Source organism: Achromobacter xylosoxidans (assembly GCF_002192695.1).
Lineage (GTDB): Bacteria > Pseudomonadota > Gammaproteobacteria > Burkholderiales > Burkholderiaceae_B > Achromobacter > Achromobacter xylosoxidans_C.
The window spans coordinates 112168-167155 of the sequence record NZ_MTLG01000054.1 but is presented as its reverse complement, the minus strand read 5'-3'; the positions used below and the strand labels follow the sequence as shown (position 1 = coordinate 167155).

58 protein-coding genes and 1 tRNA gene (2 of these 59 running past the window's edge) are annotated in these 54988 nt (G+C 66.1%); 21 read left to right on the top strand and 38 right to left on the bottom strand.

What is annotated here, in order from left to right; all coding sequences use genetic code 11:
* Nucleotides 1-907, bottom strand: the 5' portion of a protein-coding gene (gene alaC / locus BRO63_RS08765) for an alanine transaminase (RefSeq protein WP_008164319.1). Its footprint begins 281 nt before the window's first position; the window shows 907 of its 1188 coding nt (coding positions 1-907); it begins with the start codon at nt 905-907; its stop codon lies off the left edge, out of view.
* A 363-nt stretch (nt 908-1270) separates the two neighbouring features.
* On the opposite strand from alaC, the gene BRO63_RS08760 reads away from it, so the two are divergent.
* The 3 genes from BRO63_RS08760 to BRO63_RS08750 are packed head-to-tail and all read left to right on the top strand — an operon-like array spanning nt 1271 to nt 3960.
* Nucleotides 1271-1732 carry an Mth938-like domain-containing protein gene (locus BRO63_RS08760; RefSeq protein ID WP_088139339.1) on the top strand — a complete coding sequence of 154 codons (462 nt, stop codon included), beginning with the start codon at nt 1271-1273 and terminating at the stop codon, nt 1730-1732.
* Nucleotides 1729-2193 (top strand): peroxiredoxin, encoded by a 465-nt coding sequence (locus BRO63_RS08755; protein WP_088139338.1) that lies wholly within the window; start codon nt 1729-1731, stop codon nt 2191-2193. Before BRO63_RS08760 ends, BRO63_RS08755 begins: the two co-directional genes overlap by 4 nt.
* A gap of 60 nt (nt 2194-2253) precedes the next feature.
* A complete protein-coding gene (locus BRO63_RS08750; protein ID WP_088139337.1) occupies nt 2254-3960 on the top strand; it encodes a PhoH family protein in 1707 nt (568 codons plus the stop codon).
* A 66-nt stretch (nt 3961-4026) separates the two neighbouring features.
* On the opposite strand, the gene BRO63_RS08745 is transcribed toward BRO63_RS08750, so the two are convergent.
* The 7 genes from BRO63_RS08745 to BRO63_RS08715 form a co-directional block, all read right to left on the bottom strand.
* Complete coding sequence (locus BRO63_RS08745) at nt 4027-4158, bottom strand: entericidin A/B family lipoprotein (protein WP_088139336.1); 132 nt, start codon at nt 4156-4158, stop codon at nt 4027-4029.
* A gap of 42 nt (nt 4159-4200) precedes the next feature.
* Complete coding sequence (locus tag BRO63_RS08740) at nt 4201-4896, bottom strand: fumarylacetoacetate hydrolase family protein (protein ID WP_088139335.1); 696 nt, start codon at nt 4894-4896, stop codon at nt 4201-4203.
* Between the two features lie 166 nt (nt 4897-5062).
* Nucleotides 5063-5365 carry a Dabb family protein gene (locus BRO63_RS08735; protein WP_088139334.1) on the bottom strand — a complete coding sequence of 101 codons (303 nt, stop codon included), beginning with the start codon at nt 5363-5365 and terminating at the stop codon, nt 5063-5065.
* Nucleotides 5365-7242 (bottom strand): ABC transporter permease, encoded by a 1878-nt coding sequence (locus BRO63_RS08730; RefSeq protein WP_088139333.1) that lies wholly within the window; start codon nt 7240-7242, stop codon nt 5365-5367. Before BRO63_RS08730 ends, BRO63_RS08735 begins: the two co-directional genes overlap by 1 nt.
* 13 nt (nt 7243-7255) lie before the next feature.
* On the bottom strand, nt 7256-7948 hold the full coding sequence (locus BRO63_RS08725) for an ABC transporter ATP-binding protein (RefSeq protein WP_088139332.1): 693 nt from the start codon (nt 7946-7948) through the stop codon (nt 7256-7258).
* 1 nt (nt 7949) lies between these two features.
* Entirely contained in the window at nt 7950-8711 is a 762-nt protein-coding gene (locus BRO63_RS08720; RefSeq protein WP_088139331.1) for an ABC transporter ATP-binding protein, read from the bottom strand.
* A gap of 10 nt (nt 8712-8721) precedes the next feature.
* Nucleotides 8722-9501 (bottom strand): SDR family NAD(P)-dependent oxidoreductase, encoded by a 780-nt coding sequence (locus BRO63_RS08715; protein ID WP_088139330.1) that lies wholly within the window; start codon nt 9499-9501, stop codon nt 8722-8724.
* Between the two features lie 173 nt (nt 9502-9674).
* Here BRO63_RS08715 and BRO63_RS08710 point away from each other — a divergent pair, with 173 nt between their 5' ends.
* The 4 genes from BRO63_RS08710 (at nt 9675) to BRO63_RS08695 (ending at nt 12970) form a co-directional block, all read left to right on the top strand.
* The gene (locus BRO63_RS08710) at nt 9675-10073 is read left to right on the top strand and encodes a cupin domain-containing protein (RefSeq protein WP_088139329.1); all 399 of its coding nucleotides are present in this window, start codon (nt 9675-9677) and stop codon (nt 10071-10073) included.
* Nucleotides 10074-10142: 69 nt separating this feature from the next.
* Nucleotides 10143-11354 carry an ABC transporter substrate-binding protein gene (locus BRO63_RS08705; RefSeq protein ID WP_088139328.1) on the top strand — a complete coding sequence of 404 codons (1212 nt, stop codon included), beginning with the start codon at nt 10143-10145 and terminating at the stop codon, nt 11352-11354.
* Complete coding sequence (locus BRO63_RS08700) at nt 11354-12115, top strand: SDR family NAD(P)-dependent oxidoreductase (RefSeq protein ID WP_013392554.1); 762 nt, start codon at nt 11354-11356, stop codon at nt 12113-12115. Before BRO63_RS08705 ends, BRO63_RS08700 begins: the two co-directional genes overlap by 1 nt.
* Before the next feature lie 15 nt (nt 12116-12130).
* Nucleotides 12131-12970 (top strand): IclR family transcriptional regulator, encoded by an 840-nt coding sequence (locus BRO63_RS08695; protein WP_088139327.1) that lies wholly within the window; start codon nt 12131-12133, stop codon nt 12968-12970.
* Here BRO63_RS08695 and ppa read toward each other — a convergent pair whose 3' ends face one another.
* The 14 genes from ppa to metE all read right to left on the bottom strand — a co-directional run bounded on the left by ppa (nt 12971) and on the right by metE (nt 29991).
* Nucleotides 12971-13501 (bottom strand): inorganic diphosphatase, encoded by a 531-nt coding sequence (ppa, locus tag BRO63_RS08690; protein ID WP_088139326.1) that lies wholly within the window; start codon nt 13499-13501, stop codon nt 12971-12973.
* A 32-nt stretch (nt 13502-13533) separates the two neighbouring features.
* Nucleotides 13534-15156, bottom strand: coding sequence for a heme biosynthesis HemY N-terminal domain-containing protein (locus tag BRO63_RS08685; protein ID WP_088139325.1), 1623 nt, complete (start codon nt 15154-15156; stop codon nt 13534-13536).
* Between the two features lie 5 nt (nt 15157-15161).
* Nucleotides 15162-16355 (bottom strand): uroporphyrinogen-III C-methyltransferase, encoded by a 1194-nt coding sequence (locus BRO63_RS08680; RefSeq protein ID WP_088139324.1) that lies wholly within the window; start codon nt 16353-16355, stop codon nt 15162-15164.
* Between the two features lie 36 nt (nt 16356-16391).
* Nucleotides 16392-17210, bottom strand: coding sequence for a uroporphyrinogen-III synthase (locus tag BRO63_RS08675; protein ID WP_088139323.1), 819 nt, complete (start codon nt 17208-17210; stop codon nt 16392-16394).
* Nucleotides 17210-18157 carry a hydroxymethylbilane synthase gene (gene hemC, locus BRO63_RS08670; protein WP_088139322.1) on the bottom strand — a complete coding sequence of 316 codons (948 nt, stop codon included), beginning with the start codon at nt 18155-18157 and terminating at the stop codon, nt 17210-17212. The genes BRO63_RS08675 and hemC overlap by 1 nt, the downstream gene beginning before the upstream one ends.
* Before the next feature lie 9 nt (nt 18158-18166).
* Nucleotides 18167-18289 (bottom strand): hypothetical protein, encoded by a 123-nt coding sequence (locus tag BRO63_RS34430; protein WP_042792647.1) that lies wholly within the window; start codon nt 18287-18289, stop codon nt 18167-18169.
* Nucleotides 18276-18995, bottom strand: a complete 720-nt coding sequence (locus tag BRO63_RS08665; RefSeq protein WP_088139321.1) for a TerC family protein — start codon at nt 18993-18995, stop codon at nt 18276-18278. Before BRO63_RS08665 ends, BRO63_RS34430 begins: the two co-directional genes overlap by 14 nt.
* A 112-nt stretch (nt 18996-19107) precedes the next feature.
* Nucleotides 19108-19806 carry a TerC family protein gene (locus tag BRO63_RS08660; protein ID WP_088139320.1) on the bottom strand — a complete coding sequence of 233 codons (699 nt, stop codon included), beginning with the start codon at nt 19804-19806 and terminating at the stop codon, nt 19108-19110.
* Nucleotides 19807-20161: 355 nt separating this feature from the next.
* Nucleotides 20162-21043: a succinate--CoA ligase subunit alpha gene (gene sucD, locus BRO63_RS08655; protein WP_013392545.1), complete on the bottom strand. Its 882-nt coding sequence runs from the start codon at nt 21041-21043 to the stop codon at nt 20162-20164.
* A 22-nt stretch (nt 21044-21065) separates the two neighbouring features.
* Nucleotides 21066-22226: an ADP-forming succinate--CoA ligase subunit beta gene (sucC, locus tag BRO63_RS08650; RefSeq protein ID WP_013392544.1), complete on the bottom strand. Its 1161-nt coding sequence runs from the start codon at nt 22224-22226 to the stop codon at nt 21066-21068.
* A 10-nt stretch (nt 22227-22236) separates the two neighbouring features.
* On the bottom strand, nt 22237-22839 hold the full coding sequence (locus BRO63_RS08645; RefSeq protein WP_088139347.1) for a DUF2889 domain-containing protein: 603 nt from the start codon (nt 22837-22839) through the stop codon (nt 22237-22239).
* A gap of 80 nt (nt 22840-22919) precedes the next feature.
* Complete coding sequence (locus tag BRO63_RS08640) at nt 22920-23498, bottom strand: 4'-phosphopantetheinyl transferase superfamily protein (protein ID WP_256943261.1); 579 nt, start codon at nt 23496-23498, stop codon at nt 22920-22922.
* Nucleotides 23486-27466, bottom strand: a complete 3981-nt coding sequence (locus tag BRO63_RS08635; RefSeq protein WP_088139318.1) for a Pls/PosA family non-ribosomal peptide synthetase — start codon at nt 27464-27466, stop codon at nt 23486-23488. The genes BRO63_RS08640 and BRO63_RS08635 overlap by 13 nt, the downstream gene beginning before the upstream one ends.
* A 227-nt stretch (nt 27467-27693) precedes the next feature.
* On the bottom strand, nt 27694-29991 hold the full coding sequence (gene metE, locus BRO63_RS08630) for a 5-methyltetrahydropteroyltriglutamate--homocysteine S-methyltransferase (protein WP_088139317.1): 2298 nt from the start codon (nt 29989-29991) through the stop codon (nt 27694-27696).
* 142 nt (nt 29992-30133) lie between these two features.
* On the opposite strand from metE, the gene BRO63_RS08625 reads away from it, so the two are divergent.
* Nucleotides 30134-31051, top strand: coding sequence for a LysR family transcriptional regulator (locus BRO63_RS08625; protein WP_088139316.1), 918 nt, complete (start codon nt 30134-30136; stop codon nt 31049-31051).
* A 27-nt stretch (nt 31052-31078) separates the two neighbouring features.
* Here the strand turns inward: BRO63_RS08625 and recX are convergent, their stop codons facing one another.
* Entirely contained in the window at nt 31079-31765 is a 687-nt protein-coding gene (recX, locus tag BRO63_RS08620; protein ID WP_088139315.1) for a recombination regulator RecX, read from the bottom strand.
* A gap of 135 nt (nt 31766-31900) precedes the next feature.
* Nucleotides 31901-32965 carry a recombinase RecA gene (gene recA / locus BRO63_RS08615; RefSeq protein ID WP_088139314.1) on the bottom strand — a complete coding sequence of 355 codons (1065 nt, stop codon included), beginning with the start codon at nt 32963-32965 and terminating at the stop codon, nt 31901-31903.
* Nucleotides 32966-33196: 231 nt separating this feature from the next.
* Here recA and BRO63_RS08610 point away from each other — a divergent pair, with 231 nt between their 5' ends.
* From BRO63_RS08610 to BRO63_RS08600, 3 genes are all read left to right on the top strand, one after another.
* The gene (locus BRO63_RS08610) at nt 33197-33886 is read left to right on the top strand and encodes a response regulator transcription factor (protein WP_013392535.1); all 690 of its coding nucleotides are present in this window, start codon (nt 33197-33199) and stop codon (nt 33884-33886) included.
* Nucleotides 33887-34001: 115 nt separating this feature from the next.
* Nucleotides 34002-35381: a sensor histidine kinase gene (locus tag BRO63_RS08605; RefSeq protein ID WP_088139346.1), complete on the top strand. Its 1380-nt coding sequence runs from the start codon at nt 34002-34004 to the stop codon at nt 35379-35381.
* 194 nt (nt 35382-35575) lie between these two features.
* Entirely contained in the window at nt 35576-37237 is a 1662-nt protein-coding gene (locus BRO63_RS08600; RefSeq protein ID WP_373557770.1) for an MFS transporter, read from the top strand.
* Nucleotides 37238-37653: 416 nt separating this feature from the next.
* On the opposite strand, the gene BRO63_RS08595 is transcribed toward BRO63_RS08600, so the two are convergent.
* Nucleotides 37654-37863 carry a hypothetical protein gene (locus BRO63_RS08595; protein WP_059379226.1) on the bottom strand — a complete coding sequence of 70 codons (210 nt, stop codon included), beginning with the start codon at nt 37861-37863 and terminating at the stop codon, nt 37654-37656.
* Between the two features lie 148 nt (nt 37864-38011).
* Between BRO63_RS08595 and BRO63_RS08590 the strand changes: the two genes are divergently transcribed.
* The gene (locus BRO63_RS08590; protein ID WP_054451049.1) at nt 38012-38911 is read left to right on the top strand and encodes a recombination-associated protein RdgC; all 900 of its coding nucleotides are present in this window, start codon (nt 38012-38014) and stop codon (nt 38909-38911) included.
* Nucleotides 38912-38993: 82 nt separating this feature from the next.
* Here the strand turns inward: BRO63_RS08590 and BRO63_RS08585 are convergent, their stop codons facing one another.
* From BRO63_RS08585 to BRO63_RS08565, 5 genes are all read right to left on the bottom strand, one after another.
* Entirely contained in the window at nt 38994-40430 is a 1437-nt protein-coding gene (locus BRO63_RS08585) for a diguanylate cyclase (protein WP_088139312.1), read from the bottom strand.
* Nucleotides 40431-40571: 141 nt separating this feature from the next.
* Nucleotides 40572-41864, bottom strand: coding sequence for an aspartate carbamoyltransferase (locus tag BRO63_RS08580; RefSeq protein WP_088139311.1), 1293 nt, complete (start codon nt 41862-41864; stop codon nt 40572-40574).
* A gap of 98 nt (nt 41865-41962) precedes the next feature.
* A complete protein-coding gene (locus tag BRO63_RS08575) occupies nt 41963-42376 on the bottom strand; it encodes a hypothetical protein (RefSeq protein ID WP_088139310.1) in 414 nt (137 codons plus the stop codon).
* Nucleotides 42377-42379: 3 nt separating this feature from the next.
* A complete protein-coding gene (locus BRO63_RS08570; RefSeq protein WP_088139309.1) occupies nt 42380-42811 on the bottom strand; it encodes a BPTD_2524 family lipoprotein in 432 nt (143 codons plus the stop codon).
* A gap of 175 nt (nt 42812-42986) precedes the next feature.
* Complete coding sequence (locus BRO63_RS08565; protein ID WP_088139308.1) at nt 42987-43118, bottom strand: entericidin A/B family lipoprotein; 132 nt, start codon at nt 43116-43118, stop codon at nt 42987-42989.
* 179 nt (nt 43119-43297) lie between these two features.
* Between BRO63_RS08565 and BRO63_RS08560 the strand changes: the two genes are divergently transcribed.
* Complete coding sequence (locus BRO63_RS08560) at nt 43298-43657, top strand: hypothetical protein (protein WP_013392525.1); 360 nt, start codon at nt 43298-43300, stop codon at nt 43655-43657.
* A 66-nt stretch (nt 43658-43723) separates the two neighbouring features.
* A complete protein-coding gene (locus BRO63_RS08555; protein ID WP_088139307.1) occupies nt 43724-44131 on the top strand; it encodes a hypothetical protein in 408 nt (135 codons plus the stop codon).
* 12 nt (nt 44132-44143) lie between these two features.
* Here the strand turns inward: BRO63_RS08555 and BRO63_RS08550 are convergent, their stop codons facing one another.
* From BRO63_RS08550 to BRO63_RS08535, 4 genes are all read right to left on the bottom strand, one after another.
* Complete coding sequence (locus BRO63_RS08550) at nt 44144-45415, bottom strand: TIGR03862 family flavoprotein (RefSeq protein WP_088139306.1); 1272 nt, start codon at nt 45413-45415, stop codon at nt 44144-44146.
* Nucleotides 45416-45721: 306 nt separating this feature from the next.
* Entirely contained in the window at nt 45722-46063 is a 342-nt protein-coding gene (locus tag BRO63_RS08545; protein WP_088139305.1) for a hypothetical protein, read from the bottom strand.
* Nucleotides 46064-46313: 250 nt separating this feature from the next.
* A tRNA-Met gene (locus BRO63_RS08540) sits at nt 46314-46390 on the bottom strand.
* A gap of 20 nt (nt 46391-46410) precedes the next feature.
* Entirely contained in the window at nt 46411-46791 is a 381-nt protein-coding gene (locus BRO63_RS08535; RefSeq protein ID WP_088139304.1) for a hypothetical protein, read from the bottom strand.
* Between the two features lie 169 nt (nt 46792-46960).
* On the opposite strand from BRO63_RS08535, the gene BRO63_RS08530 reads away from it, so the two are divergent.
* Both BRO63_RS08530 and BRO63_RS08525 read left to right on the top strand, forming a co-directional pair.
* Complete coding sequence (locus BRO63_RS08530; protein WP_088139303.1) at nt 46961-48400, top strand: aminotransferase-like domain-containing protein; 1440 nt, start codon at nt 46961-46963, stop codon at nt 48398-48400.
* Complete coding sequence (locus BRO63_RS08525; RefSeq protein ID WP_088139302.1) at nt 48397-48960, top strand: DedA family protein; 564 nt, start codon at nt 48397-48399, stop codon at nt 48958-48960. The genes BRO63_RS08530 and BRO63_RS08525 overlap by 4 nt, the downstream gene beginning before the upstream one ends.
* A gap of 10 nt (nt 48961-48970) precedes the next feature.
* Here the strand turns inward: BRO63_RS08525 and BRO63_RS08520 are convergent, their stop codons facing one another.
* Entirely contained in the window at nt 48971-49198 is a 228-nt protein-coding gene (locus BRO63_RS08520) for a hypothetical protein (RefSeq protein ID WP_254241903.1), read from the bottom strand.
* A gap of 244 nt (nt 49199-49442) precedes the next feature.
* Nucleotides 49443-49688, bottom strand: a complete 246-nt coding sequence (locus tag BRO63_RS08515; protein ID WP_054451036.1) for a hypothetical protein — start codon at nt 49686-49688, stop codon at nt 49443-49445.
* 187 nt (nt 49689-49875) lie between these two features.
* Here BRO63_RS08515 and BRO63_RS08510 point away from each other — a divergent pair, with 187 nt between their 5' ends.
* The 5 genes from BRO63_RS08510 (at nt 49876) to BRO63_RS08490 (ending at nt 53535) form a co-directional block, all read left to right on the top strand.
* Nucleotides 49876-50481, top strand: a complete 606-nt coding sequence (locus tag BRO63_RS08510; protein ID WP_088139300.1) for a hypothetical protein — start codon at nt 49876-49878, stop codon at nt 50479-50481.
* A 100-nt stretch (nt 50482-50581) separates the two neighbouring features.
* A complete protein-coding gene (locus tag BRO63_RS08505) occupies nt 50582-51040 on the top strand; it encodes an Lrp/AsnC family transcriptional regulator (RefSeq protein ID WP_088139299.1) in 459 nt (152 codons plus the stop codon).
* A gap of 42 nt (nt 51041-51082) precedes the next feature.
* Entirely contained in the window at nt 51083-51391 is a 309-nt protein-coding gene (locus BRO63_RS08500) for a hypothetical protein (RefSeq protein ID WP_088139298.1), read from the top strand.
* Between the two features lie 62 nt (nt 51392-51453).
* Nucleotides 51454-52434 carry a 4-hydroxythreonine-4-phosphate dehydrogenase PdxA gene (gene pdxA / locus BRO63_RS08495; protein WP_088139297.1) on the top strand — a complete coding sequence of 327 codons (981 nt, stop codon included), beginning with the start codon at nt 51454-51456 and terminating at the stop codon, nt 52432-52434.
* A gap of 123 nt (nt 52435-52557) precedes the next feature.
* Nucleotides 52558-53535, top strand: a complete 978-nt coding sequence (locus BRO63_RS08490) for a bile acid:sodium symporter family protein (RefSeq protein ID WP_088139296.1) — start codon at nt 52558-52560, stop codon at nt 53533-53535.
* Nucleotides 53536-53599: 64 nt separating this feature from the next.
* On the opposite strand, the gene BRO63_RS08485 is transcribed toward BRO63_RS08490, so the two are convergent.
* Together BRO63_RS08485 and BRO63_RS08480 are read right to left on the bottom strand one after the other, a co-directional pair.
* Entirely contained in the window at nt 53600-54982 is a 1383-nt protein-coding gene (locus tag BRO63_RS08485; protein ID WP_088139295.1) for a replicative DNA helicase, read from the bottom strand.
* Nucleotides 54979-54988, bottom strand: the 3' portion of a protein-coding gene (locus BRO63_RS08480; RefSeq protein WP_088139294.1) for a hypothetical protein. Its footprint extends 830 nt past the window's final position; the window shows 10 of its 840 coding nt (coding positions 831-840); the start codon falls outside the window, past its right edge; the stop codon is at nt 54979-54981. Before BRO63_RS08480 ends, BRO63_RS08485 begins: the two co-directional genes overlap by 4 nt.

Below are 54988 nucleotides of genomic sequence, written 5' to 3'. Positions count from 1 at the left end.
CGTCGCGGCGGCTTTGGTACTGCGCCACGATCTCGTTCACGCAGTCCTGCGGACCGTCCAGCGCGGCGATGGACGCCACCTGGATCGGCGTGAACGTGCCGTAGTCGTGATAACTCTTGATGCGCGCCAGCGCGTTGACCAGCTCGCGGTTGCCGACCATGTAGCCGATGCGCCAGCCGGCCATGTTGTAGCTCTTGCTCATCGTGAAGAACTCGACGGCGACATCGCGCGCGCCGGGCACCTGCATGATGGACGGCGCCACGTAGCCGTCGAAGGTAATGTCGGCATAGGCCAGGTCATGCACGACCAGAATGTCGTGCTCCTTGGCCAGCGCCACCACGCGTTCGAAGAACGACAGGTCCACGCATTGCGCGGTGGGGTTGCTGGGAAAGCCCAGCACCATCATCTTGGGCTTGGGGATGGATTCGCGCACGGCGCGCTCCAGTTCCTCGAAGAAATCCACGCCCGGCGTCATGCGCACCGAACGGATGTTGGCGCCGGCGATGACCGCGCCATAGATGTGGATCGGATAGCTGGGGTTCGGCACCAGCACGGTGTCGCCGCGGTCCAGCGTGGCCAGCATCAAATGGGCCAGGCCTTCCTTGGAGCCGATGGTGACGATGGCTTCGGAATCCGGATCGAACTCGACCGCGTAGCGGCGCTGGTACCAGTCACAGATCGCCTTGCGCAGGCGCGGAATGCCCTTGGACACGGAATAGCCGTGCGTGGTCGGACGCGTCGTCGCTTCCACCATCTTGTCGACGATGTGCTTGGGAGTCGCGCCATCCGGATTGCCCATCGACATGTCGATGATGTCTTCGCCACGCCTACGCGCCGCCATCTTGAGCTCGCCGGTAATGTTGAAAACGTACGGGGGCAGACGCTCGATGCGGGAGAACTTCCTCATGATGGGAATCCTTAGGGGCGATAAAAGGGCAAAAAAACCAGGGCGCGAATGCGCGAAGGGGAAAAGGGTCCGAAACGCCGCACCGGCATGCGATTGCAGTGCAGCAAAACCCTGTAATCTAGCGCAAGGACGGCTGTGCGGCAAATGGCGAAAAAAAGGGGCCGATTTCAGGATCCACCCGAGGGAAATCGCGTCGCAAAGAAGCCCTGTTTTGCCGCCGGGCCGCCCCAAGGCAAAACGCGCCCCCTCGGGGGGCAGCAAGCGAGCGCAGCAAGTGCAGCGTGGGGGCCCCATCCCGTGGATACCCTGCAACATGGCGTCATCCCGATGCGCTATTATCGGGCCATATAGCCGGAGTTTTTATTGAAGCTGCATACCGATCCTGCGACGGCCGCTCTGAATACCGTCACCGCCTATGGTGATGGCTATATCGAGGTCAACCAGGTACGTTTTTCCTCCTCGGTCGCGTTCGGCCCCGAAGGCGAAGTGACCCACTGGCCTGTTGAGTCGCCGGCCGACATTACCCCCACCCTCTTGCGTCAGGCGGCCGGATTATCCGAGCCCGTCCGCGACCCCATGGCATTCCTGGACGAACCGGAAGCCACCCCCAGCCGTCCGTCGAATGCGCCGGAAGTGCTGCTGGTGGGCACGGGCGCGCGCCAGCAATTCCTGCGCCCCGACGTGCTGCGCCCGCTGCTGGCGATCGGCATCGGCGTCGAGATCATGGATACGCACGCCGCCTCGCGCACCTACAACATCCTGATGGCGGAGGGCCGGCGCGTGGTCGTGGCCCTCATCCCCCCCAACGGAGAATCCCGGAAATGACGCCGACCATAGGCAAACCCGCCCCGCAGTTCACCGCTGAAAGCACCATAGGTCCGATCAGCCTGGAGCAATGCCAGGGCCGCGCCGTGATCCTGTATTTCTACCCCAAGGACAATACGCCTGGCTGCACCACCGAAAGCCAGGATTTCCGCGACCTGAACGCCGAATTCCTGGCGGCCAGCGCGGTGGTCATTGGCATCTCGCGCGACTCCCTGAAGTCGCACGAGAACTTCAAGGCCAAGTACGAGCTTCCCTTTCCTCTCATCTCCGACGCCGACGAAACCGTCTGCAATCTGTTCGGCGTCATCAAGCAGAAGAATATGTACGGCAAGCAGGTGCGCGGTATTGAACGCAGCACCTTCCTGATCGACGCCTATGGCGTGCTAGTGCAGGAGTGGCGTGGGGTGAAGGTCCCGGGCCACGCCAAGGAAGTCCTGCAGGCAGCCAAAAGCATCGGTTAGCAGTAGCACAGGTTTTACCCGTCAGGCGCTATAGCCGGCCCACACTGGAGAGTGACAAATATGCCGCTTCCGAAGTTGCCCACCCGTCCCGCAGCCATCCTGACCTTCCCCTCGGGCGAATCCGCCCGGGCGCAGGCCCGCAGCACCAAGACCGCCGCTGCGCGGTCCAGTACCCAGGCAGTCCTCGCCGAGGACGACGAAGACGAACTCCTGGTCCAACCCGAACTTGAAGGCCTGGCCGCACCGGGCCGCAAGGCGCAGATCCCGGCGCCCGCCCGCCAGGTGCCGCCGCCGGCGCCAGCCGCTCCCGCCGCGCGCGCCGAAACCCGCCGCGCCAAGCCGGCCCCCGCTCCGGCCAAACGCGCCAAGGCCCGCTCCCTGAACGAACCGCGCAAGCTGTTCGTGCTGGACACCAACGTGCTGCTGCACGACCCCAGCTCGCTGTTCCGCTTTGAAGAGCACGACATCTTCCTGCCGATGATGACGCTCGAAGAACTGGACCATCAGAAGAAGGGCATGTCGGAAGTGGCGCGCAACGCGCGCCAGGTCAGCCGTTCGCTGGACGCGCTGGTGCAGGACACGACCCAGCTCGACGAAGGGCTGGAACTGGCCAAGCTGGGCAACAAGGACGCCACCGGCCGCCTGATGTTCCAGACGACTGCGATCCACAGCACCCTGCCCTCCGACCTGCCCATGGGCAAGGCCGACAACCAGATCCTGGGCGTGGTGCGGGCCCTGCAGGAAAAGTATCCGCAACGCGAAGTCGTGCTGGTGTCCAAGGACATCAACATGCGCCTGAAGGCGCGCGCGTTGGGCATGGCCGCGGAAGACTACTTCAACGACCATGTGCTGGAAGACACGGACCTGATGTACTCGGGCGTGATGCAGCTGCCCGAGGACTTCTGGAACAAGCACGGCAAGGACGTGGAGTCCTGGCAACAGGGCGGCACCACTTTCTACCGCATCCATGGCCCGCTGTGCTCGCAGTTCGTGGTCAACCAGTTCGTCTACTTCGAAGGCCAGATGCCGCTGTACGCGCAAGTGCGCGAGGTCAGCGGCAAGATGGCGGTGCTGGCGACGTTGCGCGACTATACCCACGGCAAGAACAACGTCTGGGGCATCACCGCGCGCAACCGCGAGCAGAACTTCGCCATGAACCTGCTGATGAATCCGGAATGCGACTTCGTGTCGCTGCTGGGCCAGGCGGGCACAGGCAAGACGCTGCTGGCGCTGGCCGCGGGCATCACCCAGGTGCTGGAAACCAAGCGCTACACCGAAATCATCATGACCCGCGTCACGGTGCCGGTCGGCGAAGACATTGGTTTCCTGCCGGGTACGGAAGAAGAGAAGATGCTGCCCTGGATGGGCGCCCTGGAAGACAACCTGGACGTCCTGAACATGGGTGAAGGCGAAGGCAACGGGGACTGGGGGCGCGCCGCCACCATGGACCTGATCCGTTCGCGCATCAAGGTCAAGTCCCTGAACTTCATGCGCGGCCGCACCTTCCTGAACAAGTATCTGATCATCGACGAGGCGCAAAACCTGACGCCCAAGCAGATGAAGACGCTGGTCACGCGCGCGGGTCCTGGCACCAAGGTGATCTGCCTGGGCAACGTCGCCCAGATCGATACGCCCTACCTGACCGAAGGCAGTTCCGGCCTGACCTTCGTGGTCGACCGCTTCAAGGGCTGGCCGCATTCAGGGCACGTCACGCTGCAGCGCGGCGAACGCTCGCGCCTCGCGGACTACGCCGGAGATGTGTTGTAAACCCTTGCCGCCAAAGGAAAAAGCCCCTTGATCGCTCAAGGGGCTTTTTTTTGCCGGTGGCGACAATTACTTGTCGGCGGCGTTGGTAATGGCACTGCCGGCCCTGGACATGTCCTTACCCATGCCCGCGACGGTGTTGCAACCGGCGAGGACAAAGCCGAACACGACGAAGGCGGTCAGCACGATCTTGCTGCGCATGCTGGCGCTCCTGAAGTGGTGAATACGAATCCGGGGCGTACTTTAAACGATCTGGACGCGGAGCTCGCCCAGGCCTTCGACGCCGCCGGTGATCACGTCGCCTTGCAGCACGGCGCCCACGCCTTCGGGCGTGCCGGTGAAGATGATGTCGCCGGGTTGCAGCTCGAACAGGCCGGACAGGTAGGAGATGCTCTCCGGGATGTTCCACAGCATCTGCGAGATGTCGCTGGACTGCTTGCGCTGGCCGTTCACGTCCAGCCAGATGGCGCCCTTTTCCAGCGTGCCGACGACGCTGCGCGGATGGATCGGGCCCAGCGGCGCGGACAGGTCGAAGGCCTTGCCGATTTCCCAGGGGCGGCCCTGCTTCTTCATTTCGCCTTGCAGGTCGCGGCGGGTCATGTCCAGGCCCAACGCATAGCCCCACACGCAATCATTGGCCTGTTCCACCGGAATGTCGCGGCCTCCCTTGCCCAGCACCACCACCAATTCCATCTCGTAGTGCAGGTTGGAGGTCTTGGGCGGATACAGCATCTTGCCGGTTTCGCCGTCGGCCACGCTCAGCACGGCATCGGCCGGCTTGCAGAAGAAGAACGGATCCTCGCGGCCGGTGAAGCCCATTTCCTTGGCGTGTTCGGCGTAGTTGCGGCCAACGCAGTAGACGCGGCGCACCGGGAACAGCGCGGCGCTGCCGGCAACGGGAACCGCGACGGGCGGCTGAGGGGGCAATACGTAGTCCATGTTCACTCGACCTATGAAGAATACGTGGCCGGAATCCGGCAGTAGAAAACAGCCAACCCCGCGAGACGCCCGCTACCGCGGGCCGCCCCTGCGGGGGCGGGCCAGACGATGAAAAGTCATCCGCGAGTTTATCCCTTTCCGGGAACCTGGGCGCGGTCGGCAGCGTTCAGCTGAAAGTAGGAATTTCCCCGTCGTACACCACCAGGCGTTCGATGAAACCGGCCATGTAGGCCTTCATCTCCTGGTGCGCGGGCGATACCTGGTAGCGGTCGTGCGCGGGACTGTCCACGAACGCCGCCACCACGGCGTGGGTCAAGCCGTCCGAACGGCTGGCTTCGTTGGGCCGGAAGGCGTAGCCCGCCACGCCGTCGCACTCGGCCAGGATGCGCTGGCAATAGCCCTGGACGCGGTCATGGAAGCGCGCATCAGCGGCGCCGGACAGTTGCAGCATTACGACATGCAGGTACATCAGGATTCCTTTTTCTTGCGGGTAAGCGCCAGCCAGGCCCGCGAGACCAGCCCCATGATGCCGTCGCGGAACAGCAGGACGCAGAGTACGAAGATCGCGCCCTGGACGATGAGCACCCATGAGCCCAGCGGCGCCAGGTAGTTCTGCAGCGACACGAAGGTGAAGGCGCCCGCCAGCGGGCCGAACACCGTGCCGATGCCGCCCAGGAGCGCCATCAGCACCACTTCGCCGTTGGCATGCCAATGCACGTCCGTCAGCGAAGCGACGCCGAACACCAGCACCTTCAGGCCGCCGGCCAGCCCCGCCACCGAGGCCGACAGCGTGAACGCCATCAGTTTGTAGCGCGAGGTGGAGTAGCCCAGCGAGCGGGCGCGCTGCTCGTTGTCGCGCACCGAGCGGATCACTTCGCCGAAGGGCGAGTTCAGCACGCGCAACACGAAGGCATAGCCCAGCGCGAACACGGCCAGCGTGAAGTAGTACATCGGCATCACGCCTTCCAGGTCGAAGATGCCGAACAGCTTGCCGCGCGGCACGCTCTGCAGGCCGTCCTCCCCGCCCGTGAAACCCGCCTGGACCGCAATGAAGTAGACCAGCTGCGACAGCGCCAGCGTGATCATGGCGAAGTAGATGCCCTGGCGCCGGATCGCGACGGCGCCGAAGGCCAGGCCCAGCAGTCCGCCCGTCAGCACCCCGGCCAGCAGGCCGAGTTCGGGCGTGGCGCTCAACAGCTTCATCACGGTGCCGGTGGCATAGGCGGCGGCGCCGAAGAACGCGGCGTGGCCGAAAGACAGCAGGCCCACGTAACCCACCAGCAGATTGAAGGCCGCGGCGAACAGCGCGAAGCACAGCACCTTCATCAGGAAAGTCGGATAGATGAACCAGGGCGCGGCCAGGGCGGCCACGGCCAGCGCCGCCATCGCCACGCGCATGCCGCGCCGGCTCAACTGCACCGGCTCGCGCGTCGCCTCGGCGGCCAGCACGTTCTGCACCTGCAAGGGCTTGCCGAATAGGCCGGCGGGCTTGCACAGCAGCACCAGCACCATGATGATGAAGATCGCCAGGTTGGCGGCCTCGGGATAGAACACCTTGGTCAAGCCTTCGATGATGCCCAGCCCGAAACCGCTGATGATGGCGCCCATGATGGAGCCCATGCCGCCGATCACCACCACCGCGAACACCACCACCACCAGGTTGGAGCCCATCATCGGACTGACCTGGTAGATGGGCGCGGCGATCACGCCCGCCACCGACGCCAGCGCCACGCCCAGCGCGTAGGTCAACGTGATGAGCAGCGGCACGTTGATGCCGAAGGAGCGCACCACCGTCGGGTTCTCGGTGGCCGCGCGCAACATGGCGCCCACGCGGGTCTTTTCGATCAGTACCCAGACCGCCAGGCACAGCACCAGCGACACCGCCACCGCCCAGCCGCGATACCAGGGCAGGAACATGAAGCCCAGATTGACCCCACCGGTGAGCGCCTTGGGTATGGTGTAGGGCAGCCCCGACACGCCGTAGGCCTGGCGCAAACCGCCTTCGATCAGCAGCGCGATGCCGAAGGTCAGCAGCAGGCCGTACAAGTGGTCCATGCGGTAGGTGCGCGAGATGAGCAAGCGCTCGACCACGATGGCGAACACGGCCATGATCAGCGGCACCAGCACCAGCGCGGCCCAGTAGTTCACGCCCAGGTAGTTCAGCAGCATCCAGGCCAGGAACGCGCCCGCCGTGTACTGCGCGCCATGGGCGAAGTTGATGATGTTCAACAGGCCGAAGATCACCGCCAGCCCGATCGACAGCAGCGCGTAGAAGGAGCCGTTGATCAGGCCCAGCAGCAGCTGGCCGAATAGTGCCGTGGACGGCACGCCGAAAATTTCGAACACGTGGATTCTCCCCTCAGACACCCAGGCGGCGCTTGATCCGCTCGGGATCGTTGCGCGCTTCTTCTGCCGACAGCTGGTCGACCACGCAGCCGTGCTCCATGACGTAGTGGCGGTCGGCCACCTTGGTCGCGAAACGGAAGTTCTGCTCGACCAGCACGATGGTGAAGCCCCGCTCCTTCAAGGTGCGGATGGCATGCCCGATCTGTTGCACGATGACGGGCGCCAAGCCCTCGGTGGGTTCGTCCAGCAGGATGAGCTGGGCGCCCGTGCGCAGGATGCGCGCGATCGCCAGCATCTGCTGTTCGCCGCCGGACAGGTTGCCGCCGGAGCTGGCGCTGCGTTCGCGCAGGTTGGGAAACAGCGTGTAGATTTCGTCCAGCGACATGCCGCCGTCGGCCAAGCGCGGCGGCAGCATCAGGTTTTCGGTCACGTCCAGGCTGCGGAACACGGCCCGCTCTTCGGGGCAATACACCACGCCCAGCCGCGGAATGCGGTGCGGCGCCATGCCGATGGTCTCCTGGCCGTTCAGGCGGATGGAGCCGCGGCGCTTGTCCATGATGCCCATGATGGCGCGCAGCGTCGTCGTCTTGCCGGCGCCGTTGCGGCCCAGGATGGTGACGAGTTCGCCGCGCTTCACTTCCATGTCCACGCCATGCAGCACGTGGGATTCGCCGTACCAGGCGTTGAGGTCCTTGATCGCCAGCATCTCAGTGCGCCTCCTCGTCGGAACCCATGTAGGCCGTGATGACGCGCTCGTCGCTGGACACGGTGGCGTAGTCGCCCTGGGCCAGCACCGCGCCGCGCGCCAGCACCGTGATGGTGTCGGACAGGTCCGCCACCACCGACAGGTTGTGCTCGACCATCAGGATGCTGCGGTTGGCCGACGCGCGCCGGATCAGCGCGGCGATGCGGGTCACGTCCTCCTGGCCCAGGCCCGCCATGGGCTCGTCCAGCAGCATGATTTCCGGCTCCAGCGCCAGGGTCATCGCGATCTCCAGCGCGCGCTTGCGGCCGTAGGGCAGCAGCGCCGCCGTGGTGTGCGCCAGGCCGGCGAGGCCTACCGCGTCCAGCAATTCCATGGCGCGGCCGTTCAGGCGGTCGATGCTGTTGCGGCTGCGCCAGAAGCGCCAGCCGTCGCCATGCTGGCGCATCAGCGCCACGCGCATGTTCTGCAACGCCGTCAGGCCCAGGAACACGGCGGATATCTGGAACGAGCGGACGATGCCCAGGCGCGCGATCTGCTCGGGCGCCAGCGCCGTGATGTCGCGGCCGCGGTAGTGGATGACGCCCGCGTCGGGCGTGAGGAACTTGGTCAGCAGATTGAAGCAGGTGGTTTTGCCTGCGCCGTTGGGGCCGATCAAGGCATGGATGGAGCCTTCGCGCAGGGACAGGGACACGCCGTCGACGGCATTGAAGCCGCCGAACCGCTTGATCAATCCCTGGGCGGACAGGACCGCTGGGGTGTTCATGGTCGCGCTCCTACATGCGGGCCAGCAGGCCGCCATCGATCGCCAGGACGTGCCCATTGACGAACGAGGCGCCCGGCGACGCCAGGTAGACCACGGCCGGCGCGATGTCTTCCGGCGCGGCCCAGCGGCCAGTGGGCACCGCCGTGGCCAGGAAGGACTGGAACTGCGGATTGTCCTGCAAGCCCTGCGTGAAATCGGTACGCACGAAGCCGGGCGCCAACGCATTGCAGGTGATGCCGCTGGCGCCGTATTCGACTGCCAGCGCGCGGGTGAAGGCCGCGATGGCGCCCTTGGCGGTGGCGTAGGCGGCGATGTTGGGCATGGTCGCCTGGCCCGCCACCGACGACATCAGCACGATGCGGCCGAAGCCGCGCTTGCCCATGCCGGGCAACACGGCCCGCGCGCAATGGAAGGCGCCGTTGACGTGGACGTTCTGCAAGGCCTGCCATTCGGCGGAGCTCATCTCCACCACGGGCTTGCGGTTCTGGTTGCCGGCATTGCTGACCAGCACATCAATCTCCAGCCCGGCGCTCTCCAGTTGCGCGACGGCATCGGCCACGGCCTTTTCGTCGGCGACATCGAAAGGCGCCCCATGGGCCTTGATGCCCTCGGCCGCCAGGCGCTCGCAGGCGGCGGCGCAAGCCTCGCCGGACAGATCGTTGATCACCACCTGGGCGCCCGCCTGCCCCAATGCCCGCGCGATGGCGTAGCCCAGTCCCCTTGCCGCGCCCGTCACCAGCGCGACGCGCCCCGCCAGACCGAACGTGCGGTCCAGATAGTCGTGTTTCAAGCTTGTCTCCTTGGTTTTATATGTGCCGGATTTCTTGGCCCGGCTGTGTCGCTGCATGCTTCCGTCCGGCGAAAACATAATTGACATAAATCTCAATATACGCGACTATTTTTAAACACTCAATAACAAGATTTTTACTTTATCTCTCATAAAGAGTTCTGGTAGGAGACATCATGGCCCTGGAAACTCCCGGCTGCCCCGCAGCCAACGCCTTGCCGCCCCTGGCTTCACGCTTCCTCAAAGTTGCCGATCTGCCGTGGAAACCGACGCAAGTGGAAGGCATAGACATGAAGGTGCTGATGCAGGACAAGGAGACCGGCTTGCTGACCGCCCTGTTCCGCTGGCAGCCTGGCACCGAGCTGCCCTTGCATGAGCACGTGGAGGTCGAACAGACCTACGTGCTGGAAGGCTCGATCGTCGACGCCGAAGGCGAGGTCTGCGCCGGCGACTACGTGTGGCGTCCGCGCGGCAACCAGCACGTGGCGCGCGCGCCCAACGGCGCCCTGGTGCTGAGCTTCTTCCTGAAACCCAATATGTTCATCGACGCCTACGCCGGCCAGACGCTGGAATAAGTCGACCCCGGCGCGACCGTCCGGCACAGGATGGCGCGCACAGAAACTAGCCCCCGAGGAGACATACCCATGAAGATCCGTTTGAAGAACAGCCTGGCCGCCTGCGTGCTGGGCGCCCTGTCCGTGTCCGCCCAGGCGCAGGTGTCCGATGACGTCGTGAAGATCGGCGTGCTGGGCGACCAGTCCGGCATGATGGCCGACCTGTCCGGCAAGTTCGGCGTGGAAGCCGTAAAGATGGCCGTCGAGGATTTCGGCGGCACCGTGCTGGGCAAGCCCATCGAAGTGATCTCGGCCGACCACCAGAACAAGGTCGACATCGGCGTGGCGACCGCGCGCCGCTGGTACGAGAACGACAAGGTGGACCTGATCCTGGACGTGCCCAACTCCGCCATCGCGCTGGCGGTGCAGGACCTGACCCGCCAGATGAAGCGCGTGGTGATCTTCACCAGCGCAGGCTCTGCCGACCTGACCGGCAAGGCCTGCTCGCCCAACGGCATGCACTGGACCTACGACACCTACGCCTACGCCACCGGCGTGGCCAACGGCGTCATGGAAGACGGCGGCAAGAGCTGGTATTTCATCACCTCCGACTACGCCTTCGGCCATTCGCTGGAGCGCGACGCCATGGCGGTGGTCAAGGCCAAGGGAGGCCAGGTCGTGGGCAGCGTGCGCCACCCCATCGCGAGCGCGGACTTCTCCTCGTTCCTGTTGCAGGCGCAGGCGTCCAAGGCCCAGGTGATCGGCCTGGCCAACGGCAGCGGCGACACCATCAACAGCATCAAGCAGGCTTTCGAATTCGGCATCATGGGCAGCAAGCAGCGCGTGGCCGCCCTCTTCATGAGCATCGTCGACGTGCGCAGCGTGGGGCTGGAGTACGCGCAGGGCCTGAACCTGGTGGAGCCCTTCTACTGGGACCTGGACGACAAGTCGCGGCAATGGTCCGAGCGCTACTTCAAGCGCACCGGCCGCATGCCGTCCATGGTCCAGGCCAGCAACTACAGCGCTGCCATGCACTATCTGAACGCCGTCAAGGCCGCGGGCACGGACGCTTCCGAGCCGGTGCTGAAGAAGATGCATGAGACGCCCATCAACGACTTCATGACCGAGAACGGCCGCATCCGCGAGGACGGCCGCATCATGCGCGATCTTTACCTGTTCCAGGTCAAGAAGCCTGCGGAATCCAAGCGCGACTGGGACTACTACAACCTGGTGCGCAAGATTCCCGCCGAACAGGCCTTCCGTCCGCTCAAGGACGGCGCCTGCCCGCTGGTGAAATCGTGATGGACGGCGCGCTTGGGTTGCTGGCCGGCAAGCGCGCCATCGTCACGGGGGGCGCCAACCCCCGTGGCATAGGCGCCGCCATCGTCGACCTTTTCATCGCGCAGGGTGCGGCCGTCGCCGTGCTGGACCAGGCTTATCCGGAAGGCGCCAGCGCGACGCTGGCCGCCGGCCGCATCGACCTGCACTGCGACGTGTCGCGCACGGCCTCCTGCGAGGCGGCGATCGAGCGCGCCAGGGATGCACTGGGCGGCATCGACGTACTGGTCAACAACGCCGGCATCGTCGCCGCCACGCGCATCTGGGATCTGCCCGAGGACGAATTCCGCCGCATGGTCGAGGTCAACCTGACCGGCACCTACAACGTCACGCATGCGGCGCTGCCCGAGCTGCTGCAAAGCCCGCGGCGCCCGGCCATCGTCAACCTGGGCTCCACCGCCGCGCTGCGCGGCGGCGGCCTGCTGGGCGGCTCGCATTATGCGGCGTCCAAGGGCGGCGTCATCAGTTTCACCAAGGCGCTGGCCCGCGAGCTGGGGCCGCGCGGGGTGCGCGCCAATTGCGTGGCGCCCGGCATCATCGAAACGGACATGACGCTGGGAAAATTCGGCGAAAATTGGGAACAAGAACTCAAACAGGGCATTCCGCTGCAGCGCTTCGGCTCGCCCGCCGAAGTCGCCCAGGCCATACTCTTCCTGGCCTCGGACCTGTCCTCCTACTCAACCGGCATCGTGGTCGACGTCAATGGCGGCTTCCACATTCACTAGGCGCGCCCTCCCGCAATGAGCACTCCAGACCGCATGTTGTCCATCCTCGACCTCTTTCGCGACGACACCACCGCCGCGTTCCAGGAAGACGTCATGGCGCATCTGGACTGCTCGCGCGCCACGGCGTACCGCTACCTGAAGTCGCTGACCGAAAGCGGGCTGCTCGCGCCCACCGCGGGCGGCGCCTACGTGCTGGGATCGCGCATCATCGAGCTGGACCGTCATCTGCGCCGGCACGATCCCCTGATGCGGGCGGCGCGCGAGGTCATGCGCGCCACCGGCGACGAGCTGCACGCCAACCTGATGCTGTGCAATTACTACGGCGACAAGGTCATGTGCGTGGACCGCTACTGGACCGACGACTCCATCGAATCCAGCTATGCGCGCGGCCGTCCCTACACCATGTTCCATGGCGCCACGGCCAAGCCCATCCTGGCCAACCTACCGCCGTACCAGCTGCGCAACCTGATGCTGTGGCACGCGGCCGAAATCCGCGAGGCCGGGTTGGGCGAGGACTGGGACGAATTCCGCGCCAACCTCAAGCGCCTGCGCGCCGCCGGCGTGTACGTGTCGCATGGCGAGGTCGACCCGGGGCTGATAGGCATAGGCTCGGCCATCTTCAGCGCCGAACAGAAGGTCGTGGGCAGCCTGGTGTTCATCGCCGCGGAAGCGCGCACCTCGGCCGAGCGGCTGGAGGTACTACAGGCGCGCATCCAAATCGCGGCCGCGCAGGTGTCGCGCAATCTGCAGGCCCCGCAAAGCAACGGCGCGGCGGCGATCGGCATCATGCCGTCGCGGCCGCGCCGCACCAAGTCCCCGGCCGGAGCAACGCCGGCCAGGGCCAGGAAACCGTAATCAGGCCTTGTTGTAGCGCTCGGCGCTGCGGACGATTTCCTCGTGCGCGGCGTCCAGGCCCTTCCAGCCCTTGACCTTGACCCACTTGCCCTTTTCCAGGTCCTTGTAGTGCTCGAAGAAATGCTGGATGCGGGAGATGTCTTCCGCCGGCAGATCTTCGTAGGACTTGATGTTGCGGTACGGGGGGTACAGCTTATCGATCGGCACGGCCAACAGCTTGGCGTCGCCGCCCGATTCGTCGTCCATTTCCAGCACGCCGATGGCGCGGCAGCGCACCACCGCGCCGATCTGGATCGGGAACGGGGTCAGCACCAGCACGTCGGCGGGGTCGCCGTCTTCGGACAGGGTTTGCGGGATGTAGCCGTAGTTGCACGGATAGTGCATGGCGGTCAGCATGAAGCGGTCAACGAAAATCGCGCCCGTGTCCTTGTCGACCTCGTACTTCACCGGGTCGGCGTTCATGGGGATTTCGATGATGACGTTGAAGTCTTCCGGCAGCTTCTTGCCAGGGGAGACGCGATCAAGACTCATGATTCAACCTTGTTGTGTGTCTGAAGGATTGTTCAAATCGAGCCGTCGTCCTTGAACGGCGGCTTGGTAGCCGGCACGGGCGCGGCGGCCGGCGCGGGCTTGGACCCTGCGGGCGTGGCCGGCGCGTACGTGGGCACGGGATCATCGAAAGCCGCCGCCGGAATGGGGGCGCTATCGAAGTACTCGTCGATGTCGGAGGTACTGCCGCCAGCCAGCGGGGCGTCTTCGGGAGCCAGCGCGCGTTCGCGCTGCTCTTTGTTCACGCGGGCGTCCGGATCCAACACGTAGTCGGAGGCCGAGGCCGCCACCGCCGGCGGCAGCGCGGGGTAATCGCCGCCCAGTTCGGCGTCGCCGTCGGTATCGGACAGACCCACCGCATAACCGCCTTCGGCGTCCACGCGATAGGGATCGGAACCGGTATCCGCGGCCGGCAAGGCGGCATCCGCCGCCAGCACCGGCAACGCCATGCTGGCCGCCGTTGCCAGGCGCCAGTGGCGCACCGCGTCGGCGGGACGTTCCAGGCGGTCATACAGGCTGCCCAGCAGCGCATGCGTCTGCGCGTCGCTGCGGCGGCTGAGGCTGCGCAGCAGATAGCGTTCGGCCTGGCCCCAGAGCTGGCCGTTCAGGCACAGCATGCCCAGCGCGGTCAGCAGGTCGGGATCGGTGGGACGCTGTTGCAGCCAGGTCTCGGCGCGCGCCAGCCGGCGCGAAACCTGTTCGGCTTCGCAACGGGCGTAGGCCGCCACCAAAGCCGGATTGAACTTCACGGCGACTGCGGCTTCCAGCACGCGCGCGGCCTCGCTGGCTTCGCCGGCGGCCTCGAACGCGGCCGCGCCCGCCAGCGCGATTTCCGGCAGCAGCCGTTCCTCGGCCTTCAGGTCCTTCCAGATGGCGCGCCAGGCCTCGCTGCTGCCAGCCGCTGCGGCGCGCAGGCGCGCCGCGCCCGAAGCGTCGATCAGGAGGTCGGCTTCGGCACGGGCCAGGGCATTGCGGCGCACCAGGCCGCGCGCCAGCGTGAAGACCTGTTCGTCGTGATGCAGGGCGGTATGCGCGCGCAGCAGCAGGCGCATGGTGTGCAGATGGCGCGCGCCGCCGTCGGCCAGCGGCTCCAGCACGCCCAGCGCGCGCTCGGCGCGGCCTTGGTCCAGCAGCATGTCGGCCGACACCGTGGCGGTGGCTTCGATCAGGCCGGCGTCCGTGCCGGCCTGTTCCTGCGCGGTCGCCAGCAGGCGGTCGCGGCGGTCGAATTCGCCCAGGCCATGCGTGGCGCGGGCGGCGGACAAGGCCGCCAGCACGCGGCGCGTCTGGACCTTGGTCTGGTCCAGCAGCTTGGTCAGATCTTTTTCGGCGGTGGTGTAGCGCCCTTCCAGCAGGCCGATCCAGCCGCGCTCCAGCAGTTCGTGGTCGCGCGCCTGGGCGCGCTTGCCGCGCCAGGCCCGCACGCGGTCGGGGATGGCCAGCAGCCATGCCAGCAGGCGCAGGCCCACGTACAGCACGATAAAGGCCGCAACGATGAGCAGGACCGCGAGCGTCAGCGACATGTTGATGCGCCACGGCCAGACCAGCAACAGCACGTTGCCGGAGTGCGAACGCAGCACGACCGCCAGGGCGACGGCGACGACGGCGAGCAGCAGTGTCCAGAACCAGGTACGCATAAGCCTCAGTCCTGTCCGCTGGTCTTGAAGCCCGCGGCGCGCAGCGCAGCCACGGCGTTCAGGCTGTCAGCCACTTCCGGCATACGCACGGCGATGTCGGTCTGCGCCAGTTCGCGCGCCAGCGTCTGGGCGGCGACGGTGTCGGGGGAACGGCTGTCGAAGTACTTGGCGAGCGTGACGCCGACGTTGTCGAGTTCGCTCTTCCAGACGGCGGGCTGGCGCATCAGCATGGCCAGTTGCGCCGTCAGCAGGCGCTGGCGCAGCGTGCCGCGCACCTGGTCGGCCTGGTCGGGCGACAGCAGCAAGGCAGCCGGCTCGTCCACGCGCTGGATCGTGATCAGGCCGCCCAGCTCATGCGCCAGCGCGGAGCCGGCGCGGCCGGGCCAGGAGGCCATCTCGGCGCGCCAGCGCTGCCACCAGGGCGCGTCGGCCGGCAAGCCCGCCAGCGGATCGACCGCGGGGGCAGGTGCGGCCGCCGGCGCGGCTTCGCCGGCAGGCGCCACACCCGGGGCGGCGGCGTCCGGCACCAGCAGCGGCGCCTTGCCGATCAACGCCACCAGGCGGTCGATGCGGGCCGACTGGGCAGGGATATCCACGGTGGACACGGCGCGCAGGCGGTCCAGGTCGCCGTTGATGGCTTGCTGCAGGCTGGAGAAGCGCGGGCGGTCGGCGCGCGCCAGGCGCGATTGCGCCGTTTCCAGCGCCACGATCGCGTTGGAGACATTGCCGGCCAGGCGCAGTTGCTGGTTGGCGATGGTCAGCAGGCGCTCGACGTCATTGGCAAGCAGCTCGTCGCTGGCGCTGTCGTTGAAGTTCTGCCAGGCCAGTTGCAAGGCGTTGTACTGGCTTTGGGTTTCGCGCACGGTGTCTTCGAGTTCGCCGACGCGGCCAGCCTGGGCTTGCGCCAGGGCCAGGGCCTCGCGGGTGTCCTTGCGGGCCTGCGCCAGATCGGCGGTCAGCGTTTCGAGGCGCGTGGCGACCTCGCGGCCGGCGGACACGAACTGGGTGCGCTGCATCCAGAGGGCGTAACCCAGGCCGGCAGCCAACAGGATCAGGATGATGAGGGCGGGGACCAGCGGGCCACTGCCGCGCTTGGCCGGGCGGGCCTTGACGGAATCGGCCGGGGCCGATGCGGGCGCGCTTGCACCCGGGGCGGCCGTCGGAACGACCGGATCGGTAGCGGGAGTCTTGTCTGTCATGACGCGATTGTATTCGGTGTCAGCCGATGCAACGAATCAAGCGGCAACAAAAGCCTGGAATATCGACTCGTCGTTGGGCAAGCAGATTTTTACCATCGGTCGCGCCCCGCCTTCATGACAGGCCTGTGGCACGCGGCGCTGCAGGGAGGGATGCGTCAGCACGAAGCTGCATCGGGTCCACCAGTCCGCCAGGCCAGCCGCCTCCAGGCCGGCCCGCAGCGCATCCGCGCCCTCGCCGCTGGTGATCAGCCAGGTGGCCGGCACGCCTGCTTCCGCCCAGCGCCGTAGGCAGGCAAGTTGATCGGCGTTCCAGCTCGCGGGGCGCCGCAGGTAGGCGGCATGGCGCGTCACGGCCGCGCCGTGCGCCTCGAGCTTGTCGCCCAGCCAGTCCCTGCCCTGCGTGCCGCGCACCAGCAGCACGCGGGCGGGCAGTTGCGGCAGCTGCCGCAAGACTTCCCAGAGCGCCTCGGAATCGTGGCTGGGCGCGCTTTCGGGAGGATGCAAAACTGTTGTATTCGCGCCAAAACAGGGGGATAGGCGCAAGGCCTGGGCGCTGGCCGGTCCAACCGTGGCGGCAATGACGCCGACCGGCCAGGGAGCCGGCCCGTCCGCCTGCGCCCACTGCTCCAGGTACAGCCTGGCGGCGTTGCCGCTGACGAATACGACCATGTCGTAATCGGCGGGGCGCGGCGGCCCGCCCGCGGCAGCGGGCAGGGCCTGGATTTCCAGGGCGGGAAGAATGCAGGGCGTCCAGCAGGCGCCCTGCAGGCGGCCTGCCAGGGCCTCGTTGCGGCCGTCGGGCCGCGTCAAGATGGCGACCCGCGGCAGTTCAGCGGCTGCGGACGCCATGGCCATCAGTCGGCCCTGGGCGGGTCTTGCAGCAGTTCGCGCAGGATGTCCTGCGCGCCCGCGTCCAGCAGCGCCTGGGCCGCGGCCTCGCCAATGGCCTGGGCCTCGGCCACGGGACCGCTGCGGGCCGTATGGACCATGCGCACGCCGTCGGGCGACGCCACCAAGGCGCGCAACGACAAGGTGCCGCCGGCAATTTCGGCGTACGCCGCCAGGGGCACCTGGCAGGATCCGCCCAGCTTGCGGGACACGGCGCGCTCGGCCACCACACAGGACGTGGTGCCGGCGCTGATCAAGGGGGCCAGCCAGGCGCGCATGTCATCGCGGTCGTCGCGGATCTCGATGCCCAGGGCGCCCTGCCCGGCCGCCGGCAGGCTGTCTTCCGGTTGGAGCAGGCTGCGGATGCGTGCAGCCAGGCCCAGACGCTCCAGACCAGCTGCGGCCAGCACGATGGCGTCGTATTCGCCCTTGTCCAGCTTGCCCAGGCGCGTATCGAGATTGCCGCGCAGCGGCTTCACGACCAGCTCGGGATAGCGCGCGCGGATCTGCGATTCGCGGCGCAGGCTGGAGGTGCCAACGACGGCGCCCGCCGGCAGGTCGGCCAGCGAGCCATGGGTATTGGAGACGAAGGCATCGCGCGGATCCGCGCGATCGAGGACGGCGCAAAGCTCGAACGGGGCCTGCAGATCGACCGGCACGTCCTTCAAGGAGTGCACGGCCAGATCGGCGCGCCCGTCGAGCAGCGCGTTTTCGAGTTCCTTGACGAACAGACCCTTGCCGCCCACCTTGGAGAGCGTGCGGTCGAGGATCTGATCGCCTCGGGTCGTCAGGGTGAGCAGCTCAACCGCGCACGCCGGGTACAGCGTGCGCAGCCGGTCGCGCACATGCTCGGCCTGCCACAGGGCAAGCCGGCTGGCGCGGGTCGCGATGACCAGGCGTTGCGGTAGAGACACGAGACGGCATCAAACGAAATTGGAGACGATGACCGTCGCGACCACCCCGAGGATGGCCAGCACGAAAAGGCCCTGAAGGAGGCTCAGGCCCGATTCGGATTGCTGGGGATCGGTGGATCTACGCAGACTCATGTGCTGATTCCTTGGAAGCGGTTTTGCGGCTTGCCAGCCACCGTCCAAGGACAACAACCAGCAAGGCGCCAATGATTTCTGCGCCGATTTTAACCGTAGTGGGCTGAACGCCGAATTGACGTTCGACAACCACGTCGGTGATCAGCATGCCGCCCGCGATCCAGCCCAGCAAAGCTGCACCAAACGTAACCACCAGCGGATAGCGGTCGATGAGCTTGAGCACCAGGGTGCTGCCCCAAATGATGATCGGCACGCTGACGATCAGGCCGAAGGCGACCAGGCCGATCTGATGGTCGGCGTGGGCGTTCTGGGCCGCGCCGGCAATGGCGATCACGTTGTCCAGGCTCATCACGAAGTCGGCGATGATGATGGTCTTGATCGCGGCGGCAATGGATGTGCCGCCCTTCACGTTGCCATGGGCATCGTCCTCGGGAACCAGCAGCTTGACGCCGATCCAGACCAGCAGCAGGCCGCCCACGACCTTCAGGAAGGGAATCGACAGCAGGGTCAGGGCGAAGGCGATCAGGACCACGCGCAGGATGATGGCGCCCGCGGTACCCCACAGAATGCCTTGCATGCGCTGCTTGGGCGCCAGATTGCGGCAGGCCAGCGCGATCACGACGGCGTTGTCGCCGCCGAGCAGGATGTCGATGAGGATGATCTGGAATACCGCTGTCCAACTCAGCGTCTGCAAAAACTCAAGCACTATGAACCCCCGAAGGCATTTATGAAAAGAGTGGCCGGTCCCGGTCCGGCAAGGCCCGCCGCGCAGGGCGCGGCGGGCTTATTCAGTACAACTTATTAGTATAATTCAGCTTTCAGTCAGCTTTCTGGCGCAGCAGCAAAACTTTGCCGATAGCCAGCACCAGCACCGCGCCCAGCGCGCCCGTCATCAGCGCAAAGCTGTGCTGCGTGATCCCCAGGGCCGCGTCGATACGCGCCACGGGTTCCTGCAAGGCCGGATCGCCCACCAGCAGTTCGCCCGCGATGAAACCCAACAGCGCCGCGCCCACCCAGACGATGACCGGGAAGCGCTCGATGACCTTCAGGAGCAGCGTGCTGCCGAAGATGACCAGCGGAATACTGATGGCCAAGCCCAATACCAGCAAGGTCGTATCGCCCATGGCCGCGGCGGCCACGGCCACCACATTGTCCAGGCTCATGACCAGGTCGGCAATCATGATAGTGCGGATTGCGGTCAGCAGATTGCCTTGTGTCTTGCCCGCGCCGTCTTCCTCGCCTTCAGGCAACAGCAACGTCACGCCGATGTAGACCAGGAGCAACGCGCCGATGAGCTTGAGCCACGGCAGCAACAGCAGCTTGGCCGCCACCAGCGTCAGCACGATACGCATGATGATCGCCGCGGCAGAGCCGACCACGATCGCTTTTTTCTGTTGGGCCGGAGGCAGCGAACGCGCCGCCAGCGCAATAACCACGGCGTTGTCGCCCGATAGCAGAATGTTGACCCAAATGATCTGGAGCAACGCTATCCAGAATGCCGCTGAACTGAGTTCCATGCCTCTCTTTCCTAGGTGTGATCCCCCTAGGACAAAACCAAATGAATGGGTGAAATAAGACGAAAAAAACGTACTGGCCGTCTTGGTGCGAGCCCGACGGCATTCTTGCTGGGTACGTGCAGAATTTCTTTCATTATAGTTTCGTTCAGCTTTCCGTATGTTTACCCGGCCGCGTCATGGACACGGGATTTCCCTAGGATTACGAAAAAAAAGACGAAAAAAAGCCCGCCGTGGCGGGCTTGGGATGGCGGATGCCTATCGCTGGAAATCAGGGGTTTGACGCCAAGACAGGACCTCCGCCATCAGGCCGCGGGCGCCGGACGTCAGCCGCGTCCGGATACCGGGCCAGGCGTTTTTACAGCACCGACTTGAGCAGCTTGCCCATTTCGGACGGATTGCGCGTGGTACGGATACCGCAGGCTTCCATGACTTCCAGCTTGGCGTCGGCAGTGTCGGCGCCGCCGGAGATCAGCGCGCCGGCGTGGCCCATGCGCTTTCCGGGAGGGGCGGTGACACCGGCGATGAAGCCGACGACCGGCTTCTTCATGTTGTCCTTGGCCCACTCGGCGGCGTTGACTTCGTCCGGACCGCCGATTTCGCCGATCATGATGACGGCGTCGGTGTCGGGATCGTCATTGAACATCTTCAGCACGTCGACGTGCTTCAGGCCGTTGATGGGATCGCCACCGATGCCGACGGCGCTGGATTGACCCAGGCCCAGCTCGGTGACTTGCGCCACGGCTTCGTACGTCAGGGTGCCCGAACGGCTGACGATGCCGATGCGGCCCTTGCGGTGGATGTGACCGGGCATGATGCCGATCTTGATTTCGTCGGGGGTGATCAGACCCGGGCAGTTCGGGCCCAGCAGCAGGGTCTTGCTGCCCTTGGCCTTCATGCGGTTCTTGACTTCCAGCATGTCGCGGACCGGGATGCCTTCGGTGATGCAGATCACCAGGTCCAGTTCGGCCTCGACGGCTTCCCAGATGGCGGCAGCGGCGCCCGCGGGCGGCACGTAAATGACGGACACGGTGGCGCCGGTGTCAGCCTTGGCGTCCTTCACCGAAGCGAAAATCGGCACGCCTTCGAAGTCTTCACCCGCCTTCTTGGGGTTCACGCCGGCCACGAAGGCGGCTTTGCCATTGGCGTACTCACGGCACATGCGGGTGTGGAACTGGCCCGTCTTGCCCGTGATGCCCTGGGTGATGACCTTGGTGTCCTTGTTGATCAGAATCGACATTTGTGAATCCTTGGATTTTTCTTTACTTGACGGCGGCTACGACGCGGGTGGCGGCTTCGGCCATCGTGTCGGCGCTGATGATCGGCAGACCGGAGTCAGCCAGCATCTTCTTGCCGAGTTCTTCGTTGGTGCCCTTCATGCGGACGACCAGCGGCACGTTCAGGTTGACGGCCTTGCAAGCAGCGATCACGCCTTCGGCGATGACGTCGCAGCGCATGATGCCGCCGAAGATGTTGACCAGGATGGCCTTCACGCTCTTGTTCTTGAGCATGATCTTGAAGGCTTCCGTGACCTTCTCGGCCGTAGCGCCACCGCCGACGTCCAGGAAGTTGGCCGGCTCGCCGCCGAACAGCTTGATGGTGTCCATGGTGGCCATGGCCAGGCCGGCGCCGTTCACCAGGCAGCCGATGTTGCCGTCGAGCTGGATGTAGGCGAGGTCGAACTTGCTGGCTTCGATTTCAGCCGGATCTTCTTCGTCCAGGTCGCGGTAGGCGACGATTTCCGGGTGACGGAACAGGGCGTTGGGATCGAAGTTGAACTTGGCGTCCAGGGCGATGATGTTGCCCTTGCTGTCGCGGTTCAGCGGGTTGATTTCGACCAGGGAGGCATCGGTGTCCATGTAGCACTTGTAGAGCTTCTGGAACACGTCCACGGCCTGGGCGGTGGAGTCAGCGGGCAGGCCGATCGCGTTGGCGATCTTGGTGGCTTGCTCGGCCGACAGGCCGGTCAGCGGGTCGATGTATTCGGTGATGATCTTCTCGGGAGTGGAGTGGGCCACTTCCTCGATGTCCATGCCGCCTTCGCTGGAGGCGATGAAGGCGACCTTCTGGGTGGCGCGGTCGGTGACCAGCGACACGTAGTATTCCTTCTGGATGTCGGCGCCGTCTTCGATGTACAGGCGGCGGACCTTCTGGCCTTCCGGGCCGGTCTGGTGCGTGATCAGCTGCATGCCCAGGATTTCCGAGGCCAGCTTGCGGACGTCGTCCAGCGAGCGCGCCAGCTTCACGCCGCCGCCCTTGCCGCGGCCGCCCGCGTGAATTTGTGCCTTGACGACCCACACCGGTCCACCCAGCTTTTCAGCGGCAGCCACGGCCTCGTCGACGGAAAGAGCGGGAATCCCGCGCGGCACGGGGACGCCAAATTGCTTCAGCAGTTCCTTGCCTTGATACTCGTGGATTTTCATGTGTTACCTGTCAGGACGTATGAGAAAAAGAAGGTGAATCGGAGGACGAATCGGCCGATGCCTCAGCGCTACCCCCGGTGTACCACTTGGGATAGTGCTCAGCCACCACCGGGCCGCTGGTGCTTAGCGCGTGGCAGCCGTCCAGTTGGAATGGACGCCGGTTCGGGTTGTTTTCCTGCCGCCGGCGGTTGGCCATGGTCTGCACCGCCGCGGTGGGTAGCACCTGCGACAGCTCGGTCATGTGCGTACAGCCCTCCACGTGCCCGAACCGCTCCTTGACCTGCCCGCGGAACCCTTTGAGCAGGTTCATTCCGATCAGATCAGTGTAAGCCGGTTCGATGGCCATGCAATGCTCGCCGTAGGGAGCGGCGTCATAGACGGCCTGCGCCGCCACGATCGAGAAGTTCTCGTCGATGGTGATGCGCAGATGCATGTGATGGATGGGTTGTCCAGCCTTGAACATCTCGCCGTCGCGCTTGGGGAAATCGTACGCCTTGACGTCGATCAGCTCGGCTTCCAGGTCCCAGAGCCCGTCTTCGCGCGCATACGACTGCACGCGTATGGAACGCGTGTGCAATGGTTGGCGAGGATAGTCCGGCGGTGGCAAGGGCATGCTGGGGGCCTGCGGGGCGAGATGCCTGCGCATGGTGCGCGGCAACAAAACCTTCAAAGTATAGCGCAGGCGGCCTGCGATCAAGCCCCCTGACTGGTGCCTGACGCGCCGCCGCAGAGGGCGGCGGCCGCCCACAGGCCCTGGTGCCGGACCTGGCAGGTGATGCGGGCGGCGGCCAGGCGCCGCTCGCGCTCCGGGGAGTATTCCTCCAGTCCCCGGCGGCAGGCTTTCAGGCGCGCTTCCAGCGCGCTCCAGGCGCGGGCGAAGGCGTCCGGCCGGGCGGCTGGCGGACTGGCAGCCAGGTCGGCGGCGGCCTGCGGACCGCAATAAAGGCTGATCACGTCCGCATCGCCCGCCCAGGCCTGCGCGCCGGTCAGGTCCACGCCCGGCAGGCCCAGCCGGGACAGGCCGCAGAGAATATAGGGGCCATGGTAGGAGAAGGAACTGTTCCAGCGCGCGCCTGCCGGCATCCGCGGCCCCTTGGGCGTTTCCGTCCAGCCGAAGGCGGCTTGCGGCTCGCGCCGCGCCAGTTCCGCCGCCAGCCAATCCCGCGCGGCCTGGCGCTGCCGCTGCCGGGACGCCGGCAGAGACAGCAGCCACAATTCGACCGGGGCGCCCTCCCCGGTCAGCCTGAAGGGTTCGGTCACTATTGCGTCCACGGGGTCGCCGGGCTGCCGATCCAGGCCTGCCCCGCCGGGATGGACTCGCCCTTGAGCACCAGCGTCAGCGGCCCCAGGCGCGCGCCCGCTTCCACCCGCGTGTCATACAGGATGGTGCTGCGCGGCCCCACGTTGACGGCGTCGCCGATGCGGACCATGCCGATCTTCATCACGCGGTCTTCGAACAGATGGGTCTGCGGGCCGGACCAGGCGTGCAGCACCGCGTCGTCGCCGATCGACACGCAGTCGTACTCGGTGATGTCGGTGGTGTCCATGAAGACGCGCTTGCCGATGCGGGCGCCCATGCAGCGCAGAGCCAGCGGCAGCCAGGGCGTGGCCCGCAGGAAGTTGAAGAAATTGGGCACCGCGATGGATTCGTACAGGCTGGTGACGGCTTCGCTCTTCCAGACGAACGGCGTCCACATGGGTTCGGCGCGCGGCTTGTAGCGGCCGATCAAGGCCCATTTCAGCGCCACCAGAAACAGGAAGGCGCCGACGCCGTACAGTACGCCGGCCAGCATCAGCTCGTCGAAGGCGGAAACGAAGCCTTCGCGGGCGGCCATGGGTATGACCTTCATCACGGTCAAATAGCCCACCGCGATCACCACGGCCAGCGGCAGGATCATGCGCATGCCCTCGACGCCGCCGCGCAGGATCTTGCGGCCCAGGCTGGGGCGGAACGTCAGGTGCGCTGGAAAGCCCGCCGTCTGTTCGCGCGCCGGCAGCGCCAGCGGCGGATTGCCCAGCCAGGTCTGGCCGCTGGCCATGCGGGCGTTGGCCGGCGCGCGGCTCTGCACGCCGATCAACACGTCGTCGGGCAGCACCGAGCCGTCCGGGACATAGGCGCCGTTACCGACGAAGCTGCGGTTGCCGATGACGGTGGGCCGCATGGTCATCCACCCGCCATCGATTTCCTCGTCGCCCAGCATGACGCCGTCGGCGATGAAGCTGTCGCGGCCCAGGGTCAGCATGTCGGGCACCACGCCCATGGCGGTGGAGATTTCCGTGCCGCGCCCGACCTTCGCGCCCAGCAGGCGGTACCAGTTGCCGGCATAGATCGATGCATACAGGCCGTGCAGCACGCTGAGGCTGGATTCCTGAATCTGGTTGGTCAGCCAGCGCCGCAGATAGATCTGGCCGTACACAGGCCAGCGGCCGCTGGCCAGACGGGGCAGCAGCGTCCAACGCAGCAGCGCCGATACCAGCACCGTCAGCATCAGCAGCAAGGCGCTGGCAGGCAAAGCCAGCAGCAGATAGCTCAAGAAGGCTTGGGGCCAGGGCACGCGCGCGCCCATCAGGTCCAGCCAGCGCGCGTCGATCCAATCGATCAACACGAAGCTCGGGAACACGGGCATGAAGAACAGGGCGGCGATCAGCGTGCCGCCGCCGGCGTAGGCCACGCAGTCCAGCCGGCTCCAGAGGCCCTGGCGCTGCGGCCGCGGCGGCAGCGCCGGCGCGCGGGCCTGCGGATCGTGCCGCGCCGGCGCGCCGCTCCAGATCTGGCCTGGCGGCACGCGCGCGCCCTGCGCCAGCGAGGACAGGCCGTCCAGCCGGGCGCCCTCGCCCATCGCCACGTCGCCCTGCAGCACCGAATAGGAACCGATGTAGGCGCGGTCCGCCAGCGTGATCGGCGCCACGCGCCATTCCCCGCCGCGCACCGCGAAGTTCTCCAGGTTCACGGCCGCGCCGATGCTGACGCCGTTTCCGACCGCCAACAGGTCGGGCGCGCGCACGGAAATGCGGCTGATGGCGGCGTCGCGGCCGATGCGCGCGCCCAGCGCCCGCAAGTACCAGATCTGCAGCGGCGACCCGGCAAGCAGATGCGCGGGCGGTATGTCCAGCACCCGGTCCACCAGCCACCAGCGGTAGAACAGCCAGCCATACAGCGGGTAGCGGCCGGGCTTGAGCCGGCCCAGGATGCCCCACTTGCAGGCCACGGCCACGCCGAAGCTCAGCAGGTTGCAGGCCAGATAGCTGGCGATGGACAGGGCCACCGCGCGCCAGACCGAGTCGCCCTCGTCGCCCGTCCAGTAGTGGTAGGTGAAGAACGGCGTCAGCCAGATCAGCATGCGCACGCCGATCAGCAGCGGCAGCGCCGCCAACTGGGCCAGGCCGCAGGTCCAGCGGCGCCACTCGGGCGCGGCCGCCGGATCGCCGTCTGTCCCGGCGACGGCTGCCGCTTGGACCGCGGCGCCTTCGGCCGAGGCCAGCGCATCCAGCCGGGCCGCAAGCGTTCCCAGCACGGGATGCTGGTAAAGCTCGTGCATGGTCAGCGCGGAAAAATGCGGATGCTTGCGCAGCGACGACACCAGGCGCGCGGCCAGCAGCGAATGACCGCCCAGGTCGCGGAAGAAGTCGCTGGCCAGCCGCAGCGGCTGCCCCGGGAACAGCGGACGCAAGGCGTCGAACAAGGCGAGCTCGCCCGGTGTGACGGGCTCGTCGTCTTCGCCGCTGGGCTCGGACACGGCGTCCAGCTCGCGCGCCTTCAGCGCCTTGCGGTCGATCTTGCCCGAGGTCAGGCGCGGCACTTCGGCCACCAGTTCGAAGCGCGCCGGAATCATGTAGGCAGGCAAGTCCGCGCCCAGGGCCGCGCGCATCGCATGCGGGTCCAGCCGCGCCTCGCCCTCGGGCTTGAGGAAGGCCACCAGCTGCTCGATGCCCGCCAGATCGCGCAGCACCACGGCAGCGGCGCCCACGCCCGGCAGGCGGTAAAGCGCGGCCTCGATTTCCCCAAGTTCGACGCGGAACCCCCGCACCTTGACCTGGTCGTCGCTGCGGCCCAGGCAATGAATCTGCCCGTGCTCGTCGATGCGCGCCAGATCGCCGCTGCGGTACATGCGGGTGTCGTGATCGCCGGACGGGCGCGGATTCGCGAGGAATTTCTCGGCCGTCAGCTCGGGCCGGCCGAGATAGCCGCCGGCCACGCCGGGACCGGTGATGCACAGCTCTCCCACCTGCCCTTGCGGCAGCACCGCGCCGTCCTCGCCGCGCACCAGCATGCCGTAGTTGGGCAGCGGCGCGCCTATGGTCACGGGCTGGCCGGGCAGCAGTTCGGCCAGGCTGGCCGACACGGTGGTCTCGGTGGGGCCGTAGGTGTTGAACAGGCGCCGGCCGGGCGTGGCCCAGCGCGGCACCAGGAAATCCGGACAGACCTCGCCGCCCAGATTGACGATGCGCAATCCAGGCACGTCGCGCGCAAACAGCGCCAGCAAGGTCGGCACCGCGTGCAGCACGGTCACGCCTTCGCGCACGAGGGCATCCGGCAAGCCTTCCGGGTCCGTGGTCAGCATCTTGGGCGCCACCCACAAGGACGCGCCGACCAGATAACTGATCCAGATCTCTTCGAACGACATGTCGAAGGCCACCGAAAAGCCCTGGTAGACCTTGTCTTCATGGCGCACGCCCAACACGGCGTTTTCGCTGCGCAGGAAGTGACAGATGCTGGCGTGGTTGATAGGCACGCCCTTGGGCTTGCCGGTGGAGCCCGAGGTGTAGATGACATAGGCGGGATGTTCGGGCAACAGCCCTGCCCGCCTGCGCAAATCGCCTGCGGCCGGCTCCGACAGCGCCCAGGTGGTCCAGGTGGCCATGCCGTCCAGCCGGACCTCGGCGCCCGCGATCAGCCCGTGGGCGCCCGCGTCCTGCAGGCAGACCAGCATGCGGTCCGCGGGCGTGTCGGACTCAAATGGCAGCCAGGCCGCGCCCGCCTTGGCGATGGCCGCCTGCATCACCAACAGGTCGGCGCCGCGCGGCAGGCACAGGCCCACGATATCGCCGGGCCGCACGCCGGCTTCGATCAGATGGTGCGCGGCCAGGTCGGCGCGTCGGCCGAGCATGTCGTAAGTGAGGGTGTGATCCAGCCAATGAATGGCAACGGCGGCGGGATACCGGCGGATCGTGGCTTCCAGAATGTCGGGCAGCGTCTCTGCAAGCAGCAGGTCGGGCCGACAGGGGCCTTGGAGAATCATAGGAACGACAAGGATCCAGCAATGGGATTTTGCGTATTGACCCATGCCGCGGAATTTCGTTCAAGCAGGATTGAAAAAAACATCCGCGCCGCGCCCAGGCTGTGGCGTGCAGCCATCACAAGAACCTTGCGGCTGCATGGGAAAAGCCCTGATCCGCGCGCGGCATGCGCGGATCAGGGCTGGCGCCGGAGCCATGGGATCCGGCGGCGTTACGGCAAGCTGTCTGCTCAGGCCGCCTGGCGCAAGGCGCGGGCCGCCTGCACCATGCCGATCAACGCGGCTTCGGTTTCAGGCCAGGCGCGCGTCTTCAGGCCGCAGTCAGGATTGACCCACAGACGCTCCTTGGGCAGACGCGCCGCGGCCTTCTGCATCAGGCCGACCATCCAGTCCACTTCGGGCACGTTCGGCGAATGGATGTCGTACACGCCGGGACCGATGTCGTTCGGATAACGGAAGTCCTCGAAGGCCTTGAGCAGCTCCATGTTGGAGCGCGAGGTTTCGATCGTGATCACGTCCGCGTCCATGGCGGCGATGGATTCGATGATGTCGTTGAACTCCGAATAGCACATGTGGGTGTGGATCTGCGTCTCGTCGCGCACGCCGGCGGTCGACAGGCGGAAGCAATCCACGGCCCAGTCCAGATACGCCTGCCAGTCGGCGCGGCGCAGCGGCAGGCCTTCGCGGATGGCGGGTTCGTCGATCTGGATGACGCTGATGCCGGCGGCTTCCAGGTCCACGACTTCATCGCGCAGGGCCAGGGCCAGTTGGCGGCAGGTCTGCTCGCGCGGCTGGTCATCGCGCACGAAGGACCATTGCAGGATGGTGACCGGGCCGGTCAGCATGCCCTTGACCGGCTTGTCGGTCAGCGACTGCGCGTAGGACGACCAGCCCACCGTCATCGGCGCGGGGCGCGCAACGTCGCCGAAGATGACCGGCGGCTTGACGCAACGCGAGCCGTAGCTCTGGACCCAGCCGTTCTTGGTGAAGGCGAAGCCGGCCAGCAGTTCGCCGAAGTATTCCACCATGTCGTTGCGCTCGGGTTCGCCGTGCACCAGCACGTCCAGGCCGACCTTCTCCTGGAAGCGGATGACTTCCTCGATTTCCTTGCGGATGGCGGTCTCGTAGCCCGAGTCCGTCAGCGCGCCCGACTTCCAGTCGCGGCGCAGGGCGCGGATTTCGGCGGTCTGCGGAAAGGAGCCGATGGTCGTGGTCGGGTAGGCGGGCAGGCCCAGCTGTTGCTGCTGGCGGGCGATGCGGCCGGCGAACGGCGCGCGGTCGCGCGACACGGCAGCGGCGCCGGCCATGCGCTGGGCGACGGCCGGATTGTGAATGCGGGCCGAAGAACGGCGGGCGGCCAGCGCGGCGCGCTGCCTGGCCAGGCCGTCCTGCGCGGCGGCTTGCGTCGCACTGTCCAGGGCGCGGCCCAGCAGGCTCAGCTCTTCCAGCTTCTGGACGGCAAACGACAGCCAGCTTTTGAGTTCCGCGTCCAGTTCGGTTTCATAAGCCAGGTCCACCGGCACGTGCAGCAGCGAGCACGAAGGCGCCAGCCACAGGCGGTCGCCCAACTGTTGCTTGATCGGGGTCAGCGTGGCGATGGCGGCGTCCAGGTCGGTGCGCCAGATGTTGCGGCCATTGATCACGCCAGCGGACAGTACCTGTTCGGCGCCCAGGCCCGCGACCACTTCCGCCAGTTGCCCGGGCGCGCGGACCAGGTCCACGTGCAGGCCGGCCACGGGCAGGCCCAGGGCGGTCGGCAGGTTGTCCTTGAGGCCGTCGAAGTACGTGGCCACCAACAGCTTGACCGGGCTGGCGGACAGCTGGTCATAGGTTTGCCTGAACGCGTCGCGCCAGGCTTGCGGCAGGTCCAGCGCCAGGATCGGCTCGTCGATCTGCACCCACTGCACGCCCAGCTTGGCAAAGCGCGCCAGCACTTCCTGGTAGACCGGCAGCAACGCGGCCAGCAGTTGCAGCTTGCCGGCATCGGCGGCGCCGGCGGCAAAGGCGTCGCCCTTGCCCTGGTACAGCCAGGTCAGCGGACCAGGGATCACGGGCTTGACGGCGTAGCCCTGGGCCTGCGCTTCCCGGACCTGTTCGAACAGCGATTCGCGGGCGATGCGGAAAGTCTGGCCCGGCACCAGTTCCGGCACGATGTAGTGGTAATTGGTGTCGAACCACTTGGTCATTTCGCAAGCGGCGGCGGGCTTGCCCGACGGCGCGCGGCCGCGGCCCATGCGGAACAGCGTGTCCAGCGTGACAGCCTCGTCGTCCTTTTGGCCGAAGCGGGCCGGCACGGCGCCCAGCAGCGAGGTCCATTCCAGGATCTGGTCGTACCAGGCGAAGTCGCCCACCGGCACGAACTTCAGGCCGGCCGCGGCCTGCAGCTTCCAGTGTTTGGCGCGCAGCTCGCGGCCCGTCTGCTCCAGCTCTTCGGCGGTCTGCTTGCCGCCCCAATAGGCTTCGACCGCGCGCTTCAGTTCACGCTGCGCGCCGATGCGGGGGAAACCCAAGTTATGAATAATGGTCATGATATTTCCGCCGTTAGACAAAATTTGTTCAAGTGACGGCTATTCTGACGCCAATCCAAAATGAATCAAAATCAATGTCTACATTCATAAAATGAGTAAACCTCATACAATATGAGCTTATTCCCTTTCCCTGCAGTCGCCCATGCTTGAAATCCGCCACCTAGAAACGCTTACCGCCATCCGCGATGGCGGCAGCCTGCAGGAAGCCGCCGAGCGCCTGCACCTGACCCAGTCGGCCTTGTCGCACCAACTGCGCGACCTGGAAACCCGGCTGGGCACGCCGTTGCTGAACCGCCGCACGCGGCCGGCGCGGCTGACGACGGCGGGCCTGCGCGTGCTGGCCCTGGCGGATGAGGTGCTGCCGCGCATCCGCGCGACGGAACGGGATCTGCAGCGGCTGGCCGCGGGCCGCACCGGGCGGCTGCACCTGGCGATCGACTGCCATTCCTGCTTCCAATGGTTGATGCCGGCCCTGGACGCTTTCCGCGCGCAATGGCCGGACGTGGCGTTGGACCTGTCGGCGGCGTTTTCCTTCGCCCCCCTGCCCGCCCTGGTGCGCGGCGACCTGGACTTGGTCATTACCTCCGATCCCCAGCCGCTGGACGCGGTGGAATACCTGCCGCTGTTCAAGTACGAGCTGGTGCTGGCCGTGTCGGAATCCAATCCGCTGGCCGGCAGCAAGTTCGTCATGCCGGACCAGTTGGCCGACCAAACGCTCATCACCTATCCCGTGGACAAGCAACGCCTGGACATTTTCACGGCGTTCCTCGACCCGGCCGACGTGGAGCCGGCGGCCATCCGCCGCGCGGAGCTCACCCCCATCATTGCGCAGTTGGTGGCCAGCAACCGCGGCGTGGCCGCGCTGCCCAACTGGGCGCTGACGGAGTACATGAATCAGGGCTGGCTGCGGCAGTGCCGGTTGGGCCCGCAAGGCGTATGGCGCACGCTGTATGCGACGGTGCGCAGCGAGGACACCGATGCCTCGTACATCGATGAGTTCCTGACCATCACCCGCGACGTCTGCTTCAAGACGCTATCGGGAATCAAGTCGGCAAAGTAAGACGCCAGCCGTTTACGGCGGAGGAACTCAGTCCTCGTCGCCGCCTTCGCCCAGGATGCGGCGGATCACGTCGTGCGCGAAGCCGCGGCTGGCCAGAAAGCGCGCCTGTTTTGCGTACGCCGCGCGATCCTCCGGTTTGGCGCTGAAGCGCTTTTTCCAGACTTCCAGCGCGCGGTCGTACTCGGTGGCGCGCAGCTGTTCGCGCAATTCGGCGACCTGGTTGTCGTCCACGCCATGTTGGCGCAATTCCTGCACGATGCGCGCCGCCCCCTGGCGCGAGGCGCGCCGATGCACCAGGCTTTGCGCAAAGCGTTCGGTGGACAGCCAGCCTTCTTTTTCCAGGGCATCCAGCACGGCCTCGACTTCGCCCGGGTCCTCCGCGTAGGCGGCGAGCTTACGCGCCAACTCTTCGCGGGCATGCTCGCGCCGCGACAGATAGCCCACGGCCCGCATCTTCAGCGACGGCCCCTTGCGGGTGGATTGGCCGTCCGCATCCGGGCCGTCCTCGGCCACGGCGGCGCGGCGGCCGCGGCGCGCATTGCCGGCATCCGAACTGCGGCTCCACAGATCCGGCGCATCGCTGGATTCCGCTTCCTGGTCGCGGCGCGCATCCGACGTGCGGCGCAAGCCCTGCGGCTTGGCCACGGTTTCGAATTCATCGTCCAGCTTGGCGCGTAGGCGATCGGCTGAAGCGGGCGGCGGTTTCCAGCTCATGCGTTTCCTGCTTGCTATGCATAACGGCAGGCCCGTCCTGGCGCCTGCCGCAACTGTTCGGGCTGCCCCGACGCGATACGCGGGCCGGTCGCGGCGAATCTGAATTGCGCCGCGCCAGGCCCGCCACCGATCCGATCAATCTTCGGAGGTATCTTCCGCGGTCGGCACGAATTCGGCTGCGCGGCTGACGATGCCTTGATTCTCGCGGACGCGGTTCTCGATCTCGATGGCCAGTTCCTTGTGCTCTTTCAGGTACTCGCGGACATTGTCCTTGCCCTGGCCGATGCGGTTGCCGTTGTAGCTGTACCAGGCGCCGGACTTGTCCACCACGTTGGCAGCCACGCCCAGGTCGATGATTTCGCCTTCGCGCGAAATGCCGGCGCCGTACATGATGTCGAACTCGGCCTGCTTGAACGGCGGCGCGACCTTGTTCTTCACGACCTTGACGCGGGTTTCGTTGCCGACGACCTCGTCGCCCTTCTTGATGGAGCCGATGCGGCGGATGTCCAGGCGCACGGAGGCGTAGAACTTGAGCGCGTTGCCGCCGGTGGTGGTTTCGGGGTTGCCGAACATCACGCCGATCTTCATGCGGATCTGGTTGATGAAGATGACCATGCAGTTGGTCTTCTTGATGGTGGCGGTGAGCTTGCGCAGCGCCTGGCTCATCAGGCGGGCTTGCAGGCCGGGCAGGGAATCGCCCATTTCGCCTTCGATTTCGGCCTTGGGCACCAGCGCGGCCACCGAGTCGATGACGATCAGGTCAACCGAACCGGAGCGCACCAGCGCATCGGTGATTTCCAGGGCCTGCTCGCCCGTGTCCGGCTGCGAGATCAGCAGGTCGGCCAGGTTCACACCCAGCTTGGAGGCGTATTGCACGTCCAGCGCGTGTTCGGCGTCGACGAAGGCGCAGGTGCCGCCCAGCTTTTGCATTTCAGCGACCACTTGCAGCGTCAGCGTGGTCTTGCCCGAGGATTCCGGACCGTAGATTTCAACCACGCGGCCTCGCGGCAGGCCGCCGACACCCAGCGCGATGTCCAGACCGAGCGAACCCGTGGAAACCACCTGGATGTCATGCGAAACATCGTTGTCGCCGTAGCGCATGATCGAGCCCTTGCCGAACTGCTTTTCGATCTGCGAAAGCGCGGCGGCAAGCGCCTTGGCCTTTTCCGATGCGGCGGCCTTGGTGGTTTTGTCGTCCATGTAGAGTCCTGTCTGTAACGTATCTGGTGTCTAGGGAAGTGCCGCAGGTTTAGGCGGGTGCTTTGAGCAACGGGTCAGATTATGGCATCGGATTATACTGTACATAAAACCAGTGTGCCAGTGTTTTGCACGTATACCCTGAGTGGCAAGCCTGGCGCCCTATGCCAGAATGCCAGGCGAACCCGGCGTTTTGTCCCCTTTGCGCCACGGGGTCCTTTCTCACTGTAGCCCATGCGTATCCTGATCGCCGAAGACGACAGCATCCTGGCCGACGGCCTGTCCCGTTCGTTGCGCCACAACGGCTATGCCGTGGATGCGGTGCGCGACGGGTTGGCGGCCGATTCGGCGCTGGCGGCCCAGGCCTTCGACCTGCTCATCCTCGACCTCGGCCTGCCGCAACTGGCCGGACTGGAAGTGCTGCGCCGGCTGCGTGCCCGCAACTCCGCCCTGCCGGTGCTGATCCTGACCGCGGCCGACAGCATCGAACAACGCGTCAAGGGCCTGGACCTGGGCGCGGACGACTACATGGCCAAGCCCTTCGCGCTGTCCGAACTCGAGGCCCGGGTGCGGGCCCTGACCCGGCGCGGCGCGGGCGGCGGCGCCACCATGATCAAGCACGGCCGCCTGCTGTTCGACCAGACCGGCCGCGTCGCCATGGTCGACGACCAGACGCTGGACCTGTCGGCGCGGGAAGTCAGCCTGCTCGAGATCCTCCTGACCCGCAGCGGCCGCATGGTCAGCAAGACCCAGCTGGTCGACCACCTGTGCGAATGGGGCGAGGAAGTCAGCACCAACGCCATCGAGGTCTACGTCCATCGCCTGCGCAAGAAGCTGGAGCCCAGCGGCGTGAAGATCGTGACCGTGCGCGGCCTGGGCTACTGTCTTGAGCGGGACCAGGGTGCGGCGTACCTCGCAAGCTGAAGCAGCGCCGCCGGAAGCGCTGAACCAGGAAGCACTGGAGGTCATGCGGGCGGGGGCCAAGGGCCCGAGCTTCGCGCCGCCGCAACGCTCCCTGCTGGGCGAGATCCTGGACTGGATGCTGGCGCCGCTGTTCCTGCTGTGGCCGATGAGCGTGGCCATCACCTACGTGGTGGCGCAGAACATCGCCAACGTGCCCTACGACCGCGCGCTGGCCAACAATCTCCACGTGCTGACCCTGCAGGTGCACGCGCAGGACGGCCGCGCCGTGCTGAAGATGACCAACACCGCGCGCGAAGTGCTGCACGCCGACGAGACCGACAGCGTGTTCTGGCTGGCGCTGGGCAGCCGCGGCGAATACCTGGGCGGCGACCGCGCCCTGCCCCTGCCTTCCACCGTGGGCCAGCCCCGCCCCGGCGTAGTGCAGTACGAAGACGCGACCTTGCGCGGCTTCGGCATCCGGCTCGCGTTCACCTGGGTCGACCTGCACCTGCCGGACACGCAGCCGGCGCTGCTGATCGCCGCCGAGACCGTCGAAAAACGCACGCAGCTGGCCAACGACATCATCAAGGGCGTGATCATTCCGCAGTTCGTGGTGCTGCCCATCGCCGTGCTGCTGGTGTGGTTCGGGCTGTCGCGCGGGGTCGCGCCGCTGAATGCGCTGCAGCAGCGCCTGCGGGCCCGCCGGCCCGACGATCTTTCCCCCATCGACGAACGCGCCGCGCCCACCGAGATCGCGCCCCTGGTGGCCGCCATGAACGACCTGCTGGACCGGCTTTCGTCCAACGTGCAGGCGCAGCGCCGCTTCGTCGCCGACGCCGCGCACCAATTGAAGACGCCGCTGGCCGGCTTGCGCACCCAGGCCGAGCTGGCCCTGCGCGACGCCAGTCCCGAGGAAATGCAGTCCAGCCTGCGCCAGCTCGTGACCGGCTCGGAACGCGCCACGCGGCTGGTGAACCAGCTGCTGTTGCTGGCCCGGGCCGAGAACCCCAGCGCCATCGGCCTGACCCGCACGGACCTCAACACCATCGCCTACGAACAGGCCATGCACTGGGTGCCGCAGGCGCTGTCGCTGAACACCGACCTGGGCTTCGAAGGCTCGGACCACCCGGTGGAGATCAACGGCAACCCCCTGCTGCTGGCCGAACTGCTCAACAACCTGGTGGACAACGCGCTGCGCTACACGCCGCGCGGCGGCCACATCACGGTGCGCACGCAGATACAGGGCGCGCATGCGCTATTGGAGGTCGAGGATTCCGGCCCCGGCATCCCGCCTGAAGAGCGCGAACGGGTGTTCGACCGCTTCTACCGCGTGCTGGGCACCCAGTCCGACGGCAGCGGCCTGGGGCTGGCCATCGTGCGGGAGATCGCCCAGAAGCACCAGGCCCGCGTCGAGATCAGCGATCACCCCACGACGTATTCGAACCTGCCCGGCATGCGGATCCGCGTGATCTTTCCGCTTTACGCAGAGTTGTCAGACCTCTCCGACGCCTCCTAGGACTATCCCTAGCCCCCCAGGGAAACGTTACTTTCAGTTTCAATTTTAAGACTCAAGTAAGTATCCCGTCAGAACCTCGTCAGCGTCACCCCCCAATGTTGCATATAGCTCAATGTCGGCTCGCCGGCGGCGGGCGCAGCACGGCGGACCACCGCCGGCCATAAAACCGAGGAGACATCATGAGCACAACAACCATGGCAGGCCGCGGCCCATCCGCGGATCCGCGCCCGATGACCAAGGATGAACGCCGCGTCATCTTTGCGTCGTCGCTGGGCACGGTTTTCGAGTGGTACGACTTCTATCTGTACGGCTCGCTAGCCGCCATCATCGCGCAACACTTCTTCTCGGGCGTGAACCCCACCGCGGGCTTCATCTTCGCCCTGCTGGCGTTCGCCGCCGGTTTCGCCGTGCGTCCGTTCGGCGCGCTGGTATTCGGTCGCCTGGGCGACCTGGTCGGACGCAAGTACACGTTCCTGGTCACGATCGTGATCATGGGCCTGTCCACGTTCCTCGTGGGCGTGCTGCCCAGCTACGCCAGCATCGGCCTGGCCGCTCCCGCCATCCTGATCGTCCTGCGCCTGCTGCAAGGCCTGGCGCTGGGCGGCGAGTACGGCGGCGCGGCGACCTATGTCGCCGAGCACGCCCCGCATGGCCGCCGCGGCTTCTACACGTCCTGGATCCAGACCACCGCGACCCTGGGGCTGTTCCTGTCGCTGCTGGTCATCCTGGGCATCCGCACGTTCATGGGCGAAGACGAGTTCAAGGCCTGGGGCTGGCGCATTCCGTTCCTGATCTCGGTCGTCCTGCTGGGCATCTCGGTGTGGATCCGCCTGCAGCTGAGCGAATCGCCGACCTTCCAGCGCATGAAGGAAGAAGGCAAGGGCTCCAAGGCGCCGATCGCCGAATCGTTCGGCCAGTGGAAGAACCTGAAGGTCGTGATCCTGGCGCTGCTGGGCCTGACCGCCGGCCAGGCCGTGGTCTGGTACACGGGCCAGTTCTACGCGCTGTTCTTCCTGACGCAGACGCTGAAGGTCGACGCCAATACCGCCAACATCATGATCGCGATCGCGCTCCTGATCGGCACCCCGTTCTTCGTGGTGTTCGGCGCGCTGTCCGACAAGATCGGCCGCAAGCCCATCATCATGGCGGGCTGCCTGATCGCCGCGATCACGTATTTCCCGATCTTCCAGGGCATCACTCACTTCGCCAACCCGGCGCTGGAAAAGGCCCAGGCCACCGCCCCGGTCACCGTGATCGCGGACCCCGCCACCTGCTCGTTCCAGTTCAACCCGGTGGGCACTTCGTCCTTCACCAGCTCTTGCGACGTGGTCAAGTCCTTCATGGCCCGCAACTCGGTGAACTACAAGAACGAAGCGGCGCCGGCCGGCTCGGTCGCCAAGGTCAAGATCGGCAACGACGAGTTCGCCTCGTTCGACGGCAAGGCCATGGCCCCGGCGGACTTCAAGGCCAAGGCCGCTGAACTGGACAAGGCGCTGACCACCGCCATCCGCAGCCACGGCTACCCCGCCAAGGCTGATCCGGCCCAGAGCAACAACGTCATGGTCGTGGTCCTGCTGACCATCCTGGTGCTCTACGTGACCATGGTGTACGGCCCGATCGCCGCCATGCTGGTGGAAATGTTCCCGACGCGCATCCGCTACACGTCGATGAGCTTGCCCTACCACATCGGCAACGGCTGGTTCGGCGGCTTCCTGCCCCCGGTCGCCTTCGCCGTGGTCGCCGCCACCGGCAACATCTACGACGGCCTGTGGTATCCGATCATCATTGCAGTCATGACCCTGGTCATCGGCACGCTGTTCGTGCGCGAATCCAAGGACAACGACATCAACGCTTAAAAGGCCATCCCCCGCCGGACGGGACTGCTGCGCCCGCCCGGCCTTTCAAAAGCTCCTTATGGAGCTTTTTTTTTGCGCGCGATCAAGCAGGATCCGTCCCAGGAAGCGAGCGCGCGCAAAAGAGGCCCGCACTTTCAGGACCATGTCAGACCCGCACCATTAGACTGAGCGCTCAGATTACGGCCTTGCGCCAGATCGACCGACGATTGATCCCCCTGTCGGACGATTGCAGGGCTAGTGTTCTGACACCGATACCGCGTTCCCCGCGAGCCTTTTATGACGCGGTATTGCGTGCTCCCGTACCGGCCCGGCCCTTAATGAGCCGGGCCGCTTTTTTTGTACCGGCGCACGCAAAAATGGCGACCGCGCGGTCGCCATGGCTGGATCCTGCAGAAGGCGGCCGCAGCCGCCCGCAATCAGCGGCGCATGCCCACGCCGATGGCCACCACCCCCGCCACGATGGCCGCAATGCCGGCCCAGGCCGGGATCGCCACCGATTTCTCGGTCTCGGCGGTGGCCTTCACCGAACCGATCTGCAGCACGGTCTCCTCGGACTTGTAATTGAAGCCCTTGTAGGCCAGGGCGGCGATGCCCAGGACGATCAGAATGGCGCCGATGATCTTCATTTTTTATCTCCAGTTCGACTTGCTGCGCGGACATTAGCGCATCGGCCCGCCGCTGTCAGTGACAGAAGGTGTCGCATCACGCTGCGGTATTGCCGCACTTCGGCAAAGCGGCCGGGTCGTATAGAATCAACCCTTTTGGCCGACGCTCATGTGGTTCAAGAATCTCAAGATTTATCGCCTCTCCTCGCCGTGGACGCTGGTCGGCGACCAGCTTGAAGAAACGCTCGCGCGGCATGCCTACCAAAGCGGCAACAACCTCGAAATGCAAAGCCTGGGCTGGGTGCCTCCGCGTGAAAACGGCGGCCTGGCTCATGTGGTCAATGGCCAGATCCTGCTGAGCCTGCGCGCCGAAAAGAAGCTCCTGCCGGGCACCGTGGTAAACCAGGTTGCCAAGGCCCGCGCCCAGGAAATCGAAGAGCAGCAAGGCTACAAGCCGGGCCGCAAGCAGATGAAGGAAATCAAGGAGCGCGTCACCGACGAACTCCTGCCGCGCGCCTTTAGCGTATACCGCGACACCCGCGTCTGGATCGACCCGCAAAACCATTGGCTGGTCATCGACGCCGCCGCCTCGGCCAAGGCCGATGAAGTCATCGGCCTGTTGGCCAAGTGCGTGGACCCCTTCCCGCTCGAGAACCTGTACGTGGCGCAGTCTCCAGCCTCGGCCATGACCGGCTGGCTGGCCGAGGACGAGGCTCCGGCCAACTTCTCGATCGACCAGGACACCGAGCTGCGTTCCTCGGGTGAAAGCGGCGCGGCCATCCGCTACGTCAAGCACTCGATCGACGCCGACGATGTGCGCCGCCACATCCAGTCGGGCAAGCAGTGCACCCGCCTGGCCATGACCTGGGCCGACCGCATTTCGTTCGTGCTGACCGAAGGCCTGGACGTCAAGCGCGTCGCGCCCCTGGACGTGCTGAAGGAAGGCAACGAAGGCGTGGCCGCCAACGACGACGAAAAGTTCGATTCCGACATGATGCTGATGACGGGCGAACTGGCCAAGATGATGGCCGAACTGGTCGACGCGCTGGGCGGCGAAAAGAAGGTCTAAGCCACGGGCGCCTTGGCGCCACGGGCAAACCGCGGGCCGCCCATGACCGGGCGGCCTTTTTCATGCGCGAGCGGGCCTGGCCTCAGGCCGTCACCGCGCGGTCGCGGCCGGCCTGCTTAGCCTGGTAGAGCGCCTTGTCCGCGCGGTCGATCAGATAGGCATAGTCCGGGTGGCCGTCGAAGGTCGCCACGCCGATGCTGGCCGTGATGTGCAGCGGACCGGCCTCGGGAATGCTGAAGACATGGCGGCGGATTTCCGCGCCCAGCTTCTCGGCCGTGGCCAGCGCGGCCTCGCTCGCGGTGTCCACCAGCACCACCAGGAATTCCTCGCCGCCATAGCGGAACACGAAATCGCTGGAACGGCACGATTGGTGCAGGACCTCGGCAAACTGGCGCAGCACCTGGTCGCCGCCGGAATGGCCGTGCTGGTCGTTGATGGCCTTGAAATGATCGATGTCCAGCAGCAGCACGGAGAATGCGCTGCGCTGGCGCCGCGCAATCGAAATTTCACGCCCGACCACCGAGGGCAGGAAGCGCCGGTTCAGCACATTGGTCAGCGGATCGCTGCCGCTCTCGATCTCGGCCACCATGTCGAACAGGCCGTTGAGCAGGTGCTTGATGCGCGCCACCAGTTCCTGCAGCTCACGCACATGGTCGGGCATGGCCGAAGCCTGCCCCGGCTCCTCGCCCCGCATCAATCGGGGCAGCACCACTCCGTCCAGTTGCGCAACGGCGTCCGTGATCTGCTGCAGGCCCGGCGCGCTTTCGAACATCGCCCCGCCCTTGTGCTGCAGCCACAGCCCGAATTCCGAAGCCGCCAGCCGCGGCAAGCTTTGCCCGGGCGCACGGTAATGCAGGCCGATCAGCACCGCCTGGCTCCATTCCAGCAGGGCGGCGCGCTGGCGCTCGCGCTCGGTGGAAATGTTCTGCCCCAGCGCGAACAGCCGGTAGGCCTCGTCGTTGCGGGCGCCGCGGCTGATATCGCGCATGAAGGCGCGGCTCATCTGCTCGACAGCCAGGTCGAACAGATTACAGACGTATTGGGTCGCGACCGACGCGGCCATGCCGTCCAGGTCGCTGGCGCGCAGGCGCAGCGCGATCTCGTTCTTCAGGATGCGGGCGCCGGCCATCACCAGATGAATGGGGATGTGGACGCGGGCGTGCACTTCGCCCACTTTTTTCTGCGTGGCCATCAGCACGCCGACGTCGCCCTGTTCGCGCACGCACAGCAGCCCCTTGAGCCAGCGCGTCATGCCCGCGTGCAGGCGGCTGGACACGATTTCATGGGACAGGCGCGGGCCAGCCTCGTCATCGGCCAACAGCGTGGAATAAAAGGCGTCGACCAGTTCCGAAAGGCTGTCGCCGACCACGGCGGCAACCTGCCCGCGCGTGTAGGCGTCGACCGACTGGTACACCGCTACCCAGGCCTGCTCATTGGACGCGCTCAGGTAGCACGCCTGGCCGGATGCGCCGGTGTGCGGCTCCGGAAGTAATGGGACGTCGAGACTGCTAGAAGACATAGATAATCCGCCCTGAGGTTCCTCGGCGTGTCCGGAAACGACACGCGACAGGAAAAACCAGCGCGGATTATGCTTGAAATCACCGGGCCGGGCCGCCCCAGGGCCCGGTGCCCTAGGGATATTCGGCCCAGCGGGGCGCGCTTATTCGAGCCCGTGGAACGCGGAATCGTCCGGGCCGACGTGGGACGGATGTTGCCAGGTCACGTCGCGCAAGGAATGCTGCACCAGGCCTTCGACGCCCAGCAGCACCGCGAAGATCGCCATGCGGATGGGGATACCGTTGTCGGTCTGGCGGAAGATGGCCAGCCGCGGATCGTGGTTGAGGTCCACGCTCAGATCGTTGGCGCCCGGGCGGCTGTCGCGCGGCAGCGGGTGCATCACGATGGTATCGGGGCCGCAGTAGGCGTCGATGATGGCACGGCTGATCTGGAAGTCCGGCGTGTAGCCTTCGTTCTCTTCATTGGCGAAGCGCTCTTTCTGCACGCGCGTGGCGTAGATCACGTCCGCGCCCGCCAGGCCTTCGGCCAGCGTGGTCTTCTGCTCGATGATGTTGCCGTTGCGGCTGGCCTGCTCGATGATGTAGGACGGCATCTCCAGGCCCTTGGGCGACACCAGCGAGAACTTGACGTTCTTGTACAGCGCCATCAGTTTGATGAGCGAGTGCACGGTGCGGCCGTACTTCAGGTCGCCGACCATGGCGATATGCGCGCCGTCCAGCAGTTTGCCCAGGCGCGAGAACTCGGTCAGGATCGTGTACAGGTCCAGCAGGGCCTGGCTGGGGTGTTCGCCCGGACCGTCGCCGCCGTTGACCACGGGGATGTTGGTGGCTCGCGCGAATTCCGCAACCGAACCCTGGTCCGGATGGCGGATGACCATGGCGTCGACGTAGCCGCTCATGACGCGGCTGGTGTCGTAGATCGATTCGCCCTTGGCCATGGACGAGAACGTGAAGCCGGTGGTGTCGCAGACCGAGCCGCCCAGGCGGCAGAATGCGGAGCCGAAGCTGACGCGGGTACGGGTGCTGGCTTCGAAGAACAGGTTGCCCAGCACCGCGCCTTCCAGCACGCGGGACACCTTTTGGCGGCGGGCGATGGGCTGCATCATGTCGGCCACGCGGAACAGGTCCTCGACCGATTCGCGCGTGAACTGGTCCACCGACAGCAGCTGGGGCTTGCCTTCCACCGAGATGCGGTCACGCAGCGGACCTTCTTGTACGCTTTGCGTATATTTTTCCAGCAACACCCCGTTCTGCACGATTTCGCTGACGAAGCGCTGCACCACTTCCGGCATGGCGCGGAATTCCTGCGAGCCCTCGGGCAGCAGCCAGGTGTCGAGCGCACGGCGCTTGACGCCGATGCGGGTCGCGAACACGTCGCGGGTGAGATTCAGGCGCCGCATGGCGTCGCGCAGGAAGGCTTGCTGGGAGATGGTCATGGCGGGGCCCCGAACAGGAGATTTATATACGCAGTGCGCATATTATTCTCAACGTAAATTCAAGTCCAACACTTTTGCGCACACGGGTTTACCCGCAACTACCGCCTGGCATAGGCCGTTGTCGTCTGGGGTGCATCCGTGATCGCCTGTCCAGCCGCCAGCCAGCAGGCGGCGCAGAAGGCGAGCGCGCTGATCAGATAGCAAAACATGGCCAGGAGCTGCGCGGGCCAATGGGCGCGCGTCAGATGCCCGGTGTATCCCTGGCGCAACAGGCTGACCTGCGCCAGGTAGGCAAACAGTATTCCCAGGCAAGCGGCCAGCAGGCCGCCCAGCAGCAGGGCCAGCGGCAATTGCAGATCCGGCGCGGCGATCTCGCCGCCCACCACGCCCAGGGAAAAACCCGTCAGGACCAGCGCCGCGCCGCCATTGAGCCAACCCAGGAAGCGGAACGCCCCCGCCAGCAGCGAGAACGACAGGCCGCTGGCGCGGATCTGCTGGGCGCGGGCGTCCATGGATCAGCCTTCGCCGCCCTTGCGGCAAACCGGCGTGGCGCTCTGGATGGAAGCGCGGGCGGCAGCGATTTCGGCCGCGTCCCAACGCCCTTCGCCCAGCACCGTGATGGTCACCTTGGACGTCGACGGACTGGCGCTTTCAGCGGCAATCAGTTCCAGCACCTTGGCGGGCTCCGTCACCTTATAGAGCTGCACTTCGTCCGGCGCGCCCTTTTCGCCCTTCACGTGGCGCCAGGCATAGGCGACGTTGTAGGCGTGCTGCACTTGTATATGGCAGGTTCGCACGTACTCGCCGGCCCGGCGGAAAGCCGCTTCATAGTTGGTATTGACCGTAAAGGTCTCGGTCACGACGGCATCGGACTCGTAGACCCCTTTGCTCGCGCAGCCGGCCAACAGGGCCGCGAACGCCATTCCCACCCACAAAGACTTGCGCATGACACTTCCCACGATCGAATTCAACTCCCCGAATTATGCCAGCGAGAGAAGCGAGCCCACGCCGCACTCGCTTGCTGCCTCCCCTGCCCGCGCATCAACAAAAAAGCCGCGAGAGGGATGCCTGGGCATGTCTCGCGGCTTTTGAGCCGGGATTACGGCATATGGAACAAGGGGGCTACTTGGTGGCAGCGCCCTCGATCTTCTCGCCGCCCCGCTGGATGTCCTTGCCTGCCCCCGCGACGGTGTTGCAACCCGCCGAGAGCGCGGCGATCGAAAGCAACATGGCGAGAAAGACTTTGTTCTTCATAGACATCTCCTGTCTGGGCTTGGAAAGTGAAGCCAGCATACCCCAAAGCCCCTCATTTGGGCATTGGCTGGATGCACCCCGGCAGGCCCGTCCCAAGGCCCGGAACAAGTATCAAACAGCGTTGAAAAGGCTTGCGTTCGCCTGTCGCGCAATTGCCGCCAATCGATTAGGATGCGGACATGACCAAGAAACACGCATCGCAAAACGCCGGCTCGGCCCACCAGGGCTGGGGCTGGGAACAGCCGCAATGCCGCGGCCAGGCAGCCTTGGCGCTCTTCATCGACGATCTCCATCGCATTTTGCAGGCGCATACCGCCGGCAAGCTGGCTGAAAGCAGCACGCTGGCCGACGCGCAGCAGAACGTGAACGAATTGCTGGCTCGCTACAACGAAATCGGCGCCGCGCCGGATATTTTTCTCGGCCAATCGGTCGAACTCAAAGAGGGCGTGGACCGCGATGGGGTATCCCATACGGTACCCATTTTTTCGGCACGCCTGAAACAGTCATTGGTATCGATGCTGGGCCAAGGCCCAGCCTGAAGCACCGCCCGGCTTGGCAGCAGGCTCAGGGCCATAACCAGAACAGTCACCGCAGGAGACCGCACTATGAAGAATGCCGACAACGTCGTAGAGTTCCTGCGCTTGCTGTCGCTGGATGTCTCCCTGGGAGCCGCCGCCCAGCATGCCGCCAGCCAGGCCGATGCGCCCCTGGCCCTGGCCCGTCTGGCCACCGCTCATGGTTTGCCCTGCAACGCGTCGGACTGGTCCGCCTTTGCCCGCAGTTGCCTGGACAACTCCGACCTGACCGAGCAGAACGCAATCCCCGACGAAGCCACCATCTGGCAACTGGTGCAGGATCCCGCGCACGGCACGGACATTCCTGCCAGCGCCATTACCCGCGTCATCGGCATCGTCACGCAACCGGATGGGGGCGAGCCCGTGGTGGGCCATGTGGTCGGCGATCTGGCGCCGCGAGCGCCGCTAGGCCTGGCGCCCTACACGTCGGGATCCTGAAGCCGCGCGGCTTCAGGCATCCACCGGCACTCGCCCGGTGGACCTCAGGAATTCCAGCACTCCGGCCGCGGCAATCACGCCGCTCGCCATGCACGCCGTCAGCAGATAGCCGCCCGTTGGCGCCTCCCAGTCCAGCATTTCCCCCGCGCAGAACACACCAGCCACGCCGCGCAGCATCAGGCCCGAATCCAATGAGTCGAACGACACGCCGCCGGCCGTGCTGATAGCCTCGTCCATGGGCCGCGCTCGAATCAGGCGCAACGGCAAGGCCTTGATGCGCAGACCCAGATGCTCCGGGTCGCGGAAGTCCTCGGCCGTCGCGCATTCCCGCAGCAGCCCCGCCTTGACCCCGGTCAGACCCAGCCGGCTCTGCAGATGGCTCGACATCGAACGCGAGCCGCGCGGATGGGTCACGGCCGCCATCACTTTTTCCTGCGACCAATCCGGGGCCAGATCCAGCAGCGCGATGGCATGCCCCTGGCTGTCGATCCGGTCGCGCAGCGGCGCGGACAAGGCGTAGACCAGGCTGCCTTCTATGCCGGTTTCCGACACGACGAACTCCCCCTGCCTGGCGGGCGTCCTGCCGGCCGCGGTCTCGCAGGCCATGGCCACGGACTTCACGGGCTGCCCGGCGTAGCGCTCGCGGAAATGATCCGACCACACCACGTCGAATCCGCAATTTGCCGGACGCAGCGGCGCGACGGCGACGCCATGCGCTTGCAGGCCGTCGACCCAGGCGCCGTCCGATCCAAGCTTGGCCCAGCTGCCTCCGCCCAGCGCCAGCACCACGGCGTCGGCCGCATGGAGCCGTTCGCCCTCGGGCGTGTGAAAGCGCAGCGCTCCCGCGCCCGGCTGCGAACCCGCCGGCCAACCCAGCCAGCGGTGCCGCATGTGCAGGCGCACGCCGCTGGCGCGCAGCCTGGCCAGCCAGGCCCGCAACAGGGGCGCCGCCTTCATTTCCTGGGGAAACACCCGGCCCGACGAACCCACGAAGGTCTGGATGCCCAGGCCGTGCGTCCACTCGCGCAGTCCATCGGCATCCAGCGCACGCAACCAAGGCGCCACGTTCGGCGCGCGCTCGCCGTAGCGCGCGAGGAACGGCGCGGCCGGTTCGCTATGGGTCAGATTCAGCCCGCCCCTGCCCGCCATCAGGAACTTGCGGCCCACCGAAGGCATCGCATCGAACACATCCACCTGCACGCCATGCGCGCTCAGGCGCTCGGCCGCCATCAGGCCGGCTGGACCGCCGCCTATGACGGCAGCGCGCGCAACAGCCGGACTCATGGCGCCGGCGCCTTCAGGCAGCAGGAATGGATACGCGTAGCACTAAGCATGGGGGAACGAACCGGGAGGGAATGGCGGAACAGACGCGGACGCGCCAGGAAGGGAAAAGATTGTCGCATAGCCGAATCGGGGCCGGTCGGAAGCAATAAACGCCCCGCTGGGGCGTTTATTGACCGGCACTGCCAAGTCATTGTTCCGACAGGGAAAACCCGAAATGCGCAGAGGCTATCCCAAGGCTTGTCCACAGTAGCTGTGGGTAATTCAGCCCGAACCGACAGGCATTCAGCTGCGGCTCGCGCCCGGGCTTCAGGCGTTGGCGGACTGCATCGGGCCGGACCAGGGCTCGGCGTCGATCTGGAAACGCAGCTCCTGGTACTCGCCGTCCACCGCGACGGATGGCAGCAAACCGGCGTCCAGCGCCTGACCCAGCGCGCGGCGGCAGAGCGTTTCAGGATCGTCGGGCAAGGACTGGAACACCCCATCCGGGATACGCAGACGCAGCATTGCCTGCGGGTCGCCGCGTTCGGCCGGCCGGCCGATATGGATATGCGCGGGATAGCCGTGGGGGCACCAGATGCCCACGTGGTACTTGCCGTCGGCGCCCGTATCGGCGACATAGCCGGGATGATCGTATTTTGCTGTTCCCATGGACCCTCCTCGAGTGCGGCAACCTAGCGCGCGTGACCCATGGTAGCGCACGGTTGGAGGCCTGTGCGGCCGCGAACACCAGGGAAAGTCCGGACTGGAACAAAGGTTTGACGCAGAGCAAGCGCTGGGGGAAATCTTGCCGCGAGGCGAAAAAAAAGCCGCGATGAGTATCGCGGCTTTCTTCTGCAAGGGACTATCCAGTGCGGCATTTCTTGCCATGCCACCGGGCTGTCCGGGTCCTGCTTGAAACTGGTTGCGGGGGCAGGATTTGAACCTACGACCTTCGGGTTATGAGCCCGACGAGCTGCCAGACTGCTCCACCCCGCGTCTGATGTGTGAATCATACATCATTTTGAAATCTTGTGCAGCGCACCTAGGGATTTTTTTCGGTTTCTGGCCAAATTTTGCTGAAAAAAGGTGGCCGCGGCCTGAATAACACGCTGCGCATAGCCCGGCCTGTCCAGGCAGATCAGCTCCGCGGGACCGATGGCCGTGACATGCGCCACGCTGCCGTAGCCCAGACCATGCCCCTCCCCCGCATTGATGCGCACGGCCACCGCACGAGGCAATCCTCCCGCGGCTTCCGGGCCGTTCGCGGACTCTTCCACCCGCACGCTGCCGCTGACGCACACGAGGGTGGCGCCCGGGCGCAAGACCAGTTTCCGGCTGGCGCCGGCGGCAAGTTCCAGGCGGCGGGCCTGGGCATCTGGGGCGTAAGTCGCAATCATCGTCATCTCCTGTCGGACAACCACAGGCTACGCCCGCCCTGCTATGCGCAACAGTCACACTCTGCGGGTTTCTGTACCGATGCAGATACTCGATTTCCACGCTGTTATGGTGTACTTTGCTCGAATCTGTGCCTAGCTTCATTCCAACCTCGGGGAGCATGATCGGCGCATGGATCCACAACCGCTCTATCTACGCCTGGCCAATCATTACCGGCGCGCCATCCAGACAGGCGTGCTGGCGCCCGCCCAGCGCATGCCCTCGGTCCGCACCCTGGTGCGCACCCATCACGTCAGCCTGTCCACGGCGCTGCAGGCCTGCCGCCAACTGGAAGACGACGGCCTGATCGAAGCGCGCCCCCGCTCGGGCTACTTTGTCCTCAAGCCCCGGCGCAACAGCATCCCGCCCGTGGATGAACCGGATATCCGCCAGACGCTGGGCGCGGCGCAATACGTGGGCATCCACGACCGGGTCTCGGACTTCGTGGCCAAATGCGAAGCCCATCCGGTCAGCGCCAATTTCGCGCTGGCCGCCGCCGTGCCCGAAGCCTATCCGCTGGAGGAACTGAAGCAAGCCATGATGCGCGCGCTGCGACAGTCGCCCCAGGTGCTGGTCAGCCCGGTTCCGCCGCAAGGACATCCGGACCTGCGCACCGTGCTGGCCCGCCGGGCGCTGGCCAACGGCATCAACGCGACGCCGGACGACGTCATCGTCACGCATGGCTGCATCGAGGCGCTGAACCTGGCGCTACGCGCGGTGGCCCGGCCCGGGGACACGATCGCGGTCGAATCGCCCGCCTACTTCGGCCTGCTGCAGATCCTGGAAAGCCTGGGCATGCGGGCGCTGGAGATCCCCACCAGTCCGCAGCACGGCCTGTCGATCGAAGCGCTGGACCTGGCGTTCCAGACGCACGGCAACATCCGCGCCGTGGTGGTGGTGCCCAATTTCCAGAACCCCCTGGGCTGCGTCATGCCCGACGCGGAAAAGGCGCGGCTGGTCGCCCTGTGCGAACGCCAGCAGGTGCCACTGATAGAAGACGACACCTATGGCGCGCTGACCGACGACGACACGCCGTTGGCTGCCGCCAAGTCCTGGGACGCAACCGGCAACGTCATCTATTGCTCGTCCATGCACAAGACGCTGGCGCCGGGCATGCGCCTGGGTTGGCTGCTGGGCGGGCGCTGGAAGGCCCGCATCGCCATGCTGAAGTTCGCCCAGAGCCGCCCCAACGAGCCGCTGGCGCAGATCGCCGTGGCCGAGTTCATGGGCTCGCGCGCCTACGACCGCCACCTGTCGCGCCTGCGCCGCCAGCTGAAACTGCAGCGCGACCAGACGGCCGAGACCATCGCCGCGCACTTCCCGCCGGGCACCCGGCTAAGCATGCCGCACGGCGGCATGCTGCTATGGGTGGAAATGCCCGACGGGCGTTCCGGCACGGACGTATTCGAGGCTGCCTTGCGCCAAGGCATACGGGTCGCGCCGGGCGCCATGTTCTCCAACGGCACCCGCTACAACCACTTCCTGCGCATCAGCTGCGGACAACGCACCACGCCCGAGATCACCGCCGCCCTGCAGACGCTGGCGCGCATCGTGGCTGAGCGGCCCAGATGAATCCCGCCCTGCATCAGTTCATCGTCGATTACGGCCTGTGGGCAGTGTTCGGCGGCACGCTGCTCGAAGGCGAAAGCGTGGTCGTGTTCGCCGGATTCCTGGCCCACCAGCATCTGCTGCACCTGCCCCATGTCATGCTGTGCGCGTTCGCCGGATCATTCCTGGCGGACCAGGCGCTGTTCTTCCTGGGGCGCCGCTATCGCGACCATCGCTATGTCCGGCGCATCCGCGAGAAGCCCGCTTTCGAAAAGGCCTTGGCGGCGGTGGACCGCTATCCGCATGGCTTCATCCTGAGCCTGCGTTTCCTGTATGGCCTGCGCACCGTGGGGCCGGTGGCCCTGGGCGTATCGAACGTGCCGCCGCTGCGCTTCCTGCTGCTCAACGCCATCGCCGCCGCTATCTGGGCCGTGTGCTTCAGCGTCTTGGGCTACCTGTTCGGCCAGACGATCGAATCCATGCTGGGACGCCTGCACGGCGTCGAGACCAAGCTGGCCGTGGCCCTGGCGGTCGGCGCGGCCATCTGGCTCGCCTATCACCTGCTGGGCAAGCGCCGCAAGTAGGCGCGGGGCTTCAGACCACCAGCTTGCCGCTGGCCCTCAGCACGTAGCGGCGCCGCGCATTGCGGTACCAACGGCCCAGCAGGGGCAAGCGCGCCAGGCGGCGCAGGATGGGATGGCGCTGGTCGAAGTCGTGCCAGGCCTTGAAGCCATGCCCCATGCGCTCCCAGCTCTGGCGCGCCTCGGGGGAGAGTTTGCCGGGGTCGAACGCCGCCAGCTTTGCTGCTTCCGAGACGCGCATCGCGATCGATCCGCCCCGGCATTCCAATGAATACTGATTCCGCATGGGGCCGCATATTACCCGGCTTGCATGACCTGCGGCAGCGCGCAGGCGGCGCTGCCGCAGCGAGCAATTGGAGCCAGGTTTGACCGCGCCATGCAAGCCTTTGTAATTAAAGGAAAATGAACATCTATGCCCGCACTATCCCAAGGCTTGTCCACAGAAGTTGTGGGTAACTCCCGCAAGCCGGGGCAAGCCCGGCAGCCTATTTCAGGGCGCCCAGGATCATGTCGCGCACGCTCTCGAAACCGGCCACGTATTGCGGATTCTCGGAGCGGGCCAGCAGGCTGGAATAGTTCTGCTCAAGCTGGGCCTCGATGGCTTCGCGCAGGCCGGGCGATGCCTTGGCCAGATGCAGCATCGACAGCACGGTCGAATTCAGCGCGTCGATGCGGCCGCCCTGATGCGAAATGGTATGCACGATGACGGCGATTTGTTCCTGGATGTCCATTGTGTAAGCCTCCTGGCATTGAAGTCGGCGCAAATCCTAGCATGGCGCCGCGCACCGCCCATGCTAGGCAAGCCCCGCGCGCCGCGCTAGCATGAAGCGTAGCCGCAGAGGCACGGCGGCGCACGTCACCGGCTCCGTCTCCAGGGCTGCGCGCCCGCGACCGAACCGGTGCAACCGGAGGCCGCCCATGAAGACGATCCAGAACTACCTCCCGCCTGACGCCCAGTCCGTGCGGCGCCTGCAGGACAGGTTGGGATACAGCGACGCGCGCATGGCGGAGCTGGCCGGACTGGACGCAGCCATCCCTTGGCACAGTTTCATCGGCGGCTCCGAGCCGCGTTCGCTGGGCCGCCAGCGCCTGTTCTACGTGGCCGCGCGCCTCACGCTGGACGAAGCGCAATGGCAGCGCGTGCTGGCCGCCATGCACGAATTGGGCGCGCGCTTCGATTACCAGGATACGCGGCACCCCGACGCCCTGCCCGCGCCGGAACCGGTCGCGGACGAAGAGCGCAAGTTCGGCATGCTGCTGGTCAGCCGCAACGGCTCCTTCCACGAAATGGAGCAGTTGCGCGAGTTCGCGCATTTCGCGCACGAAGCCGACGTCAGCCGCTACGTGCACTCGGCCTTCTATGACAGCGACATCGATCTATGCCGCTTCAGCTTCGCCGACCACGACGGCCTGGACGACGCCAGCCGCGACCGCATCTTCGATGCCGCGCGCAAGACCATCACGCGCTTCGAGTTCGACGGGCGCATCTATCAGGGCGGCATACCACCCGAATCGGACGGCTGACGCAAGATCCCGTGCGCGCGCTGCCGCGCATTGACGCGGGCGGGCCGCGGCCTGTACCGTCGGCACTCGCGCCCTCCCGCCACATGCCGCCCATCACCGTATGAACGAACGACTCGACGCCATCGACCGGCAACTGCTCAGCCTGCTGCAAGCCAATGCGCGCGAACCTGCCGCCATCCTGGCGCGCAAGCTCGGCCTGGCGCGCACCACCGTGGTGGCGCGCATCGCGCGGCTCGAGCGCGAGCACATCGTTGCAGGCTACGGCGTGCGCCTGGGGCGGCTGCTGGAAGAAGCGGCGGTGCGCGCCTATTGCTTCATCAGCGTGCTGCCCAAGACCCCGGCCGCGGTGATCCGCGAACTGGAAAAGATGCCCGAGGTCGAGGAGGTCTCCTCGGTCAGCGGCCCCTACGACTACCTCATCTTCCTGCGCTGCGAAACCCATGAACAGCTCGACGAGCTGCTGGACCGCATCGGCCTCATCGACGGGGTCAAGCAGACCCAGACATCCATCGTCCTGAGCCGCAAGGTCGACCGCCGCAGCGCCGTGGCCGCGCCATGAAATGATGGTGTAATTGGGGTAATCGCCATTTCAGGACGCCTCATGTTTGCACGCCTTGCCCCCGCCGCCGTATTGCTCGCCCTGCTGAGCGCCTGTTCCAGCATGAGCGAGGTCACGTCCGTCGGCAAGGACACCTACAGCGTCACCCACAGCTCCGGCTCGCAGATGATGACCTGGGTGGAAATCAAGAACCAGGCCCTGCTGCGAGCCGAACAGTATTGCCAGTCGATCGACCGCAAACTGGTCAAGCCCAAGATCACGTCCAACCACGCGACCGGCCTGGGGCCCAAGCGCGCCACCGTGACCTTCGAATGCGGCGTCATCGAACCGCCCAAGAATTCCTCGAAGTAAGGCAGAGGCCCGCCCGCTTGCGGGTGTAGCATGAACCGAACGCAACCTCAGCTCCGCGTACCGTGAAGACCTCCCTGCCCGTGGGCATCACCATGGGCGATGCCGCCGGCATCGGCCCCGAAATCGTCGTCAAGGCCTACGCGCAAGGCCTGAATGCGCCTTGTGTGGTGTATGGCGACGCAGGCGCGCTGCGCCGCGCCGCTGCCCAACTGGGCGCCAGGCTGGAGATCGTCGAGGTCGCCGATGTCGGCCAGGCAACGCCGGGCGCGGACCACATCAACGTCATCGCCTGCAGCCCCGCGCTGCCCGCCGACCTGCCCCTGGGGCAGATCAGCGCGGCGGCCGGACGTGGCGCCTACGATTACGTCTGCGCCGCCATCGACGACGCGCAGGCCGGCCGCATCCGCGCCATCGTCACCGCGCCGCTGAACAAGAAGTCCATGCATGCCGGCGGCGTCGATTACCCCGGCCACACCGAGATCCTGGCGGAACGCTCGGGCACGCGCGACTTCGCGATGATGCTGGCCAACGACGAACTGCGCGTGCTGCTGGTGACCATACACGTGGCGCTGGCCGACGTGATCGCGCGCATCACGCCAGAGGCCGAACTGACCGCCATGCGCCTGGCCGACCAGGCCTGCCGCCAGATGGGCATCGCCCAGCCGCGCATCGCGGTCGCGGGCCTGAATCCCCATGCCGGCGAAGGCGGCAAGTTCGGCCGCGAAGACGTCGACATCATCGAGCCCGCGATCGCCGCGGCCCGCGCGCAAGGCATGGACGCCAGCGGCCCCTGGCCCGGCGACACGATCTTCATGCGCGCCCGGCGCGGCGAATTCGACATCGTCGTGGCGCAGTACCACGACCAGGGTCTGATACCGGTCAAGTACCTGGGCCTGGACCATGGCGTGAACGTGACGGTGGGCCTGCCTTTCGTGCGCACCAGCGTGGACCACGGCACCGCCTTCGATATCGCGGGCAAGGGCTTGGCGGACCACGCATCGTTGGTCGCCGCCTTCGACCTGGCGCTGGCCATGACGCCCTGAGCGCGGCGCCGCGGCCCAGCAGCGCTGACAATTGGCTGTCAGGAAGCAAGGCGTTCCCGGGACTACAATACGCCCCGTTTACGGCGCCCGTGGCGCCTTTCGTCCGCCCTTCCCCCATCCCCCATGTCACGCCTTGCCCGCCTTCTTCCCGACCGCTTCACCCTCTACCTGATCTGCACCGTCATCATCGCCAGCATCGTGCCCGCCCACGGGCAAGGCGTGGTGGTGTTCGGCTGGATCACCAACATCGCGGTCGGCCTGCTGTTCTTCCTGCACGGCGCGCGCCTGTCGCGCGAGGCCATCATCGCCGGCCTGACGCACTGGAAGCTGCACCTCACGATCTTCTCCGCGACCTTCCTGATGTTCCCGCTGCTGGGCCTGGCGCTCAAGCCGGTGCTGGAGCCGCTGGTCACGCCTGAACTCTATCTGGGCATCCTGTTCCTGTGCTGCCTGCCCGCCACCGTGCAGTCGGCCATCGCCTTCACCTCGATGGCGCGCGGCAACGTGCCCGCGGCCGTGTGCAGCGCTTCCGCCTCCAGCCTGCTCGGCATCTTCCTCACCCCGCTGCTGGTGGGCACGGTGGTCGCCAACGCGGGCAGCGCGCCGATCTCCTTCGATGCCGTCGGCAAGATCATGCTGCAGCTGCTGCTGCCCTTCGTGTTGGGCCAGTTCGCCCGCCGCTGGATCGGCGCCTGGGTGCACAAGCGCAAGGCCATGCTGAAGTTCGTCGACCAGGGCTCCATCCTGCTGGTGGTCTACACGGCCTTTTCGGAAGCCATCAACGAAGGCCTGTGGAGTTCGACCCCGATCCCCGCGCTGGCCGGCCTGGTGGTGGCTTGCGCCGTCATCCTGGCGCTGGCGCTGGGCCTGTCGGCCCTGGCCGGCCGGGTGCTGGGTTTCAACGTGGAGGACCGCATCACGCTGCTGTTCTGCGGTTCGAAGAAAAGCCTGGCCAGCGGCATTCCGATGGCCCAGGTGCTGTTCGCCGGCCACGCCGTGGGCGCGATCGTGCTGCCGCTGATGCTGTTCCACCAGATCCAGCTGATGGTCTGCGGCGTGCTGGCCGCGCGCTTCGGCAAGCGCCCCGAGGCCGAAGCCTGAAACAGGTTCGCAGCCGCAATGAAAAACCGCGCCGAGGCGCGGTTTTTTCTTGGGCCGAAGCGGCTCAGTACATGTCGCGCGGCTGCGCGCCCGAGAAGTTCAGGAAGCGCGTGCTGGAGCCCTGGAAGGTCAGGCGCACGGTGCCGATGGGACCGTTACGCTGCTTGCCGATGATGATCTCGGCGGTGCCCTTGTCCGGCGAGTCAGGGTTGTAGACCTCGTCGCGGTAGATGAACAGGATCACGTCGGCGTCCTGTTCGATGGCGCCCGATTCGCGCAGGTCGCTCATCACGGGGCGCTTGTTGGGGCGTTGTTCCAGGCTTCGGTTCAGCTGCGACAGCGCAATCAGCGGGCAGTTGAGTTCCTTGGCCAGCCCCTTGAGCGAGCGGCTGATTTCCGACACTTCGGTGGCGCGGTTTTCGCCCGAGCCGTTGCCCGACATGAGCTGCAGGTAGTCGATGATGATCAGGCCCAGCTGGCCGCATTGCCGCGCCAGGCGGCGTGTGCGCGCGCGCACTTCCATCGGGCTGAGCGCGGGCGTTTCGTCGATATAGACCTGGGCGTCCTGCATCAGCTGCACGGCGTGCGTCACGCGCGGCCAGTCGTCGGCGATCAGCTTGCCGGTACGCATGCGGTGCTGGTCCAGCAGGCCGACCGAGCCCAGCATACGCATCGCCAATTGCACGGCGCCCATTTCCATGGAGAACACCGCCACCGGCAAGCCCTGCTCGATGGCCACGTGTTCGCCGATGTTCATGGAGAACGAGGTCTTGCCCATGGACGGGCGGCCGGCCACGATGATCAGGTCGCCGCCCTGCATGCCGGACGTCATCTTGTCCAGGTCGGTGAAACCGGTGGGCACGCCCGTCACGTCGGAGCTGCCCTCGCGGTGATAGAGCTCGTCGATGCGTTCGACCACCTGCGTGAGCAGGGGCTGGATCTCCTGGAAGCCGGCGGCGCCGCGCGCGCCTTCCTGGGCGATCTTGAACACCTTGGACTCGGCCTCGTCCAGCAGCTGGCGCGCTTCCTTGCCCTGCGGATTCAGGGCGGCCGAGGAAATCTCGTCGGCGATCGACACCAGCTTGCGCAGCATGGCGCGCTCGCGCACGATTTCGCCGTAGCGCCGGATGTTGGCGGCGGACGGCGTGTTGTGCGCCAGGGCATTCAGGTAGGCCAGGCCGCCGGCGTCTTCGGCCTTCCCCGCGCTGATCAGGGATTCATTGACCGTGATCACGTCCGCGGGACGCGCCAGGCCGATGAGGCGGGCGATGTGGTGCCAGATCAGGCGGTGGTCGTGGCGATAGAAGTCTTCTTCCACCAGCACGTCGGCGATGCGGTCCCAGGCGGAGTTATCCAGCAGCAGGCCGCCCAGAACCGACTGTTCAGCCTCGATGGAATGGGGAGGAACGCGCAGGTATTCGAGCTGGGAATCGGCGGGTGTATTCATGACTTC

Excerpts from the sequence above, each read along its gene's own strand:
- BRO63_RS08565 (WP_088139308.1), bottom strand. The coding sequence starts at position 43,118 with ATGAAGAACAAAGTCTTTCTCGCCATGTTGCTTTCGATCGCCGCGCTC.
- BRO63_RS08755 (WP_088139338.1), top strand. The coding sequence starts at position 1,729 with ATGACGCCGACCATAGGCAAACCCGCCCCGCAGTTCACCGCTGAAAGC.
- BRO63_RS08645 (WP_088139347.1), bottom strand. The coding sequence starts at position 22,839 with ATGCCCTTGCCACCGCCGGACTATCCTCGCCAACCATTGCACACGCGT.
- BRO63_RS08520 (WP_254241903.1), bottom strand. The coding sequence starts at position 49,198 with ATGCGCGTCTCGGAAGCAGCAAAGCTGGCGGCGTTCGACCCCGGCAAA.
- BRO63_RS08605 (WP_088139346.1), top strand. The coding sequence starts at position 34,002 with ATGCTGGCGCCGCTGTTCCTGCTGTGGCCGATGAGCGTGGCCATCACC.
- ppa (WP_088139326.1), bottom strand. The coding sequence starts at position 13,501 with ATGAGTCTTGATCGCGTCTCCCCTGGCAAGAAGCTGCCGGAAGACTTC.
- BRO63_RS08600 (WP_373557770.1), top strand. The coding sequence starts at position 35,576 with ATGGCAGGCCGCGGCCCATCCGCGGATCCGCGCCCGATGACCAAGGAT.
- BRO63_RS08515 (WP_054451036.1), bottom strand. The coding sequence starts at position 49,688 with ATGGACATCCAGGAACAAATCGCCGTCATCGTGCATACCATTTCGCAT.
- BRO63_RS08545 (WP_088139305.1), bottom strand. The coding sequence starts at position 46,063 with ATGGGAACAGCAAAATACGATCATCCCGGCTATGTCGCCGATACGGGC.
- BRO63_RS08685 (WP_088139325.1), bottom strand. The coding sequence starts at position 15,156 with ATGCGTACCTGGTTCTGGACACTGCTGCTCGCCGTCGTCGCCGTCGCC.
- BRO63_RS08510 (WP_088139300.1), top strand. The coding sequence starts at position 49,876 with ATGAAGACGATCCAGAACTACCTCCCGCCTGACGCCCAGTCCGTGCGG.
- BRO63_RS08740 (WP_088139335.1), bottom strand. The coding sequence starts at position 4,896 with ATGGACTACGTATTGCCCCCTCAGCCGCCCGTCGCGGTTCCCGTTGCC.
- BRO63_RS08610 (WP_013392535.1), top strand. The coding sequence starts at position 33,197 with ATGCGTATCCTGATCGCCGAAGACGACAGCATCCTGGCCGACGGCCTG.
- BRO63_RS08700 (WP_013392554.1), top strand. The coding sequence starts at position 11,354 with ATGGACGGCGCGCTTGGGTTGCTGGCCGGCAAGCGCGCCATCGTCACG.
- BRO63_RS08590 (WP_054451049.1), top strand. The coding sequence starts at position 38,012 with ATGTGGTTCAAGAATCTCAAGATTTATCGCCTCTCCTCGCCGTGGACG.
- BRO63_RS08675 (WP_088139323.1), bottom strand. The coding sequence starts at position 17,210 with ATGGCCATGGCGTCCGCAGCCGCTGAACTGCCGCGGGTCGCCATCTTG.
- recA (WP_088139314.1), bottom strand. The coding sequence starts at position 32,965 with ATGGACGACAAAACCACCAAGGCCGCCGCATCGGAAAAGGCCAAGGCG.
- BRO63_RS08485 (WP_088139295.1), bottom strand. The coding sequence starts at position 54,982 with ATGAATACACCCGCCGATTCCCAGCTCGAATACCTGCGCGTTCCTCCC.
- BRO63_RS08490 (WP_088139296.1), top strand. The coding sequence starts at position 52,558 with ATGTCACGCCTTGCCCGCCTTCTTCCCGACCGCTTCACCCTCTACCTG.
- BRO63_RS08530 (WP_088139303.1), top strand. The coding sequence starts at position 46,961 with ATGGATCCACAACCGCTCTATCTACGCCTGGCCAATCATTACCGGCGC.
- BRO63_RS08570 (WP_088139309.1), bottom strand. The coding sequence starts at position 42,811 with ATGCGCAAGTCTTTGTGGGTGGGAATGGCGTTCGCGGCCCTGTTGGCC.
- BRO63_RS08660 (WP_088139320.1), bottom strand. The coding sequence starts at position 19,806 with ATGGAACTCAGTTCAGCGGCATTCTGGATAGCGTTGCTCCAGATCATT.
- metE (WP_088139317.1), bottom strand. The coding sequence starts at position 29,991 with ATGACCATTATTCATAACTTGGGTTTCCCCCGCATCGGCGCGCAGCGT.
- BRO63_RS08550 (WP_088139306.1), bottom strand. The coding sequence starts at position 45,415 with ATGAGTCCGGCTGTTGCGCGCGCTGCCGTCATAGGCGGCGGTCCAGCC.
- BRO63_RS08500 (WP_088139298.1), top strand. The coding sequence starts at position 51,083 with ATGTTTGCACGCCTTGCCCCCGCCGCCGTATTGCTCGCCCTGCTGAGC.
- BRO63_RS08745 (WP_088139336.1), bottom strand. The coding sequence starts at position 4,158 with ATGCGCAGCAAGATCGTGCTGACCGCCTTCGTCGTGTTCGGCTTTGTC.
- BRO63_RS08525 (WP_088139302.1), top strand. The coding sequence starts at position 48,397 with ATGAATCCCGCCCTGCATCAGTTCATCGTCGATTACGGCCTGTGGGCA.
- sucC (WP_013392544.1), bottom strand. The coding sequence starts at position 22,226 with ATGAAAATCCACGAGTATCAAGGCAAGGAACTGCTGAAGCAATTTGGC.
- BRO63_RS08505 (WP_088139299.1), top strand. The coding sequence starts at position 50,582 with ATGAACGAACGACTCGACGCCATCGACCGGCAACTGCTCAGCCTGCTG.
- BRO63_RS08750 (WP_088139337.1), top strand. The coding sequence starts at position 2,254 with ATGCCGCTTCCGAAGTTGCCCACCCGTCCCGCAGCCATCCTGACCTTC.
- BRO63_RS08575 (WP_088139310.1), bottom strand. The coding sequence starts at position 42,376 with ATGGACGCCCGCGCCCAGCAGATCCGCGCCAGCGGCCTGTCGTTCTCG.
- BRO63_RS08720 (WP_088139331.1), bottom strand. The coding sequence starts at position 8,711 with ATGAACACCCCAGCGGTCCTGTCCGCCCAGGGATTGATCAAGCGGTTC.
- BRO63_RS08580 (WP_088139311.1), bottom strand. The coding sequence starts at position 41,864 with ATGACCATCTCCCAGCAAGCCTTCCTGCGCGACGCCATGCGGCGCCTG.
- BRO63_RS08625 (WP_088139316.1), top strand. The coding sequence starts at position 30,134 with ATGCTTGAAATCCGCCACCTAGAAACGCTTACCGCCATCCGCGATGGC.
- BRO63_RS08725 (WP_088139332.1), bottom strand. The coding sequence starts at position 7,948 with ATGCTGGCGATCAAGGACCTCAACGCCTGGTACGGCGAATCCCACGTG.
- recX (WP_088139315.1), bottom strand. The coding sequence starts at position 31,765 with ATGAGCTGGAAACCGCCGCCCGCTTCAGCCGATCGCCTACGCGCCAAG.
- BRO63_RS08560 (WP_013392525.1), top strand. The coding sequence starts at position 43,298 with ATGACCAAGAAACACGCATCGCAAAACGCCGGCTCGGCCCACCAGGGC.
- BRO63_RS08585 (WP_088139312.1), bottom strand. The coding sequence starts at position 40,430 with ATGTCTTCTAGCAGTCTCGACGTCCCATTACTTCCGGAGCCGCACACC.
- BRO63_RS08695 (WP_088139327.1), top strand. The coding sequence starts at position 12,131 with ATGAGCACTCCAGACCGCATGTTGTCCATCCTCGACCTCTTTCGCGAC.
- sucD (WP_013392545.1), bottom strand. The coding sequence starts at position 21,043 with ATGTCGATTCTGATCAACAAGGACACCAAGGTCATCACCCAGGGCATC.
- BRO63_RS08635 (WP_088139318.1), bottom strand. The coding sequence starts at position 27,466 with ATGATTCTCCAAGGCCCCTGTCGGCCCGACCTGCTGCTTGCAGAGACG.
- BRO63_RS08705 (WP_088139328.1), top strand. The coding sequence starts at position 10,143 with ATGAAGATCCGTTTGAAGAACAGCCTGGCCGCCTGCGTGCTGGGCGCC.
- BRO63_RS08535 (WP_088139304.1), bottom strand. The coding sequence starts at position 46,791 with ATGATTGCGACTTACGCCCCAGATGCCCAGGCCCGCCGCCTGGAACTT.
- BRO63_RS08680 (WP_088139324.1), bottom strand. The coding sequence starts at position 16,355 with ATGACAGACAAGACTCCCGCTACCGATCCGGTCGTTCCGACGGCCGCC.
- BRO63_RS34430 (WP_042792647.1), bottom strand. The coding sequence starts at position 18,289 with ATGAGTCTGCGTAGATCCACCGATCCCCAGCAATCCGAATCGGGCCTG.
- BRO63_RS08735 (WP_088139334.1), bottom strand. The coding sequence starts at position 5,365 with ATGTACCTGCATGTCGTAATGCTGCAACTGTCCGGCGCCGCTGATGCG.
- BRO63_RS08555 (WP_088139307.1), top strand. The coding sequence starts at position 43,724 with ATGAAGAATGCCGACAACGTCGTAGAGTTCCTGCGCTTGCTGTCGCTG.
- BRO63_RS08710 (WP_088139329.1), top strand. The coding sequence starts at position 9,675 with ATGGCCCTGGAAACTCCCGGCTGCCCCGCAGCCAACGCCTTGCCGCCC.
- BRO63_RS08595 (WP_059379226.1), bottom strand. The coding sequence starts at position 37,863 with ATGAAGATCATCGGCGCCATTCTGATCGTCCTGGGCATCGCCGCCCTG.